The organism is Ancylobacter moscoviensis, assembly GCF_007559435.1.
In the GTDB taxonomy this organism is placed as follows: Bacteria; Pseudomonadota; Alphaproteobacteria; order Rhizobiales; family Xanthobacteraceae; genus Ancylobacter; species Ancylobacter moscoviensis.
Map to the genome: position 1 here is coordinate 110,812 of NZ_VMBP01000004.1, position 55,938 is coordinate 166,749.

The window sequence follows — 55,938 nt, forward strand, 5'->3', positions numbered from 1 at the left end:
GAGGCCTTCGTCGAGCGCGTCTGGAAGTGGAAGGAAGAATCCGGCGGCACCATCATCAACCAGCTCAAGAAGCTCGGCGCGTCCTGTGACTGGTCGCGCGAACGCTTCACCATGGACGAGGGCCTGTCGCGCGCCGTCCTCAAGGTGTTCGTGCAGCTCTACAAGGAAGGGCTGATCTACAAGGACAAGCGGCTGGTCAACTGGGACCCGAAGTTCCAGTCGGCCATCTCCGATCTGGAGGTGCTTCAGGTCGAGGTGAAGGGCCATCTCTGGCATTTCCGCTATCCGCTGGCCGACGGCGTCACCTATCCGCACCCGGTCGCCTTCGACGAGAACGGCCAGCCGACCGAGTTCGAGACGCGCGACTACATCGTCGTCGCCACCACACGACCTGAGACCATGCTGGGCGACACCGCGGTTGCGGTCCATCCGGAGGACCCACGCTATCAGGGCCTCGTCGCCGCCGGCGCGAAGGTGCGGCTGCCGCTGGTCGGCCGGCTGATCCCGATCGTCGCGGATGAATACTCCGACCCGACCAAGGGCACGGGCGCGGTGAAGATCACCCCGGCGCACGACTTCAACGACTTCGAGGTCGGCCGGCGGCACGACCTACCGATGATCAACGTGCTCGACGCCGAGGCGCGCCTGACTCTGGCCGGCAACGCCGACTTTCTCGATGACGCCGTGACGGGCGCCGATCTCGACGCCGTGCTGGCGCTGGAAGGCCAGAGCCGCGAGGCGGCGCGCAAGGCCATCGTCTCCCTGATGGAGGAGCGCGGGCTGCTCGACCGGATCGAGCCGCACACCAACATGGTTCCCCATGGCGACCGCTCCAACGTGGTCATCGAGCCGTGGCTCACCGACCAGTGGTACGTCGATGCCCACACGCTCGCCCAGCCGGCGCTCGCCGCCGTGCGCGAGGGTCGCGCGGGTTTCGTGCCGAAGAACTGGGAGAAGACCTATTTCGAGTGGCTGGAGAACATCCAGCCCTGGTGCGTCTCGCGCCAGCTCTGGTGGGGCCACCAGATCCCGGCCTGGTATGGGCCGGACGGGACGGTCTTCGTCGAGGAGACGGAGGAGGAGGCCGTCGCCGCCGCGCTCGCCCATTGCGTGCAGGCCGGCATCATCACCGACGCCGAGGCCAAGGAACTGGCCGTCAACGCCGACAAGCGCGCGAACCTGATCACCCGCGACGAGGATGTGCTCGACACGTGGTTCTCCTCCGCGCTGTGGCCGTTCTCGACGCTTGGCTGGCCCGACGAGACGCCGGAGCTCAAGCGCTATTACCCGACGTCCGTGCTGATCACCGGCTTCGACATCATCTTCTTCTGGGTCGCCCGGATGATGATGATGGGCTTGCACTTCATGGACGGCGAGGTGCCGTTCAAGGACATCTACATCCACGCCCTCGTCCGCGACGAGAAGGGCGCCAAGATGTCGAAGTCCAAGGGCAATGTGATCGATCCGCTCGATCTCGTGGGTAAGTACGGTGCCGACGCGCTACGCTTCACGCTCGCGGCCATGGCCGCGCAGGGGCGCGACATCAAGCTGGCGACCAGCCGCGTCGAGGGCTATCGCAACTTCGCGACCAAGCTCTGGAACGCCGCCCGCTTCGCCGAGATGAACGGGTGTGGGCGGGATCCGGCTTTCGATCCGCACAAGGTCGAGACGACCCTGAACCGCTGGATTCTCGGCGAGACCCAGCGGGCCGGGCTGGAGATCACCGAGGCGCTGGAGGCCTACAAGTTCAACGAGGCGGCGGGCGCCGCCTATCGTTTCGTGTGGAATATCTTCTGCGACTGGTATCTGGAGCTCGCCAAGCCCGTCTTCACCGGCGGTGACGCGCAGTGGATGGCCGAGACGCGGGCGACGACGGCCTTCGTGCTCGACGAGATTCTCAAGCTGCTGCACCCGTTCATGCCGTTCCTCACCGAGGAGCTCTGGGCGCGCACCACCGAGGGCGGCGCTCCCCGCACGAGCCTTCTGGCGCTTGCTGCCTGGTCGAAGCTCGACGGGATGGAAGCCCCCGAGGCGGAGGCTGAGATCGGCTGGCTGGTCGATCTGGTCACCGAGATCCGCTCCGTCCGTGCCGAGATGAACGTGCCGGCCGGAGCCCAGATTCCGCTGGTGCTCGTGGGAGCGAACGCCCTCACCATCGACCGGGTGGGCGCCTGGCAGGATGCTCTGGTCCGGCTCGCCCGCCTGTCCGCCATCGCCTTCGAGCCGGAAGCGCCGGCTGGGTCGGTACAGGTCGTCGTGCGTGGCGAGACGGCGGCGCTGCCGCTGGCCGGCATCATCGACATGGATGCGGAAGCGGCGCGGCTTTCGAAGGAGCTCGCCAAGGCTGCCGACGATATCGCCAAGGTCGATGCCAAGCTCGGCAATGCCGACTTCATCCGACGGGCACCGGAAGAGGTGATCGAGGAGCAGCGCGAGCGCCGCGAAAGTGCCGAGGCGCGGGCCGCCAAGATCCGCGAGGCGCTCGTCCGTCTGGGCAAGGCCGCCTGACGGCGGGCGGCGGACTGCGGACTGCGGACGGGGGCGGGGCCGCAATGGCGTTCATCGAGGCCTTCGAGGCGAGCGACTTCGCCTCGACCATTATCAGCCTCCTCGTTGCCTTCGCGATGGGGACGCTGATCGGCGCCGAGCGGCAGTATCGTCAGCGGACGGCCGGCCTGCGCACGAACGTGCTGGTGGCGGTCGGCGCCTGCCAGTTCGTCGACATGGCGATGCATCTCGCCGGCCCGGACGGGGCGGTGCGGGTGGTGGCCTATGTGGTCTCCGGCATCGGCTTCCTCGGTGCCGGCGTGATCATGAAGGAAGGCACCAATATTCGCGGCCTGAACACGGCGGCGACGCTCTGGTGTTCGGCGGCGGTCGGCGCCTGCGCGGGGGCCGACCTGCTGGCGCAGGCGGTTCTGCTCACCTTGTTCGTGCTGGCGGGCAACACGATGCTGCGTCCGCTGGTGACGGCCCTTGAGCGCCTTCCGCGCGACGACGAGGCGACCGAGGCGGTCTACGAGATTGGCATCCGCGTGCCGGCGGCGCAGGCCTCCGATGCCCGCGCCCGGCTGATATCCCAGCTGGAGGCCGCGCGGCTGCCGGTGGACGAGGTGGAGATCACCGACCGGCCATCCGGCGAGAGCGAGGTGCGCGCCACGCTGGTCAATACCTCGCTGCGCTCGGCCGAGCTTGACGCCGTGGTGGCGAAGCTGCGGACTTTACCCGGTGTGGCGTCGGGCGACTGGACGCGGAGCAGTTCCGACTAGCGAGGGGGCATTTCAGCTCGCCTGCGGGTTCGGCGGCACCGGAGGATGTGAGGCATCTGTGGAAGCCGGCGGCAGCAGCCGGTCGAGTTCGGCGCGCAGGCGCTCGATCACGTCCGCCGCTTCGGACAGTTCATCCTCGACCTTGTCGCGCGGAAACCGTTCGAGGTCCGCCGCCATGGCCCTCAGCCGCTCGACGATGTTGCCGCTCGACATGTGGTTCTTCCTCCCTTTGCAGCCGCGCATCGGCGCGCGGTCCACGGGGCATAACATACCCGCCTTGGCCCCATATGACGGAACGATGACGCCGGATCGTGCGCCGGCGATCGGGAGTGAGGCCGAGGGCGCGAGCCGTGTCTGCCTGACAAGCCTCGGGGCGATTGCTTGAAGGAAAGCGCTGCCGCCGACGGCGCGCAGGAGATGGGCATCTCGAAAGATATTTTCTTATAAATCAGTGGTTTATGGGGATTTCCGAGTGCGGCATTGACGGCGCTGTGTCGCGGGCGGGAAGCGTGCAGAGGTGTTCCGCAGCCGTGTCGAAGCTGCAACAGTGTCACGCATTCGCAACCATAACCCGAGCCGAACGCCGAGGCGCCGCGAAGCCGCCACAAACCGGCACGAAATCCGACTGATAGACGGAGGATAGTAGTGTCCGGGTGCAGTTACCCGAGTGAACCTCCGCGCCGGGATGCGTGAAGTAGACATGAACGTCAGGACCATCATCGACAAGCGGAACTTGCCGAGCCGTCATGTGACGGAAGGTCCGGCGCGTGCCCCGCATCGCTCCTATCTCTATGCCATGGGCCTGACCCGCGAGCAGATTCATCAGCCGCTGGTAGGGGTCGCTTCCTGCTGGAACGAAGCCGCGCCCTGCAACATCTCGCTGATGCGCCAGGCGCAGGTGGTGAAGAAGGGCGTCGCGGCGGCCAACGGTACGCCGCGCGAGTTCTGCACCATCACCGTCACCGACGGCATCGCCATGGGCCACGAGGGCATGAAGGCCTCGCTGGCGTCGCGGGAGGTCATCGCCGACTCGGTTGAGCTGACCATGCGCGGCCACGCCTATGACGCGCTGATCGGCCTCGCCGGCTGCGACAAGTCTCTTCCCGGCATGATGATGGCGATGCTGCGCCTCAACGTGCCGTCGATCTTCATCTATGGCGGCTCGATCCTGCCCGGCTCCTACCGGGGCCAGCCGGTGACGGTGCAGGATCTGTTCGAGGCGGTCGGCAAGCACTCGGTCGGCGCCATGTCGGACGACGATCTCGACGAGCTGGAGCAGGTGGCCTGCCCGTCGGCCGGCGCCTGCGGCGCCCAGTTCACCGCCAACACGATGGCAACCGTTTCCGAGGCGATCGGCCTCGCGCTGCCCTATTCGGCCGGCGCGCCCGCGCCCTACGAGATCCGCGACAAGTTCTGCATGGCGGCCGGCGAACAGGTGATGGACCTGGTCGCCCGCAACATCCGCCCGCGCGAGATCGTGACCCGCAAGGCGCTGGAGAATGCCGCGACCGTGGTCGCCGCCTCGGGCGGTTCCACCAACGCCGCGCTGCATTTGCCGGCCATGGCGCACGAAGCCGGCATCAAGTTCGACCTGTTCGATGTCGCCGAGATCTTCAAGCGCACGCCCTATATCGCCGACCTCAAGCCGGGCGGCCGCTATGTCGCCAAGGACATGTTCGAGGCCGGCGGCATCCCGCTGCTGATGAAGACGCTGCTGGAACACGGCTTCCTGCACGGCGACTGCCTCACCGTGACCGGTCGTACCATCGCGGAGAATCTCGCCTCGGTGAAGTGGAACCCGCATCAGGACGTGGTGCGCCCGGCGAACGATCCCATCACCGCCACCGGCGGCGTGGTTGGCCTTCAGGGCAACCTCGCTCCGGATGGAGCCATCGTGAAGGTGGCGGGGCTGAAGAATCTGAAGTTCACCGGCCCGGCGCGCTGCTTCGATGGCGAGGAGGCCTGCTTCGAGGCCGTGACCAAGCGTGCCTATGAGGACGGTGAGGTTCTGGTCATCCGCTATGAGGGGCCCAAGGGTGGTCCCGGCATGCGGGAAATGCTGTCCACTACCGCCGCGCTCTATGGACAGGGCAAGGGCGACAAGGTGGCGCTGATCACGGACGGACGCTTCTCGGGCGCCACGCGCGGCTTCTGCATCGGCCATGTCGGGCCGGAGGCGGCCGTCGGCGGCCCGATCGGGCTGATCCGCGACGGCGATATCATCACTATCGACGCAATCGAGGGCACGCTGGACGTGGCGCTCTCGGACGAGGAACTCGCCGCCCGCAAGGCGGAGTGGAAGCCCCGTCCTTCGCCCGTCGGCTCGGGGGCCATCTGGAAGTTCGCGCAGGCCGTGGGGCCCGCCCGTGAGGGCGCGGTCACTCATCCCGGCGGCGCGGCCGAGACAACGTGCTATGCGGATATTTGACCGTTCGGCCCTCAGGCCATTCCTCGTTGTGATCGCCGTCGCGCTGGCGCCGTCGCTGGCCTCGGCTTTTGACGGCACGCCGGGCAGCGACGGCGGGCCGGTGAAGTCCGGCGTGGCCGGCAAGCCGCGCACGGTGGAGGAGATCGTCCGTCTCGGCGCGCAGGCGCTGCGCTCGGGCGAGACCGAGAAGGGCATCGACTCGCTGCGCTACGCGGCCGATCAGGGCCATGCGGGCGCGCAGTGGAAGCTCGGCCGTATGTATGCGGAAGGCGAGGGCGTCGAGCGCAACGACATCAAGGCGTTCGAATATTTCAGCCAGATCGCCAACATGCACGCCGACGACAACCCGGCGGCGCCGGAAGCCCGCTTCGCGGCGGACGCCTTCGTCGCGCTCGGCGCCTACTATCTGGTCGGCATCCCCAACAGCAAGGTGCGCCGCGACACGACCCGCGCGCGGGACATGTTCGCCTACGCCGCCTCCTATTTCGGTGACCCGGCCGCGCAGTACCATCTCGCGCGCCTCTATATCGACGGCGACGGCGTTGACCGCGATCCGCGCTTCGCGGCCCGCTGGCTCGGGCTTGCCGCCCATAAGGGCCAGTACCAGGCGCAGGCCGCGCTCGGCGGGCTGCTGTTCAAGGGCGATGACGGGATCCCGCGCCAGGCGGCGCGCGGCCTGATGTGGCTGACCCTGGCGCGCGACGCGGCCGCCGGCCCGGACGACAAATGGGTGGTGGAACTCTACGAGGACGCCTTCGCCAATGCCTCGTCCGACGAGCGCGCCATGGCGCTGGTCTACCTCGAACAATACATGAAGGCCGACCGCTGAGCGGTTTAGGCCTCGCCGCGGGGCTCAGGCCTTGAGCGCCAGCTCCGCCCAGACGGGCACGTGATCGGACGGCTTTTCCCAGCCGCGCACGTCCTTGTCGATACCGACCGCCCTTAGCCGGTCGGTAGCCTGCGGCGACAGCAGCAGGTGGTCGATGCGGATGCCGTTGTTCCGCTGCCAGGCCCCGGCCTGATAGTCCCAGAAGCTGTAGAGCCCCGCCGCGTCGGTTGTCGTCCGCAGCGCATCCACCATGCCGAGATTGAGAATCTCGCGGAAGGCTGCGCGGGTCTGTGGCAGGAACAGCGCGTCGTTTACCCACGCCTCGGGATGAGCTGCATCCTCGGGGGCGGGAATAACGTTGTAGTCGCCGCAGACGACAAATGGCTCCTCATAGCTGAGGCGGCTTGCGATGTGCGCCTTCAGCCGCTTCATCCAGCCCAGCTTGTACGGATATTTCTCGGTGTCGACGGGGTTGCCGTTCGGCAGGTAGATGCCGCACACGCGCAGCACGCCCTCGCTCGTCGACACCACGACCTCGATGAAGCGCGACTGCACGTCGCCATCGTCGCCCGGCAGGCCGGAGGTCACCTCGTCGAAGGGCAGGCGCGAGAGCACCGCGACGCCGTTGAAACCCTTCTGCCCGTGCACCGCGACGTTGTAGCCGAGGGCTTCGAAGGCCTCGCGGGGGAACGCCTCGTCGACGCACTTGATCTCCTGCAGGCAGACGACGTCTGGCTTCGTCTCCTGCAACCAGGCGACGGCGTGTTCCTGCCGCTGCTTGATCGAGTTGACGTTCCAGGTGGCGATGCGCATCGGGACCTCGTGCGGGGCGGTGAATCGGGCCGCCAGTCTACAGCACCGGCAGCAGCCGGCGCACGATGAGCGCGGAGGAGAGGGCAACCTCGTCCACGAACTGGCGGAAATCGAAATGGGACTGGCTGCCGGCGAGATCCGAGAGCGCGCGCACCACCAGCCACGGCACCCCGAAGGCAACGCAGACCTGTGCCATCGCCGCGCCCTCCATCTCCACCGCCGCGCCGCCGAGTTCGCGGAACAGGCGCTCGCGCAGTGTCTCGGAGTTCACGAACTGGTCGCCGGTGAGGATGCGTCCGTAATGCAGGCGTGGCGGCTTTTTGCCGCCGCCGGCTGACAGCGGGGCAAGGCTGAGTTCTTCCAGAGCGGCCCGCACACGGGCGATCAGGTCCCCATCGGCGGCATGGCCGAGTTCGTCGTGAGGGTTGAAGAAGGGCTGGTGGCCCGCCTGATAGACGACGAAGCCATCCTCGGCGGTATAGCCGGCGTCATGCTGCACGACGTGATCGGCGATCACCACGTCGCCGATGGCGAGTTCCGGGTCGAGACCGCCGGCGATGCCGGAAAACAGCAGGACGCGGCAGTCGAAACGCTCGATCAGCAGCGTGGCGGCGACCGCAGCGTTCACTTTGCCCATGCCGGCCCGCGCCAGCACCACCGCATGACCGTCGAGCCGGCCGGCATGAAAGACCATGCCGGCGCGCTCGGTAACCTCGGCGCCGGTCAGATTGTCGGCGAGGAAGGCGAATTCCTGCGGAATGGCGCAGAGAACGGCGACCGGGCCCATCACAGGGCGAAGCTGGTGCCGCAGCCGCACGAGGCCGTGGCGTGGGGATTCTCGATGCGGAACGAGGCGCCGATCAGATCGTCGACGAAATCGATGTTCGAGCCGGACATGAATTCCAGCGAGACCGGATCGATCACCACCGTCGCCTTGCCTTCGGCGATGACGATGTCGTCCGCCTCGCGCTCGCGGGTGATGTCGAACTTGTACTGGAAGCCGGAGCAGCCGCCGCCTTCCACGCTGACGCGCAGCATGCTTTGAGGCGGCTCGGCACTGAGAATCTCCGCGATACGCCGCGCGGCGCTGGCGGTAACGCCGACCGAAACGGCGGCGGCTTCGGGAGAAGCGTTGTCTGTCGAAGGGCTTGCGCTCATGTCGCGTACTTCGGGTTGAATATGACCTGTCCGAATAGTTAAGTGCTGCCGCCCCCGAGTCAAAGGGGCTTCACGAGGGTTTGGCAGGGAGATCGCGCATGGCGGTGGCCGGGGCGGAGCCGCGCGCGCCATGGGCGTCGAGAGCGGAGGATAGTCGTGGCCGGCTTTATCCGGAGCCGGGCGCCGATGCGCGCAGTGCTTTTCGGCGCGATGCCGATCGCATCATCCATTCCAGCGCCTTCCGCCGTCTCGCCTACAAGACGCAGGTCTTCTCCTATCACGAGGGAGACCATTACCGCACGCGCCTGACCCATACGCTGGAGGTGGTGCAGGTCGCCCGCTCCATCGCCCGTGCGCTGGGCCTCGACGAGGATCTGAGCGAGGCGCTGGCGCTGGCGCATGATCTCGGCCATCCGCCCTTCGCCCATGCCGGCGAGCGCGTTCTTGATGCCTGCATGCGTACCTATGGCGGCTTCGATCACAATGCCCAGTCGCTGCGCGTCGTGACCCGACTGGAAAACCGCTATCCCGATTTCGACGGGCTGAACCTCTCCTGGGAGGTTCACGAGGGCATCGTGAAGCACAACGGCCCGCAGCAGGCGCCGTTGCCGCACGCCATCGAGGTGCATGCCGAGCGGCAGGACCTGTGGCTGTGGAGCTGGCCATCGGCCGAGGCGCAGGTCGCCGCCATCGCCGACGACATCGCCTATGACGTGCACGATCTCGACGACGGGCTGCGTGCCGACCTGTTCGGGATCGATGAGCTGAAGGACCTGCCGCTGGTCGGCGCCATCATCGCCGGCATCGAGGAGCGCTGGCCGGGCCTCGACCGCTCGCGTTTCATCCATGAGCTCGGGCGCCGCATGATCACGGCGCTCATCGCCGACGTGGTGGGCGAGGCGCACCGGCGCATTTCTGCGGCCGGTCCTTCGAGTGCGGATGATATTCGCCGACTCGGCCGGCCGATGGTCGGCTTCTCGGCCGGGACGGCCGAGGCGGAGAGGGCCATCAAGTCCTTCCTGTTTCCCCGGATGTATCGTCATCCGCGTGTGGTGCGGACCATGGAAGCGGCCGGCGATGTCGTGCGTGAGCTGTTCGAGCGCTACATGGCGGACACCGACGCGCTGCCGCCGGAATGGCGTGCCAGCGTCGAAGGCCGGACGGAGGCGGCGCGGGCGCGTCGTATCGCCGATTTTCTGGCCGGGCAGACCGACCGCTATGCGCTCGCCGAGCATGCCCGTCTCTTTGACAGGGCAGCGGAACTGCGGTAGCGCCAGCCACCCCTTGTCGGGCCTGCCGTGCCGGGAGTTTTCCAAAATGAACCTGTTCGCGATCTTCGCCGATCACGTCCGCGATGCCGTCGGCCAGCTTATCGCCGAGGGCGCCGTGCCCGCCGGCATCGATACGGCGCGCGTGGTGGTCGAGCCGCCGCGCGATCCCAGCCATGGCGACCTCGCCACCAACGCGGCGATGGTGCTGGCCAAGGATGCGGGCCTGAAGCCGCGCGATCTCGCCGAGAAGCTCGTTGCCCGGCTGGTGACCCTGCCCGGCGTGGCGAAGGTGGATGTCGCCGGCCCCGGCTTCATCAACATCGCGCTCGATGCGTCCTATTGGCCGCGCGTGGTCGCCGCCGTGCTCGAGGCGGGGAGCGGCTATGGCCGCACGGATGCCGGCGCCGGACAAGCGATCAATGTGGAATATGTCTCCGCGAACCCGACCGGACCCATGCATGTCGGCCATTGCCGGGGCGCCGTATTCGGTGATGCGCTGGCGAACCTTCTGGCTTTCGCCGGCTGGAAGGTGACGCGCGAGTACTACATCAACGACGCCGGTGCGCAGGTCGACGTGCTCGCCCGTTCGGCCTTCCTGCGCTACCGCGAGGCGCTGGGGGAGGCGATCTCGATTCCCGAGGGGCTCTATCCCGGCGACTATCTCGTTCCGGTCGGCAAGGCGCTGGTGACGAAGTACGGCCGCACCCTGCTCGACAAGCCCGAGAACGAATGGCTGCCGCTGGTGCGCGACGTTTCGATCGACGCAATGATGGCGATGATCCGCGGCGACCTTGCCGCGCTCAACATCCATCACGAGGTTTTCTTCTCCGAGCGCACGCTGCACGCCCGGCCGAACGGCGCGCCGAGCATCATCGACCGCATGATGGAGAGCCTGCGCGCCCGCGATCTCGTTTATGAAGGCCGCCTGCCGCCGCCGAAGGGCCAGCCCGTCGAGGACTGGGAGGACCGCGAGCAGACGCTGTTCCGCGCTATGCAGTTCGGCGACGACGTCGACCGTCCGCTGATGAAGTCGGATGGCGCCTACACCTATTTCGCGGCCGATATCGCCTATCACAAGGACAAGTTCGATCGCGGTTTCAAGCGCATGATCGACGTCTGGGGCGCCGATCATGGCGGCTACGTCAAGCGCATGCAGGCGGCGGTGAAGGCGGCCACGAACGGCGAGGGCAGCCTCGACGTCGAGCTGTGCCAGCTCGTGCGGCTGTTGCGGAACGGCGAGCCGGTGAAGATGTCGAAGCGGGCGGGGGACTTCGTGACCCTGCGCGACGTGGTCGACGAGGTGGGCCGCGACGCGGTGCGCTTCATGATGATCAACCGCAAGAACGATGCGGTGCTCGACTTCGATCTCGCCAAGGTGATCGAGCAGACGCGCGACAACCCGGTCTTCTACGTCCAGTACGCCCATGCCCGGGCGAGCTCGATCCTGCGCAACGCGAAGGAGGCTTTCGCGGACCTGCCGGACGCGGCATCCGCCTTCGCCGGCGAGGACCTGACGCTGCTGAGCGACGAGGGGGAGATCACCCTCATCAAGCAGATCGCCAGCTATCCGCGGATCATCGAGCAGGCGGCGGTCGCCCGCGAGCCGCACCGGCTGGCCTTCTACCTCTATGAGCTCGCCAGCGCCCTGCATGCACAGTGGAATCGCGGGAAAGACCTGCCACATTTACGCTTCATTATCGAAGATGATCGAAAGTCAACCTACGCGCGGCTGGCGCTTGTGCACGCAGTCGCGCTGATCATCGCTTCGGGACTTTCCGTTCTTGGGGTCGATGCTCCCAAAGAAATGCGGTGAGCGCGTCGCGCGACGGATCGTTCGACCTGCCGCCGCCGCAAGGCCGCCCTCCGGGCGGTTATCGATAACGCGCTGCGAACAGGTTCTGTGAAATGGGCAACGACACCATGCGCAATCGGCAGGAAGTTCCGGCCGAGGATCCGCTCGCCGAACTTGCCCGTATGATGGGGCAGGAAGACGAGTTTGCCGATCTGCTGCGCCAGTCTCAGGCGGCGCGCCGTCCGGCGACTCCTGCGTCCCGTGCGCCGCAGCCGGCTGCGCCTCCGCCGCGCCCCGTTGCTCCGCGCGCGCCTGCTGAAGCCGGACGTCCGGCGCCGGGCTCGTTCGCCGCGCTTGCCGCCGAAGTCTATAGCGAGGGCACCCATCGCCCGGCATCCCCGCCGCCGCGTCCGCCCGAGCGCCCCGTCGCGGAGCGTCCCGCCGAGCCGCGTGCGCCGCTGGCTCGTGCCCCGGAACCGCGTCCCGCCGAGCCTCGTGCGCCCTATGTGCCGCCGCGTCCGCAGCCGACCGAGCCGCGCCGTCCCGCGCCTTCGGCATCGTTCGACAGCGAGCAGTTCTCCGACAACATCGCCGACGCGGTCTCGCGCGCTCTGGGCCAGCCTTTCGATCCGGCGGCGCCGTCGCCGCGTTCGCAGGCTCGCGCCGAAACCCCGCGTCCCGATGCCCCGCGCGCTGAAGCGCCTCGTGCCGAGACACCCCGGGTCGAGGATGCGCCCCGTGCGGCTGCCGCGCGGGGCGAAGCTGAAGAGGGCGCTCCGCCCGAGGCGCGTCTTCCGTCCTGGATGGCCCGTTCCGCCGCTGCCGCGCGTGCGGCCGAGGCGCCGGCCTCCGCCCCCTCGGCCACTGCCCGAGGGCAGGCGCCGCGCCCCGGTCAGGCCTTCGAGCCGGACGAGGACGCCTATGATTATGGACGCTCCGCCGCTGATTACGATGACGGCGACGCGGGCGAGCCGGATTCCTACGAGGTTTACGAGGTCGACGAAGACCTGCCGCGGCGCGGGCGTCGCCGGCTGCTTCTGGTCGGTGTGGCCGTCATTGCCCTCGTCGCCGCCGGCGCCGGTGCCATCATGTTCCTGTCCGGGCCGAAGGGCACGCAGGTGGCGAGCGGTGAGCCGCCGGTGATCCGGGCCGACCAGGGGCCGAACAAGGTCGTGCCGAGCCAGCCGGTTCAGGAGCCGACGAGCGACGGTCAGAAGCTCATCTATGATCGCGTGGGCGGCAGCCCGACGACGGGCAATGAGCAGGTGGTCTCCAGCGAGGAGCAGCCGGTCGACGTTTCGCAGGCTGCCCAGCCGCAGCCGCGCGTGATCCAGACGGCGCCGCCCGCCGCCACGCCGGCCAACGCCGCCGAGCCGAAGCGTGTGCGTACGCTCACCGTCCGGGCGGATGGCACCATCGTAGAGGACGGCACCGATTCCGCCCCGACTCCCGTCGCCGCCGCTCCGGTCCAGTCTTCCGCGCAGCCGACGGTTTCGGCGCCGATCCCGCTGAACTCGGGCACGGGTGAGCCGGTGTCCACCGATCCGACGCCGCTCGCCTCCACGCCGTCCATCGTCGATAACGTTTCGGCCAATTCGCAGCCGGCGCGTGTGGCGACGGCGCCGACCCCTGCTCCAGCGGCGACGTCTACGCCGGCTCCGGCGGGCAACTATGTCGTTCAGATCGCGTCGGTCCGTTCGGAGGCGGAGGCCCAGTCGACCTGGCGCTCGATGCAGTCGAAGTATCCCGGCATTCTCGGCAATCAGCCCTTTGCCGTCCGCCGCGCCGATCTCGGCGACCGTGGCGTCTATTATCGCGCCCAGGTAGGTTCGTTCAGCTCTCGCGACGGTGCGGTGGCTCTCTGCGAGGCGCTGCGTGCGCAGGGCGGCGACTGCATGGTTCAGCGTAACTGATCCGGCGGCGTTTCCCGACATGAGCCAGTCCACGGCGCCGCGCGCCTTCATTACCGGGTGCGCCGGCACCTTCTTCACGCCCGACGAGGTCGACTTCCTGCGGGAAGCCGCCCCTTGGGGGCTGATCCTGTTCCGCCGCAATGTCGAGGCGCCGGCGCAGGTAGCCGCGCTGGTCAATGCCTTCCGCGCCATCGTCGGGCGCGAGGATGCGCCGGTGCTGATCGATCAGGAAGGCGGGCGGGTGCAGCGCCTCGGGCCGCCGCACTGGCCGGTCTACCCGCCGGCGGAAGTGTTCGCCCGCCGCGCCGAGGCTGGCGATCCGCAGGCTGCGGCGACCGCGGCGCGGCTCGGCGCGCGGCTGATGGCGACCGACCTCGCGGCCGTCGGCATCAATGTGGATTGCGTTCCCTGTGCCGATCTCCGCCTGCCGGAGGGCCATGGCATCATCGGCGACCGGGCCTATGGTTCGACGCCCGTGCAGGTCGCGGCGCTCGCCCGTGCGGCGGCGGAAGGGCTGATGAGCGGTGGTGTCCTGCCGGTTCTCAAGCACATTCCCGGCCATGGCCGTGCGCGTGCCGACAGCCATGAGAGCCTGCCGGTCGTCGAGACGTCGCGGGCGGAACTGGAGGCCACGGACTTCGAGCCGTTCCGCCTGCTGGCGGACCTGCCGCTCGGCATGACGGCGCATGTCGTCTACACGGCGATAGACCCGGACCGTCCGGCGACGACGTCGAAGCGCGTGATCGACGAGATCATCCGCGGCCATATCGGTTTCGATGGCGCGCTGATGAGCGACGATCTCTCCATGGGCGCCCTTGCCGGCTCGCTGGCCAGCCGGGCCGAGGCCTCCTTCGCCGCCGGCTGCGACCTCGCGCTTCACTGCAACGGCCGCATCGACGAGATGCGCGAAGTGGCGTCGCGCTCGCCGGTACTGGAGGGGGAGGCGGCACGACGCTGCGCTGCGGCCCTCGCGCGGATCGCGCCGGTCGAGGAAATGGTGCTGAGCGAGGCACGCGCGCGTTTTTCGGATATGATCGCGGCGTCCTGAACGCCAGCCGCGGTCTGCCATGGTTCAAAGCCAGTTCTCGTTCGAAGCGGATGCCGTGCGCCAGGCGGGCGATCCCGCGCTGGTGGTCGACGTCGACGGCTTCGAAGGACCGCTGGACCTGCTGCTGGCGCTGGCGCGCACGCAGAAGGTGGACCTCTCGCGGATCTCCATCCTCGAACTTGCCGAGCAGTATCTGCACTTCGTCGACGAGGCGCGGCGCATAAGGCTGGAACTCGCCGCCGACTACCTGGTCATGGCGGCCTGGCTCGCCTATCTGAAATCGCGCCTGCTGTTGCCGGACCCTCCGAAGGAGGAGGGGCCGAGCGCTTCCGAACTCGCGGCTGATCTCGCCGAGCGGCTGCGCCGGCTGGAGCGCATCCGCGCCGCCGCCGCCCATCTCGCCACCCGCGACCGTATCGGCCACGAGGTCTTCCCGCGTGGCGCCCCGGAGCCGCTGGTGCCTTCCGGCCCGGTGGTCTACGAGGCGACGCTTTATGACCTGCTCGCCGCCTACGGTGCCCAGCGCCAGAAGATGGCGCTTTCCCATGTGCGCTTCGCCCCGCGCAACGTCATCTCGCTGGCCGATGCGCGCGAGCGGCTGGAGCGGCTGATCGGCCGGCTGGCGCTGCACGGCGAGTGGGCGCGGCTCGACGGTTTTCTGCTGAACTGGATCGCCGATCCCAAGATGCGGGCGACGGCGCTCGCCTCGGGTTTCTCGGCGACGCTGGAGATGGTGCGCGAGGGCCTGATCGAGGTGCAGCAGGACGACGCCTTCGCGCCGATCTGGATCCGCAGCCGGGGTGATGCCGGGCCGGAGGAGGGCGCATGAGCGCGGAGGCCGCCCGTTCCGTTCGCCCGGCAGATGAAGATGTTGCGCAGGAGACCGCGTCTGCGGCGTCGCGCCCTGGGCGGGATCCGGCGCTGCGCCTGCTGGAAGCCATGCTGTTCGCCGCCGGCGAGCCGCTCGACGAGGCGACCATCGCCGCGCGGCTGCCGGAAGGTGCGGATGTGCGCGGGCTGCTCGCCGATCTCTCCGCCGACTATGCCGACCGGGGGGTCAATCTCGTTCGCGTGGCCGGGAAGTGGATGCTGCGCACCGCGCCCGATCTCGGCTTCCTGCTGGCGCGCGACAAACCGGAGCCGCGCCGCCTGTCGCGCGCGGCGCTCGAGACGCTGGCGATCATCGCCTATCACCAGCCGGTGACGCGCGCGGAGATCGAGGAAATCCGTGGTGTCTCGACCAACAAGGGCACGCTCGACGTGCTCCTCGCGTCCGGCTGGATCCGGTTGCGCGGCCGCCGCCGCAGCCCCGGACGGCCGGTGACCTACGGGACGACGGAGACCTTTCTCGTTCACTACGGGCTGGACACCATCGGCGACTTGCCGGGCCTCGATGAACTGCGTGGCACCGGCCTGATTGACGCGCGGGTCTCCGCGGGCCTAACGGTGCCCTTGCCGAGCGACGATCCGGCGCTGAAGGACGATGAGGATCCGTTGGAGCCGGAATTCGACCTGTCCTTCGCGCCCGAGTCGGACGAGGGCGAAGAGTACGGGGGCGAGGACGAGGAGGGCTGACGCCTTCCAATCCTCGCCAGCGACAGGAGAACCCGCATGTATCACGCGCTGGCCCGCACCCCGGTCTCCCTCGCCAGCCGCCTGACGCTCGAAGACGTGCGTCATGGCTATGACGAGGTGGAGGCCGTGCGCGGTGTCTCCCTCACCATCGAGCCGGGTGAGATCATCTGCCTGCTCGGTCAGTCCGGTTGCGGAAAGACCACGCTGCTGCGGCTGATCGCCGGTATTGAGCGCCCGTCGAGCGGGCGTATCCTGCTCGACAAGCAGGTGGTGGCCGGACCGGGCGTCTTCGTGCCGCCGGAGAAGCGCAATATCGGCCTCGTCTTCCAAGATTATGCGCTGTTTCCCCATCTCACCAACGTGCAGAACGTCGCCTTCGGCCTGCGGGCGCTGAAGCCGGCGGAGGCGCATGACGAGGCGGTCCGGGCGCTTCAGAGAGTGCGGCTGGAGGAGCACGCAGGCGACTATCCACATGCCCTTTCCGGCGGCGAGCAGCAGCGCGTCGCCCTGGCCCGCGCGCTCGTGCCACGCCCCGGCATTCTCCTTATGGACGAGCCGTTCTCCGGGCTCGACAGTCGGCTCCGGAGCAGTGTGCGCACCGAAACGCTCAAGGTGCTGCGCGACGCCCGCGCGACCTGCATCATCGTCACGCACGACCCCGAGGAAGCCATGCGACTGGGCGACCGTATCGCGCTGATGCGCAAGGGCGTGCTGGTTCAGGTGGGCACGCCGGATGAGCTCTACCTCCACCCGGTGGACCTCGACGTCGCCCGTTTCTTCTGTGAAACCAACGAGGTGGAGGGAGACGTCACCGGTGGCCAAGTCGTGACCCCGCTCGGGTCTTTCGCCGCACCCGGCCTCGCCGAGGGTACGCCGGCGGTTGCCGCCATCCGGCCGCAGGGGATCGAGCTCATGGCCCCCGGCTCGGGCGTGCCGGGTCGAATCGTCAATCACCGTTTTCTCGGTGAACTCGACCTCTACGAGGTGGCCGTGGCGGGGCTCGATCGTCCTTTGGTCGCAAGACGTCGCACCAAGGCGGGCCTATTGCGTGGGCATGACGTCGGAGTGAACATCGAGCCGGCGGAGGTCCTTGTCTTCGCCACGGGCCGGCCCTAGTGTCCGGGTTCAATTGCGATGCGCGGCCGCGAGGGGCCGGCGGCGTTTCGGACAGGGAGTTGGTGTTATGGGTTCGTTGAGCATCTGGCATTGGATCATCGTGCTGGTGGTGGTGCTCCTCCTCTTCGGTCGCGGCAAGCTGTCCGAGCTGATGGGCGATGCCGCCAAGGGCATCAAGGCCTTCAAGAAGGGCATGGCCGACGACGAAGAGACGCCGGCGAAGCCGGCGGAGCCGGTGCGTTCGATCGAGCATCCGTCCAAGGTGGAAGCCGAGCAGACCAAGGTCAGCTGATTTCGGCCTGTCGGCCTCACGGATCGGGGAGGGCCGCGGATCGCGGCCCCGGCTTAACGCATGTTTGATATCGGCTGGTCCGAGCTTCTGGTGATCGGCGTCGTCGCCCTCGTGGTGATCGGGCCGAAGGAATTGCCGCGCGTCCTGCGCACGGTCGGGCAGGGCGTCGCCAAGCTGCGGCGCATGGCGGGCGAGTTCCAGGGCCAGTTCAACGAGGCGCTGCGCGAGGCGGAGCTGTCCGACCTCAAGGATAATGTCAGCGCGCTCAAGAACGATCTTTCCGGCCTCGCCACGGATGCGCGAAATTCCATCTCGAACGCGATTCCGACCAACCCCCTGCAGGATATCGAGACGGAGCTGAAGGCGCCGACCGGCAGCGTGGAACGCGCCGATCTGCCAGCGGCAGGCACCGCGTCGGCATCGGATGCCGTGGCGGACCAGCTTCCGCCCCCGGGCGATCTGGAGCCGCACCCCTTCGAGACCATCGAAGAGGAGGTGCGCACCGCTGCCGCTCAGCTGGAGCCGGCGAAGACCGAGCCGGTCAAGGCGGAAGCCGCCAAGAGCGAGCCCGCCGGGACCGAGGGCAAGACCGCGACCGCAAAGACGGAGCCGGCCGTCGCGCAGGCCGCGGCGGACGCTAAGCCGAAGCGTAGTCGGGTCGCCGCCAAGCCGGCGGCGAAAGTTGCGGCATCGGCCGAAGCGACGCCGAAGAAACCTGCCGTCCGGCGCGCGCCGCGCAAGAACGCTACCGTCGAGCCCGAAGTGTCGGCTGCCGTCGCTGATCTCGACGCGCCGGCACCCGCGCGCAAGCCGGCCTCGAAGCCCGAACCGAAGACGACCGGCAAGGTGGCGGCGAAGCCGCGCGCCAAGGCGAAGCCGGATACCGGCAATGAAGGGCCGGCCGCATGAGCCAGGATGACATCGACGCCTCCAAGGCTCCGCTGATCGAACACCTGATCGAGCTGCGCGCGCGGCTGATCAAGTCGCTGATCGCCTTCTTCATCGCCTTCATTGCCTGCTTCATGCTGGGCAAGTTCATCTACAACATCCTGCTCTGGCCCTATGAGTTTGCGGCCGGCGGGACGGAGCACGTGAAGCTCATTTACACGGCGCCGCAGGAATTCCTGTTCACGCAGATCAAGCTCGGCATGTTCGGGGCGGCGTTCATCTCCTTCCCCATCGTGGCGACGCAGATCTACATGTTCGTGGCGCCGGGCCTCTACAGCCACGAGCGTAACGCCTTCCGGCCCTATCTCATCGCGACGCCGGTGTGCTTCCTCATCGGGGCGGGCTTCGTCTATTTCGTCGCCATGCCGCTGGCGATGACCTACTTCCTCTCCATGCAGCAGATGGCGGGGCCGGGCTCGGCGGAAATCTCGATGCTGCCGCAGGTCAGCGAATATCTGTCGCTGATCATGACGCTGATCTTCGCCTTCGGCATCTGCTTCCAGTTGCCCGTCGTCCTGACCCTTCTGGCGCGGATCGGCATCGTCACCTCCGACCAGCTCAAGAAGTTCCGCCGCTACGCCATCGTCGGCGTGTTCGTCCTGGCGGCGGTGCTGACGCCGCCGGATGTGGTAAGCCAGTTCGCTCTGGCCATCCCGACCTTGCTTCTCTACGAGGTCTCGGTCTACCTCGTGCGCGTCATCGAGAAGAAGCGCTCGGCGGCAGAGGCGACGGAGAGTTCCGCCGCCTGAGGCGGATGGTTCTGAAGGACGGACTTCCATGCACGACATCAAGTGGATCCGCGAGGAGCCGCGCGGTCTTGTCGACGCGCTGGTGCGGCGCGGCACGATCGAGGCCGAGGCGCAGGCGCTGGTCGATGGCCTGATCGCGCTCGACGAGCGCCGCCGGAGCGGCATCGGCAAGCTGGAAGAGCTACAGGCCCGTCGCAACGCCGCCTCCAAGGAGATCGGCGCCGCCAAGAAGGACGGCCAGAACGACCGCGCCGAGGCGCTGATGGCCGAGGTTGCCGCGCTCAAGACCGACATTCCCGCGCTGGAAGAGGACGTGAAGGCGGCCGAGGCCGAGCTGTTCGAAAAGCTCGCCGCCATCCCGAACGCGCCGCTGGCCGAGGTTCCTTTCGGCAAGGACGAGCACGACAATGTCGAGTTCACGCGCTTCGGCGAGAAGCGCGCCTATGCCTTCACGCCGAAGCAGCATTTCGAGATCGGCGAGGCGCTCGGCCAGATGGATTTCGAAGCCGCGGCAAAGCTCTCCGGCGCCCGCTTCGTCGTCCTGAAGAACAGGCTGGCGCGGCTGGAGCGGGCCATCGGCCAGTTCTTCATCGACACGCACACGACCGAGCATGGCTACATGGAAGTGGCGCCGCCCGTGCTCGTGCGGGACGAGGCGATGTTCGGCACGGCTCAGCTTCCGAAGTTCCGGGAGGATCAGTTCGCTGCTGGGTACAAGTTATCAAACAAGGAATTGTATCGCGAGAATGACATTCAGGCCCGAAAGCTTGCTGCGCAGGAGCTAAAGAAGCTTGAGAGCGAAGTTACGCTTTTCGACTTGGTTGACGGAGATTTTTACGAAAAGGCTGTTGCTCTTATTCCCGAGCGAGCCAGCTTTTGGCTCATTCCTACGGCCGAGGTGCCGCTGACCAACCTCGTGGCCCAGTCTATCCTCTCCGAGGAAGAGCTGCCGCTGCGCTTCACCGCGCTCACACCCTGCTTCCGCGCCGAGGCGGGATCGGCGGGGCGCGATACGCGCGGGATGATCCGTCAGCACCAGTTCAACAAGGTGGAGATGGTCTCCATCACCACGCCCGAGAAGTCGCTGGAAGAGCAGGAGCGCATGCTCGCCTGCGCGCAGGCGGTGCTGAAGAAGCTCGACCTGCACCACCGGGTGGTGACGCTGTGCACCGGCGACATGGGCTTCGCCTCGGCCCGTACCTTCGACATCGAGGTGTGGCTGCCGGGGCAGGACGCCTATCGCGAGATTTCGTCGGTCTCGACCTGCTCCGATTTCCAGGCGCGCCGCATGAACGCGCGCTACCGTCCGAAGGACGCGAAGTCCCCGCGCTTCGTCCACACGCTCAACGGTTCGGGCGTGGCGGTGGGGCGCGCCATGGTGGCGATCCTCGAGAACTACCAGAACGAGGACGGCTCGGTGACGGTGCCGGACGTGCTGGTGCCCTATATGGGCGGGCTGACGAAGATCGAGCGGTAGAGCGAGAAGGGGACGGAACGGGCGATGCGCATCCTGGTCACGAACGACGACGGCATCCATGCTCCGGGGCTCGACGCCTGCGCGCGGATCGCGCGCGCGCTGTCGGACGATGTGTGGGTGGTGGCGCCCGAGTTCGATCAGTCGGGCGTGTCGCACTCTCTCTCGCTCTCCGATCCGCTGCGCCTGCGTCAGGTGGAGGAGCGGCGCTTCGCCGTGAAGGGGACACCGACTGACTGCGTGATCATGGCCGTCCGGCACATATTGAAGGACGCCAAGCCCGACCTCGTGCTCTCGGGCATCAATCGCGGCCAGAACGTCGCCGAGGATGTGGGCTATTCCGGCACCGTCGCCGGCGCCATGGAAGGCACGGTGCTCGGCATTCCTTCCATCGCGCTGTCGCAGGCCTATGGCCTCGAGACGCGGAAGGCGCCGCCCTATCACGTGGCGGAGCACTGGGGTCCGAAGGTCGTGCGCACGCTGCTGGACGAAGGGATTCCGGAGGGCATCCTCGTCAACGTGAACTTCCCCAACCGTCCCGTCGACGAGGTGAAGGGTATCGCGGTCACGGCGCAGGGGCGGCGCAATCAGGACCTGCTGCGCATCGACGAGCGGGCGGACGGACGCGGCAATCCCTATTTCTGGATCGCCTTCGAGAAACGCATCTTCGATACCGTGAACGGCTCGGACCTCCACGCGCTCGATCAAGGCTGCATCTCGGTCACGCCGCTGCGGCTCGACATGACCGACGAGCCGATGATGACGCGGCTCGCGCAGCTATTCTCCCGCTGATACCTCTGCGGTAAAAGCGACGGGGAGGAAGACGGCCCTTGACCGGACCCGACAAGGACGAAGCTGTCGAGCGCGCCGAGCTGCTGCTGGCGTTGCGCAAGCGCGGCATACGCGACCGGCCGGTCATGCGCGCCTTCGAGCAGGTGCCCCGCGAGCGTTTCGTCGAGCCGGTCTTCCGCAACCTCGCCTGGAACGACCAGGCGCTGCCGGTCGATTGCGGCCAGACCATCAGCCAGCCCACCGTGCTCGCGCTGATGACGACGGCGCTGGAACTCGAAGGCACGCATACCGTGCTCGAGATCGGGACCGGGACCGGGTACTACGCGGCCATTCTCGGACACATCGCCGGCCATGTGGTCACGCTGGAGCGCTTCCGGACGCTGGCCGAGGCGGCGGCGCGGCGGATCGGATCGCTGGGCCTCGCCAATGTCGAGGTGTTCCTTGCCGATGGCAGGCTCGGCTATCGCGCCCGCGCGCCCTTCGACCGCATTGTGCTGGGCGCGGCTGTGGAAGAAGTGCCGTCCGCCCTGTTCGATCAGCTCGCTCCCAACGGCATCCTCGTCGCGCCCGTCGGCCCGCCGGAGGGGACGCAGGCGCTCATGCGCTACCGTCGCGGGCCGGAGGGGCTGGAGCAGCGCGAGCTCGGGTTGGTGCGCTTCGTCCCGATGCTGAGCGGCGTCGCGGCCGTGCTCTGAAGTCGCCGCGAATCCGTCATTTTTCCTGCTTTGATGCGTCGGACTTAAGCCGACGTTTACCTGTACGCCGCATTAATCATCCTCAAGTCTAGCGTTCGGGTGTGGTGCGATGCGTAATCTTTTGTCGGCGTCCGGTTCCGGTCCACTGGTGCGGCTTTCCATCGTTGCCCTCGTTGCGAGCGGGGCAGCCGCCTGTAGCTCCGACGTGAGCCGCTTCAACGACCCCAATGCCAATCCCTTTTCAGGTTCACCGGCCTATACGGGGTCAGTGGCGTCCGCTCCCACGGGGACGGTGCAGCGGGCGCCGATTTCCAGCCAGCCTGTCGCCGCTGCGTACCCCTCGACCTACGGTTCTTCGGCGCCCTACGGTACGCCGGCCGTCGCCACTGCGCCCTACGGCGCGCCGCGTGTGGCCAGCGCTGCGCCGACCTACGCGCCGCCTTCCGCTTCGTCGAATTATGGCGGCACGCAGCCGCTCTATGGTTCCCAGCCGCAGGCTCTTGCCGCGCCGAAGCCCGCTCCGCAGGTTGCGGCTGCCGCGACGGGCGGTGGCTCGCATGTCGTCACCTCCGGCCAGACTCTGAGCTCGATCGCCCGCAATTACGGCCTCTCGCGCAGCGCTCTCGCCGCTGCCAATGGTCTCGATCCCAACGCGCAGGTGCAGATCGGCCGGAAGCTGACCATTCCGGGTGCCGGTTCCACGATGGTCGCCGCTGCCCCGAAGCCGACGACGCCGGCGGCCGCTCCCGCGTTGACTCCCGTGGCCGCCAAGCCGGCCGCCACAACCCCCGTTGTCGCGGCTGCGCCGGCGGCCGCAGCCGCCAAACCCGCTTCGGTCGCCGTCGCTCCGGCGGCGCAGGCCGAGAAGCCGCAGACCATCGCCGCCGTGAAGCCGTCCGAAACACCGGACGACGCGCGCTCGGACGGTGGCTCGCAGTTCCGCTGGCCGGTGCGTGGCCGCGTCATCTCCGGCTTCGGGCCGAAGCCCGGCGGGCAGCAGAATGAAGGCATCAACGTCTCGGTGCCGGAAGGCACCTCGGTCAAGGCGGCCGAGGATGGCGTCGTCGCCTATGCCGGAAGCGAGCTCAAGGGCTACGGTAACCTCGTACTGATCAAGCACTCGAACGGCTATGTCACCGCCTATGCACACAACAGCGCGCTGGACGTGAAGAAGGGCGACACGGTCAAGCGTGGTCAGGTGATCGCCAAGGCCGGCCAGACCGGCAGCGTCACCTCGCCCCAGCTGCATTTCGAGATCCGCAAGGGTTCGCAGCCGGTCGATCCGTCCCAGTACCTCGCCGGTCTCTGACCGTTCGATTTGCCTGACAAGCAAGGCCCCTGACCGTCCAATCCGACCGTCAGGGGCCTTGCACGTTTTACCGGCGCGACTCTTGGACCTTGGCGCCGGTCAGCGCGGGGCGGCCGGCGGCTCGGACAACGAAACGCCCAGCCGCCCCGCGACATCCTGCACATATTGCCAGGCCGTACGGCCGGAACGCGCGCCGCGCGTGGTCGACCATTCCAGCGCTTCGCGACGCAGTGTTTCGGGATCGATCGGCACCTGGAAATGGGCGATGTAGCCTTCGACCATGGCGAGATATTCGTCCTGGCTGCATTTGTGGAAACCGAGCCACAGGCCGAAGCGGTCCGACAGGGACACCTTCTCCTCCACGGCCTCGCCCGGATTGATCGCGGTCGAGCGCTCGTTCTCGACCATCTCCCGCGCCAGTATGTGGCGACGGTTGGAGGTGGCGTAGAAAATGACGTTTTCCGGCCGTCCTTCGATGCCGCCTTCGAGAACCGCCTTGAGCGACTTGTAGGAGGTGTCGTCCGCGTCGAAGGAGAGATCGTCGCAGAAGATGACGAATCGGTACTGCGAGGCGCGTGTGAGGCTCATCAGCGCCGGCAGCGTCTCGATGTCCTCGCGGTGAATCTCGACGAGCTTGATCGGCAGCTTGCCCTCGCGGGCGATTTCCTCGTTCACCTCGGCGTGCGAGGCCTTCACCAACGAGCTCTTGCCCATGCCGCGCGCGCCCCAGAGCAGGGCATTGTTGGCCGGCAGGCCGCGGGCAAAGCGCAGCGTATTGTCGACCAGCATGTCGCGGGTACGGTCGATCCCCTTGAGGAGCCCCATGTCGACGCGGCTGACGCGTGGCACGGGCTCAAGCCGGCGCTCCTCGGCATGCCAGACGAAGGCATCGGCCTCGGTGAAATCGACGGTGGCGGCACGCGTGGGCGCGATACGCTCCAGTGCTTCGGCGATGCGGGTCAGAACGGCGCCGAGATCGTCCGGTGTATGGGTCATCGTGAGGCTCCTTGGCAGAGCCGGAATAGCCATCGCGAGACGCCGGCACAAGCCTAACCGTAACGCGTGTTACTCCCTGTCGCAGACGTGACGCAGCGTCGAGCGGACGGCGTTTGCAATCGGCGGGCGCGTCAGTATAGTCCGCGCCGCTTCGCCGGGCCTTTCGCCCGCCTTTGATCGACGGACAAGGAACCGACATGTTCATCACGCCCGCCTTTGCGCAGGGTGCCCCCGCTGCGGGTGGTACCGACATGCTGATGTCGCTGCTGCCCTTCGTGCTGATCTTCGTGATCATGTACTTCCTCATCCTGCGCCCGCAGCAGAAGAAGGTGAAGGCGCACCAGGAGATGGTGAAGAACGTCCGTCGCGGCGACACCGTGGTGACCTCCGGTGGAGTGATTGGCAAGGTTTCGCGGGTGATCGACGACAGCGAGATCGAGCTTCAGCTCGCCGAGGGCGTGAAGATCCGCCAGTTGCGCGGGATGATTTCCGAGGTTCGCTCGAAGGGCGAGCCTGCCAAGGAAGAAGCCGAGTCCTGACGCTGACCTCTTGCGGCCGTCTCTCGGTAGGCGGCCGGAAGGAAAGACATGCTCCACTTCTCGAAATGGAAGGCCCTCGCGATCGTGGCGTTCTCGGCCATCATCTGTCTGATGGTGGTGCCGAGCCTGCTGTCGCAGACGGCCTATGAACGCCTGCCCAGTTTCCTGCAGCGCAAGATCGTGCTTGGCCTCGATCTGCAGGGCGGCTCCTACATCGTCCTTCAGGTGGATGCTGCCGAGGTGCGCAAGGTGCGGCTCGAGCAGCTGCGCGACGATGCTCGCCGCGTGCTGCGCGATGCCAAGGTCGGCTATACCGGCCTGAACATCCAGGGCGATCAGGTGCAGGTACGCATCCGCGACGGTCAGGATGCGGACGCTGCCTATACGCAGCTGCGTACGCTGGCGCAGCCGATCGGCGGCGCTATGTCCGCGACCGGGCAGCTCGACACCGACGTGACGCGGAACGGCAACCTGATCACCCTGTCGCCGACCGCGACGGGCGTTCAGGCGCGCACCATTCAGGCGGTGTCGCAATCCATCGAGATCATCCGCAAGCGTATCGACCAGCTCGGGACCACCGAGCCGTCGATCCAGCGCCAGGGTGCCGACCGCATCCAGGTTCAGGTCCCCGGTCTTCAGGATCCCTCGCGCCTCAAGGCACTGCTCGGCCAGACCGCCAAGCTGACCTTCCGTCTCGTCGACACCACGATGAGCGCACAGCAGGCGTTGCAGGGCCGTCCGCCGGCGGGCACGGAAGTGCTCTATTCGCAGAGCGAGCCGCCGGTCCCCTATCTCATCGAGCAGCGCGTGCTGGTGGCGGGTGAAGATCTCACCGACGCCCAGCCGAGCTTCGACCCCACCACCCGCGAACCGGTCGTCACCTTCCGCTTCAACACCAACGGCGCGCGCCGTTTCGCGGAAGCGACGCAGGCCAATGTCGGGCGGCCCTTCGCCATCGTGCTCGACAACAAGGTGATTTCAGCTCCGGTCATCCGTGAGCCGATCCTCGGCGGTTCGGGTCAGATCAGCGGCAGTTTCACGGTTCAGGAAGCGAACGATCTCGCCATCCTGCTGCGTGCCGGCGCGCTGCCGGTGCCGCTGCAGGTGGTCGAGGAACGTACCGTCGGTCCGGGCCTCGGCGCGGATTCGATCCGGGCGGGCCTCGTGGCGTCGATCGTCGGCGCCGCGGCCGTCGCCCTGTTCATGATCGCGACCTACGGCCTGTTCGGTATCATCGCGGTGCTTGCCGTGGCGGTGAACGTCGGCCTGATCTTCGGCGTGCTCGCCATGCTCGGGGCCACGCTCACCCTGCCGGGCATCGCCGGCGTGGTGCTCACCGTCGGCATCGCCGTGGACTCCAACGTGCTCATCTACGAGCGCATCCGTGAGGAAGCGCGGGCCGGGCGTTCGGCGATCTCGGCGATCGACGCCGGCTTCTCGCGCGCGCTGGCGACCATCCTCGATTCGAATATCACCACCTTCATCGCGGCGGCGGTGCTGTTCTACATCGGCTCCGGCCCGGTGCGCGGCTTCGCCATCACCTTCGGCATCGGCATCATCACCACCGTGTTCACCGCCTTCACGCTGACGCGGCTCATGGTGGCGATGTGGGTGCGCTGGCGCCGTCCCCAGCACGTGCCGATCTGAGAAAGGCGAGAGCCCATGCGTCTGCTCCGCATCGTCCCGGACGACACCAATTTCGACTTCATGCGCTTCCGGCGCATCAGCTTCCCGATCTCGGCGCTGATGTCGATCGTGGCACTGGTCGCCTTCCTGACCCTCGGCCTGAACTTCGGCATCGACTTCAAGGGCGGCACGCTGCTTGAGGTTCGCTACCCGAACAACACGCTGAACATCGCCGATGTGCGCTCCAAGCTCGAGTCGCTTGAGCTCGGCGAGGTGCAGATCCAGGAGATCGGCACCGATGGCGAGGTGCTGATCCGCGTCGCCCAGCAGCCGGGCGGCGAAAGCGCCCAGCAGGCGGTCGTCGGCAAGGTGCGGGCCGCGCTCGGCGACGGCGTCGAATACCGCCGCGTCGAGGTGGTCGGTCCGCGCGTGTCGCAGGAACTGCTCAGCTACGGCATCGTCGGGCTGATGCTCGCGGTGTTCGCGATTCTCATCTACCTGTGGTTCCGCTTCGAATGGCAGTTCGCGCTCGGTGCCTCGATCGCGAACTTCCACGATATCGTGCTGACCATCGGCTTCATGGCGATCTTCCAGATCGACTTCGATCTGACGAGCGTCGCCGCGCTGCTGACCATCCTCGGCTATTCGCTGAACGACACGATCGTCATCTACGACCGCATCCGCGAGATGCTGCGTCGTTACAAGAAGATGCCGACGGACGAACTGCTCAACGCCTCCATCAACTCCACGCTGTCGCGTTCGGTCATCACCCACGTGACCGTCACGCTGGCGCTGCTGGCTCTCGTGCTCTTCGGGGGCCGGGCGATCCACAGCTTCTCGGTGACGATGATGTTCGGCGTGGTGCTGGTCGGCACCTACACCTCGATCTTCATCGCCTCGCCGCTGCTGATCTATCTCGGTGTGACCACACGCACGCTGGCCGAGAAGGCGGAGACGAAGGAGACCAATGCCAAGGCGGAGCGCGTCACGCCCTGACCGGGATATCCCCGGCGGGGTGAGACCCATCTGACGGAAGGCCCATGGCGACACCCGACGCCCATCTGCCGCGCCAGGTGCCGATCGATGGCTATGGCCGCTGGTCCTTCCATTTCGCCGGCATGGCGTCGGAAGGCTCCATTCTCGCCCTGCCGTCCGGCATCCACGCCTGGGCAGCGCGTGTGCCGGCCGATGTCGACGCGGCGGCGCTCGCTCCCGTCATCGTGCAATCGGCAGGCATCGAGCTGCTGCTGATCGGCACCGGGCCGGATCCCTGGCCAGTGCCCGATGCGTTGCGCTGGCGGTTGAGGGATGTCGGCATCTCGGTCGATGCCATGCCGACGCGTGCCGCCGCCTCCACCTATAACGTGCTTCTGGCGGAAGGCCGCGCGGTTGCCGCCGCGCTGCTGGCGCTGCCATGAGCGGGGCGATGCGCGTGTTCCCCTGGGAGCCCGGATCATGAGCGGGCCGGGTGTGATTTCGGACGCCGACTATTGCGCGCGTCTCGTTCGTGAACTCGATCGCGACCGCTATGTCGCGGATCTGTTCGCGCCCGCCGGGCGGCGAGGGGCGCTGTTCGCGCTCCATGCCTTCAATGTCGAGGTGGCGCGGGTGCGTGAGGCGATCACCAATCCCATGGCCGGGGAGGTGAGGCTGCAATGGTGGAGCGAGGCGCTGATCGGCGGGGCGCGCGGCGATGTCCGCGCCAACCCCGTCGCTGCGGCGCTGCTGGACGCCATCGAGACCTATCGCCTGCCGCGCGAGACCTTCTTCGCGCTTCTCGATGCGCGTATCTTCGATCTCTACGACGATCCGATGCCGACCGTGAACGATCTCGAAGGCTATGCCGGCGAGACCTCGTCGGCCCTCATCCGGCTGGCGACGCTGATTCTGTCGGGGGAGGCCGGCCGGGCCTCAGCAGAGGCTGCCGGCCATGCGGGTGTCGCCTATGCGGTGATGGGTCTGCTGCGCGCCTTTCCCATCCATGCGCGGCGTGGCCAGTGCTATGTGCCGCTGGACCTGCTCAAGAGGCACGGATTGACCCGCGAGGATGCCGTGTCCGGCCCGGCAAGCCCCGGACTGCGGGCCGCGCTGGCCGAGATGCGCGTGCTGGCCCGGCGCCATTACGAGGCGGCGATCGAGGCGCTTGGGGACGTCGATGCCGTCGAGCTCCCCGCCTTCCTACCGCTGACGCTGGTTCCCGGCGATCTCGCCCGCATGGAGCGGCCGCACGACCCGTTCGTGGCCGTACCGGCTACATCGGCCTTCAGCCGCCTGTGGCGGCTCTGGAGGGGTGCCCGCACGCTGCGCAAGGCGACCGAGGCGGACTAGACACCGCCCCGGAGATGGCGCCGTCAGTTCGAGCGGTCCTTGGCGACCCGGTCGAACGCCTGCAGGCGCGCCACCAATTCCTCGAACTGGTTCAACGGCACCATATTCGGTCCGTCGGACGGCGCCTTGTCGGGATCGGGATGGGTCTCGACGAACACGCCGGCAATGCCGACCGCCACGGCGGCGCGCGCCAGCACCGGCACAAATTCGCGCTGCCCGCCCGACGAGGTGCCCTGACCGCCGGGCTGCTGCACCGAATGGGTGGCGTCGAAGATCACCGGAGCGCCGGTCGTCTCCGCCATGATCGGCAGGGCGCGCATGTCGGTGACGAGCGTGTTGTAGCCGAAGGAGACGCCGCGCTCGGTGACGAGCACGTTCGGATTGCCGCTCTCGGTGAGCTTGGCGACGACGTTCTTCATGTCCCACGGCGCAAGGAACTGCCCCTTCTTCACGTTCACCGTGCGCCCCGTCGCGGCGGCGGCGATGAGAAGGTCGGTCTGCCGGCACAGGAAGGCCGGGATCTGGAGAATGTCGACGACCTCGGCGACCGGTGCGCACTGGTCGTTCTCGTGCACGTCGGTCAGCACCGGCATGCCGTAGCGCTCGCGGATCTCGGCGAAGACGGGCAGGGCCGCCTCGAGCCCCATGCCGCGTGTGCCCTTGATCGAGGTGCGGTTCGCCTTGTCGAAGGAGGTCTTGAAGACGACGCCGATGCCGCGACGGGTGGCGATCTCCTTGATCGCGGCCGCGCATTCCAGCGCATGGTCGCGGCTTTCCATCTGGCAGGGGCCGGCGATCAACGCCAGCGGCAGGTCGTTGCCGAAGCGCACATCACCGATGGAAACGACGGAATTGGCGGTATGGCCGCTCATCGTGAGGTTCCTTGGAGAGGAAAGCGCGGCGTCAGACGACGCCGGCGCGCAGAATGTCGTGAATGTGGAGGATGCCGACCGGCGCGTCGTCCGCGACCGCGAAGACCACGGTGACGGGGACGGGGCGGCGGTTCATCTGGCCCAGAGCGGCGCTCGCCAGTGCGTCCGGCTGGACGACCAGCGGAGACCGCGTCATCACCGATTCGACCGGCTGCGCCAGAAGCTCGCCGCCCATATGCCGGCGCAGGTCGCCGTCCGTCACGATGCCGGCCAGCTTTCCCGCGCCGTCGACGACGCCACAGCAGCCGAAGCGCTTGCCGGTGATCTCGATTAGGACGTCGCTCATCGGCGTACCGAATGTCACCAGCGGCATTTCGGGGCCTTGGTGCATGAGGTCGGAGACCTTCAGCAGCCGCGCGCCCAGCTTGCCGCCGGGATGAAAGACGCGGAAGTCCGATGCCGAGAAGCCACGCCGCTCCAGCAGCGCCACCGCCAGAGCGTCGCCGATGGCGAGCTGCATGAGGGTGGAGGTGGTCGGCGCGAGGCCGTTCGGGCAGGCCTCTTCCACGCGCGGCAGCACCAGCACGGTATCGGCGGCGCGGCCGAGCGTGCTCTCCGTGTTCGAGGTGATGGCGAGCAGCGGCACGTCGAAACGCCGCGCGTAATGCACGACGTCGCCGAGTTCGGCGGTCTCGCCCGACCAGGAGATGGCCAGCAGCACGTCGTCCGGCGTCACCATGCCGAGGTCGCCATGGCTCGCTTCGGCGGCATGCAGGAACAGGGCGGGGGTGCCGGTGGAGGCGAGGGTAGCGGCGATCTTGCGGCCGATATGGCCGCTCTTGCCCATGCCGGTGACGATGACGCGCCCGCGCGCGCCTTCGATGAGGCCGGTGGCGCGCTCGATGGCATCGCCGAGCTCGCCCTCGACCGTCGCGCTCAGCGCGGCGAGGCCCTTGGCTTCGATGGCGAGGGTACGCCGCACGCTCTCGCGCAAGGTTTCGTCCCGGCGGGGCGTGCCGGCGACGGGGGTGTTCTGCGACTGGGCCATGCCCAAGGCCATACTCCCTTGCTTGCGGCGTCCGTCCGCCGGAAAGCGGACGGCGCGCCGTCCAGGGCCACGCCTGCGCGTCAATAAGCGCCAATCGGCCGCGATGCAATGGAGGGCAGGGGAGACCGCGCCGGGAACCGCCCGTGGCGGGCGCACGTTGTGATGCCGCGAATGGTAGGGGCGGATGAGCGAGGCCGGTCATGGAAATGAGGCCTAGCGCGGCGGAGGAGGCGGGCGCGCTGTGGAGCGAGCCGACCGAGAACCGCCGTGAGCGCCTGTGGCGCCGCCTTACCCAGACGGCCATCATCGCCGTCGCCATCGTCGTGCTCGCGGCGGCTCTGTTCGTGGCCCGCGCGGTGCTGATCCCCATCGTCGCGGCGGCCATCATCGGCAGCGTGATCGGCCCGGCCATCGAGGGGCTGGCGCGGCGTGGCATTCCCACCGCATTCGGCGCCGTCCTCATGGTTCTGGCCATCGTCGGGCTGTTCTACGCCATGGCGCTGGCGCTGGCGGGACCGCTGGCCGACTGGACGGCGCGGGCGCCGGAGATCGGCGCCATCCTGCAGGAACGATTCGCCGCGCTGAAGCCGAGCCTGCGGACTGTCGCGTCGATGATCGAATCGATTCAATCGATCGGCCGCGTCTCCGAGCCGCCCATGGCGGTCGAGATCGCCGACTCGCGCATGCTGGAGAGCATGGTCACGCTGGTCACGCCGGTGATCGGCGAGTTCATCCTGTTCCTCGGCTCGCTGCTGTTCTTCCTTGCCGGCCGGGTGCAGATCAAGCGACGGGTCGTGCAGGTGATGACACCGCGTTCGACGCGGCTGACGGCGCTGCGCGTGTTCCGCGAGATCGAGGGGCGGCTGGGCGCCTATCTGGTGACGGCGACCTTCATCAATATCGGCCTCGGTATCGCGACGGGGCTGATGACGTGGCTGCTGGGCCTTCCCAATCCACTGCTGTGGGCCGTGCTCGCCGGGGTGCTGAACTACATCCCCTATGTCGGCCCGGCGGTGATGACGCTGGTTCTGGCCATGGCCGGCATCGTCACCTTTCCCGGCATCGTGCCGGCGCTTCTTCCCGCCGTGGCCTTTCTCGTCATCACCAGCATCGAGGGACAGTTCCTCACGCCGTTGATCGTGGGACGCCGCGTCGCGCTCAATCCGTTCGCCGTTTTCCTGTCGATGGCGTTCTGGACGTGGCTGTGGGGACCGGCGGGCACCTTCCTTGCCGTGCCGCTGCTGATCGCGGCGATGGCGCTTGTGGATGGCGTGCTCGCAAAGCGGCGTCCGCAGCTGCCAGGCTGACACTATTCGTGGGAAGGCTGCCCGCACCCGCTTGACACCCGCTGGGGCCTGCCTTAACACCCGCCGCACTCGACGAGCGGTCCAGCACGGACCCGTCGTTGGGGGTGTAGCTCAGTTGGTTAGAGCGCCGGCCTGTCACGCCGGAGGTCGCGGGTTCGAGCCCCGTCACTCCCGCCACTCACATCAACAAGCCCACATCGATCGAGCAGGCGCGAAGAGACATCTGGTCTGGCTTCGCGACACTATTTTCTTCCTGCATCCCGGTCGGTCTGGCGCGGTGCGCGTCGGTAAGGCGCGTGCGAATTGCGAAGACCATCCCGCCGGATGGGCGCATATCCGCCGCACCGCTTTTTCGGAGCTTCAGCCATGTCCGTTTTCAACATCACGCTCGAGCGTACCGTCACGACGCGTGAAACCGGTCAGGTCACTGTGGATGCCGCCGATCTCGGTGAGGCGGAACGCATTGCGCGCAGCCAGGTGCGCAACGGCACCGCGCTCGACGTCGACTGGCAGTCCGACATTTCCGACGCCAGCCGCGTCGTCGTCGTGGATGTCGAGGAAGTCGACGGCGCCGGGGAGTGGGCGGCCTGAACGCCGGCTCTCTCCAAGGGCGCCTCCTATCGCCTCAGGCCGGACCTTCGGCCACGCGGCTCGCCAGCAGGGTGCCGCTGCGTTCGAGGATGGGGTAGGCGGCCGCCGCCACGATGTGGCTGTTGATCTGCTTCATGTCGCGCAGCAGGTCGAGATAGAGCGCGCTCGCCTGCGCGGTGATCAGCGAGCTGGTGCGCAGGCGCTCGAAATGCCGTTGCGTCGCGTTCGCCTCCGCATCGCGAAAGACCACCTTCTCATCGGCCAGCAGGCGCGCGGCGCGCGGATCCTCGGTCATGAAGAGCGAGGCGGCGGTGCGCAGATTGGCGATCAGGCGATCCATGAGCGTGATGAGTTCATCCTGCTGTGCCCGCTGAAGAGCCAGTCCACGCTTCAACCGCTTCGCGGCGTGGGGAAGCAACTGGCGATCGATCACGTCGCCCGCCTGTTCAAGATTCATCGCGAAGGCGAGAATCTCGTTCATGCGCCGATGGTCGTGGGGTCCGAGTTCATCCGGATCGATCGACGTCAGGTAGGACTTGATGGCCAGATTCAGTCGATCGAGCACATCGTCCCCACGACGCGTTTCGGCCATCTGGCGGCGGTCGCCGCTCTGCAACCCTTCGCGGGCACCGGACAACATCGTCTCCAGCGCGTCGGCCAGCCGCAGCGTCTCGCGTGCCGCGCCGCCCAGCGCCACGATGGGCGTTTCACGGGCCGCCGGGTCGAGATAGCGCGGGCGCGAGGGGTCGTCCGCCGCCGCCTGATCCGGCAGCAAGCGGCACAGCAGCCGCGACAGAGGCCCGAGGATTGGAAAGAACAGCGCGGCGGTCGCCACGTTGAACAGCGTGTGGAAATAGGCGACCGCCAACGCGTCGTCGGGCTGCAGCGTCACCATGAAGCGGCCGATCGGCTGCAGGGCGGCGAGGGCGATCACGATTCCCGCCAGACGGGTGATCAGGTTGCCGAGGGGCACGCGCCTGGCGGCCGGATCGGCGCCGGAGGCCCCTTCCAGAAGCGGATTGATCGCGGTGCCGAGATTGGCGCCGAGCACCAGCGCGAAGGCGGAATTCGGCGGCACGACCCCATTCGCCGCCAGCGACATGATCAGCAGCACCACCGCAACGCTGGAGTGCGCTGCCCATGTAAGGCCGGCGCCGATCAGCACGGCGAGCAGGGGGAGGGTGGAGATGCTGCCCAGAAGGATGCGCAGGCTCGGCGCGTCCTCGTAATCCTGAAGGAGGTCGAGCAACTGGTGCAGGGCGAGAAGCATCAGGCCGAGGCCGATCATCACGCGGCCGAGATCGTGGGTCTGCGAAGAGGAATCGCGCCGGAACATCAGCACGCCAACGAGGACGAGCGCCGGGGCGAGCGCCGCGATGTCGAGGGAGAACACCTGCACGATCAGCGTTGTGCCGACATTCGCACCCAGCATGGCTGCCAGTGCCGGAACGAGGTCGACGAGCCCCTCGGCCGCGAAGCCCGTCACCATCAGCCCGGTCGCGGTGCTGCTCTGCAGAAGGGTCGTGACGCCGAAGCCGGCCAGGAACGCCCGGAAGCGGTCGCCCATCGCATGGCCGAGGATCGATTTGAGTCGCGGACCAAAGGCGCGCTGCACGCCGGTCTGCACCATATGGGTGCCCCAGAGCAGCAGTGCGATGAAGCCGGCGAGGTCGACGAGCGTGGCGGGAAAGGTCATGCGCGACGTGCCTCCGGGACGTCTCGAGCCAGCACCCTGCTATTCTTGAACGAATGTCACTTTCGCGCCGGCATGCGGCTTTGTCGATCCTGCCGCAACGTCAGTCGGGTGCGGGTGAACCAGTTCGGGCGGCTCGCAGGATCTCGTCGAATGGCTTGTGAGCCGCCGGCGGCGGATGGGCGTTCAGCTTCCGAAGGCCGGGCCTGCCCGCCGATCACGATACCGTCACGATCGTTCAGCTAGCGTCGCCGCGGAAAAATTTCTGATCGACGCCGTGCGAAAGCCGCGCGCCAAATCCCCTTTCCCGCCCATATTTTGCGCGCGCAGGCAGGCCGATGCGCCGCGCAGCGGCAATGTTCGCGTGCAGGCTGTGAATCTTGTATGCCAGACCTGCGCGATTGGCTGCGGATGCCCTTGCCTCAGTCAGGGCGGTGAGATAAGCCTGCCGCGTGCTTTGAATATTTCGCAACTGCGATAGGCACGACCGATGACCTACGCTGGCCGGGGAGGATCCCATCCATGAGCAGTCTGCTTCAGGATTATCTGCCCGTTGTCATCTTCATCGGCGTCTCGGCGGTGATCGGCATCGCCCTGCTGGTGGCGCCGTTTCTGGTCGCCTTCAGCCGCCCGGATCCGGAGAAGATGTCGGCCTATGAATGTGGCTTCAATGCGTTCGACGACGCGCGCATGAAGTTCGACGTCCGCTTCTATCTGGTCTCCATCCTCTTCATCATCTTCGACCTCGAAGTGGCGTTCCTGTTCCCGTGGGCCATCACCTTCGGGGAGCTCGGCAGCTTCGGCTTCTGGTCGATGATGGTGTTCCTCGGCGTGCTGACCGTCGGTTTCGTCTATGAGTGGAAGAAGGGAGCGCTCGAATGGGATTGAGCGCAAATAGCCCTCTCGTCGCCCCGGCGGCCAAGGGAATCATCGACCCCAATACCGGCAGGCCGATCGGTGCGACCGATCCGTTCTTTGTCGAGGTCAATGCGGAGCTCGCCGACAAGGGCTTCCTCGTCACCGCGACGGACGAGCTCATCAACTGGGCGCGCACCGGCTCGCTGATGTGGATGACCTTCGGCCTGGCGTGCTGCGCGGTCGAGATGATGCAGACCTCGATGCCGCGTTATGACGTGGAGAGGTTCGGCTTCGCTCCGCGCGCGTCCCCGCGCCAGTCGGACGTGATGATCGTCGCCGGCACGCTGACCAACAAGATGGCGCCCGCGCTCCGCAAGGTCTACGACCAGATGCCGGAGCCGCGTTACGTGATCTCCATGGGCAGCTGCGCCAATGGCGGCGGCTACTACCACTACTCCTATTCGGTCGTGCGCGGCTGCGACCGCATCGTGCCGGTGGATATCTATGTTCCGGGCTGCCCGCCCACGGCAGAGGCCCTGCTGTACGGCGTGCTGCTGCTGCAGAAGAAGATCCGCCGCACGGGCACGATCGAGCGCTGAGGGTTCGAGGCGAAATGGACGAGACGCTGAAAGAGCTGGGCGCGCATGTTCAGGAAGCCCTTCCCGATGCCGTCGGGGAGGTGATCGTCGCTTATGGCGAGCTCACCCTCGTTGCGTCCGCGGCCGAGGTGTTGAAGGTTCTCGCTTTCCTGCGCGATGATCCGTCCTGCCGCTTCGTCAGCTTCATCGATGTCTGCGGCGTGGACTGGCCGAAGCGCGAGAAGCGTTTCGACGTCGTGTACCATCTGCTGTCCCCGACCCTGAACGCGCGCATCCGCGTGCGTGTCGAGACCGACGAGACGACGCCCGTTCCCTCCGCGACCGCCGTCTTCCCGGGCGCGTTCTGGTTCGAGCGCGAAGCCTACGACATGTACGGCATCCTGTTCTCGGGCCATCCCGAGCTGCGGCGCCTGCTGACCGATTACGGCTTTGACGGCTATCCGCTGCGCAAGGACTTCCCGACCACCGGCTTCGTCGAGGTGCGTTACGACGACGAGCGCAAGCGTGTGGTCTACGAGCCGGTGAAACTCGCCCAGGAGTTCCGCAACTTCGACTTCCTGTCGCCGTGGGAGGGGCCCGAATACGTGCTCCCGGGTGACGAGAAGGCAACCGCCCCGAAGGCGGGCTGAGGTGAGGTCCGAGCGATGAACGCACCCGGCAAGATCGACCCGAACGTCCGCAACTTCCAGATCAACTTCGGACCGCAACATCCTGCAGCGCATGGTGTTTTGCGCCTCGTTCTGGAGCTGGACGGTGAAATCATCGAGCGGGTCGATCCGCATATCGGCCTGCTCCACCGCGGCACGGAGAAGCTGCTCGAGACCAAGACCTATCTGCAGGCCATGCCCTATTTCGATCGGCTCGACTACGTCGCGCCGATGAACCAGGAGCATGCCTTCTGCATGGCGGTGGAGCGGCTGCTCGGCATCGAGGTGCCGAAGCGCGGCCAGCTGATCCGCGTGCTCTATTCCGAGATCGGCCGCATCCTCTCCCACATGCTCAACGTGACCACGCAGGCGATGGACGTCGGCGCGCTCACCCCGCCGCTGTGGGGCTTCGAGGAACGCGAGAAGCTGATGGTCTTCTACGAGCGCGCCTCCGGTTCGCGCATGCACGCGGCCTATTTCCGCCCCGGCGGCGTGCATCAGGACCTGCCGCAGAAGCTCGTCGAGGACATTCGCGATTTCATCCCGCACTTCCTGAAGGTCTGCGACGATCTCGAAGGTCTGCTCACCGACAACCGCATCTTCAAGCAGCGCAACGTCGACATCGGCATCGTGAGCCTTGAGGACGCCTTCGCCTGGGGCTTCTCGGGCGTGATGGTGCGCGGCTCGGGCGCTGCGTGGGACCTGCGCAAGTCGCAGCCCTACGAGTGCTACGACGAGATGGAATTCGACATTCCCGTCGGCAAGAACTGCGACAACTACGATCGCTACTGTATCCGCATGGAGGAGATGCGGCAGTCGGCGTACATCATGCGCCAGTGCTGCGAGCGTCTCCTCAAGGAGGCCGGCCCGGTCTCGGCCGTCGACAACAAGGTCGTTCCGCCCAAGCGTGGCGAGATGAAGCGCTCGATGGAAGCGCTGATCCATCATTTCAAGCTCTACACGGAAGGCTTCCACGTTCCCGCCGGCGAGGTCTATGCCGCAGTGGAGGCGCCCAAGGGCGAGTTCGGCGTCTATCTCGTCGCCGACGGCACCAACAAACCCTATCGCTGCAAGATCCGCGCGCCCGGCTTCGCGCATCTCCAGGCGATGGATTTCCTTTGCCGCGGCTACATGCTCGCGGACGTGTCGGCGATCCTCGGGTCGCTCGACATCGTGTTCGGTGAAGTGGACCGCTGAGCCGGGTTCGGCCAGCGGTTCGATCGGAAGGGTACGGCATGTCTGTCCGTAGGCTTGCGCCAAAAGAGGTTCAGCCCGAGAGCTTCGCGTTCACGGCCGAGAATCTTGTTTGGGCCGAGAAGACCATCGCGAAGTATCCCGCCGGCCGGCAGGCCAGCGCGGTCATTCCGCTGTTGATGCGCGCGCAGGAGCAGGCGGGCGGCTGGGTCTCGGAGCCGGCGATGCGCTATGTCGGCGACATGCTCGGCATGGCGCCGATCCGCGTCTACGAGATCGCCACCTTCTACACCCAGTTCCAGCTTCAGCCGGTCGGCAGGAAAGCGCACATTCAGGTCTGCGGCACCACGCCGTGCATGCTGAAGGGCGCCGGCGACCTGATGAAGGTCTGCAAGCGGCGCATCAACGCCGAGCCGTTCCATCTCTCCGAGAACGGCGATTTCTCGTGGGAAGAGGTGGAGTGCGCCGGCACCTGCACCAACGCGCCGATGATCCAGGTCTGGAAGGATGTCTACGAGGACCTGACGTCCGAAGACCTGGACAAGATCCTCGATGCGTTCGAGCGCGGCGAGAAGCCGACGTCGGGCCCGCAGAACGGCCGTATTACCTCGGCTCCGGTCACGGGGCTGCGCGTGCTGACCTCGCCGGAGCTCTATGACGGCTCGATGGTCGGGCAGGGCGCCGGCCTTGCGCTTGCCCGCGAGGCGATTGCTGCTCGTGCCAATGGCGAGACGGCCCCTCCGGCTCCGCCGCCGGCCGCCGCTGCGGCGGCTCCGCCGGCGCCGCCCAAGAGCGATCCGGCTCCGGCCGCGCCGCCGCCGGCCAAGGCGGTCGAGGCTGCCGGCAGTGCTGACAGCGAGAAGCCCGCCAAGCCCGTGGCTCCGCCGCCGGGCGAGAAGGCGTCGGATTGAGGAGCGAACCATGCTTGCTGACAAGGATCGCATCTTCACCAACATCTACGGCCACCACGACTGGGGGCTGCAGGGCGCGCTGAAGCGCGGCTCGTGGGATGGTACCAAGACCATTCTCGACGCCGGCCGCGACTGGATCATCGAGCACATGAAGGCCTCGGGCCTGCGCGGGCGCGGTGGCGCCGGCTTCCCGACCGGCCTCAAGTGGTCGTTCATGCCCAAGAACAATGACGGGCGGCCGCACTATCTCGTCGTCAACGCCGACGAGTCGGAGCCCGGCACCTGCAAGGATCGCGAGATCCTGCGCCACGACCCCCATCATCTGGTCGAAGGCTGCCTGATCGCCGGCTTCGCCATGGGTGCCCACGCCGCCTACATCTATGTTCGCGGCGAGTTCATCCATGAGCGTGAGCGCCTGCAGGCGGCGGTCGATCAGGCCTATGAGGCGCGCCTGATCGGCAAGAACAACGTTAACGGCTGGGACTTCGACGTCTACGTCCACCACGGCGCTGGCGCCTATATCTGCGGCGAGGAGACGGCGCTGCTGGAGAGCCTGGAAGGCAAGAAGGGCCAGCCGCGCCTGAAGCCGCCGTTCCCGGCCAATGTGGGCCTCTATGGCTGCCCGACGACGGTGAACAACGTCGAGTCCATCGCTGTCGCGCCGACCATCCTGCGGCGCGGCGCGGCGTGGTTCTCGTCCATCGGTCGGCCGAACAATGTCGGCACCAAGCTCTATGGCATCTCCGGCCATGTGAACACGCCCTGCGTCGTCGAAGACGCGATGGGCATCCCGTTCAAGGAGCTGATCGAGAAGCATGGCGGCGGCGTACGCGGCGGCTGGGACAACCTGCTCGCCATCATCCCCGGCGGCGCGTCCTGCCCGATCGTCCCGGCGGACCAGTGCGAAGACCTGATCATGGACTTCGATGGCTGCCGCGCCGTGAAGTCCAGCTTCGGCACCGCCGGCGTGCTGGTGATGGACAAGTCCACGGACGTGGTGAAGGCGATCTCCCGCATCTCCTATTTCTTCCGGCACGAGAGCTGCGGCCAGTGCACGCCCTGCCGCGAGGGCACGGGCTGGATGTGGCGCGTGCTCGACCGCATGGTCGAGGGGCGCGCGCAGAAGCGCGAGATCGACCTGCTGCTCCAGGTCACGACGCAGGTCGAGGGCCACACCATCTGCGCGCTCGGCGACGCGGCGGCGTGGCCGGTGCAGGGCCTGATCCGGCATTTCCGCGGCGAGATCGAGCGTCGGATCGACCAGTACGCGGCGAACCCGCATTCCGATCCGGTCCCGGTGCCGGTCGCGGCGGAGTGAGAAAGCATCATGGCCAAGATCATCGTCGACGACATCGAGCTTGATGTTCCGCCGGAATACACGCTCCTCCAGGCCTGCGAGGCGGCCGGCGCGGAGATTCCGCGCTTCTGCTTCCATGAGCGCCTGTCGATCGCCGGCAACTGCCGCATGTGCCTCGTCGAGGTGAAGGGCGGTCCGCCCAAGCCGACGGCGAGCTGCGCCATGAACGTGCGCGATCTGCGCCCCGGCCCGAATGGCGAGCCGCCCGTGGTGCTCACCAAGAGCCCCATGGTGAAGAAGGCGCGCGAAGGGGTGATGGAGTTCCTGCTCATCAACCACCCGTTGGACTGCCCGATCTGCGACCAGGGCGGCGAGTGCGACCTGCAGGACCAGGCCATGGCCTATGGCGTGGACACGTCCCGCTATGCCGAGAACAAGCGCGCGGTCGAGGACAAGTATATCGGCCCGCTCATCAAGACCTCCATGACGCGGTGCATCCAGTGCACCCGCTGCGTGCGCTTCACCACGGAAGTGGCGGGCGTCGCCGAGCTCGGCGCCATCGGGCGCGGCGAGGACATGGAGATCACCACCTATCTCGAGGCGGCGCTCTCCTCGGAGCTGCAGGGCAACGTCGCCGACCTCTGCCCGGTCGGCGCGCTTACCCAGCGGCCTTATGCCTTCCACGCCCGTCCGTGGGAACTGGTGAAGACCGAGTCCGTCGATGTGATGGATGCCGTCGGCTCCAACATTCGCGTCGATACGCGCGGTCGCGAGGTCATGCGCGTCCTTCCGCGGCTCAACGAGGACGTGAACGAGGAGTGGATCTCCGACAAGACCCGCTACATCTGGGACGGTCTGAAGACGCAGCGTCTCGACCGCGCCTATGTGCGGGTTGGCGGCAAGTTGAAGCCTGCGAGCTGGCCGGAGGCTTTCGCCGCCATCGCCGAGAAGGTGAAGGGTGTTCCCGGCAACCGCATCGGCGGCCTGGTCGGCGACCTCGCCTCGGTGGAGGAGACCTTCGCCCTCAAGTCGCTGCTGACGGCGCTGGGATCGGCGAACATCGACTGCCGGCAGGACGGCACCAAGCTCGACCCGTCGCTCGGTCGCGCCAGCTACCTGTTCAACGCCGGCATCGCCGGCATCGAGCAGGCGGACGCGCTGCTGATCATCGGTTCCGATCCGCGCCGTGAGGCGAGCGTGCTCAACTCCCGGATCCGCAAGCGCTGGCTGCAGGGCAATTTCCCGATCGGCCTGATCGGCGAGCATGTCGACCTGACCTATCCCTATGACTATCTCGGCGCCGGTTCCGACACGCTGGTCGATCTCGTGGGCAGCGGCACTTTCGCGGAAACGCTGAAGAACGCCCAGCATCCGCTGATCCTGATCGGGCAGGGCGCTCTTTCGCGTCCCGACGGTGCCGCCGTGCTGGCGCTCGCCGCGCGGCTGGCCGTGGCGGTCGGCGCCGTCAAGGATGGCTGGAACGGCTTCTCCGTGCTGCACACCGCGGCTTCGCGGGTCGGCGCGCTCGATCTCGGCGCCGTGCCGGGTGAGGGCGATCTCGACGCCGTGGCGATGACCAATCCGGGTGGCGTTGACGTCCTGTTCGCACTCGGCGCCGACGAGATCGACATCGCTCCGGGCGCCTTCGTGGTCTACATTGGCACGCATGGCGACCGCGGCGCGCACCGCGCCGACGTCATCCTGCCGGGGGCGGCCTATACCGAGAAGTCCGGCACCTATGTGAACACGGAAGGGCGGGCGCAGCTCGCCAACCGTGCCGCCTTCCCGCCGGGCGAGGCCCGCGAGGACTGGGCGGTGCTGCGCGCTCTCTCGGACGTCATCGGCAAGCGGCTGCCCTTCGACAGCCTTTCCGAGCTCAGGGCGGCGCTCTACAAGGGGCATCCGCATCTGGCCCGTATCGAGCACGTCGTGCCGGCCGATCCGGCGGCGGTGCTCGCGCTTGCCAATGCCGGCGGTACGCCGGCGAGCGCGCCGTTCAAGGCAGCCGTCACCGAGTTCTATCTCACCAACCCGATCGCCCGCGCGTCCGCCGTGATGGCCGAATGCTCCGCGCTCGCCCATAGCCGCCTTGCGGCGGCGGCCGAGTGAGGGGAGAGAGCACATGACCGAAACGACCTGGTTCGACACGCTGCTTCAGGTGCTCATCATCGTCGCCCAGAGCCTCGCGCTGCTGGTCGGGCTGCTGATCATCGTCGCCTATGTGCTGCTGGCCGACCGCAAGATCTGGGCGGCGGTGCAGCTGCGCCGCGGCCCCAACGTGGTCGGGCCGTTCGGCCTGTTCCAGTCTTTCGCGGACCTGATCAAGTTCGTGCTCAAGGAGCCGGTCATCCCAGACGGCTCGAACAAGGGCGTGTTTCTGCTGGCGCCCTTCGTCACCTGCCTGCTGGCGCTCGCCGCCTGGGCGGTGGTGCCGATCGATGCCGGCTGGGTGGTCGCGGACATCAATGTCGGTGTGCTCTACATCTTCGCGATCTCGTCGCTGGGTGTGTACGGCACCATCATGGCCGGCTGGGCGTCGAACTCGAAGTATCCCTTCCTGTCGGCGCTGCGCGCGGCGGCGCAGATGGTATCCTACGAGGTCTCCATCGGCTTCGTCATCGTCACCGTGCTGCTCTGCGCTGGCTCGCTGAACCTCTCAGCCATCGTCGAGGCCCAGAATACCCAGTGGGGCCTGCTCGGCTGGTACTGGCTGCCGCTGTTCCCGATGTTCGTGATCTTCTTCATCTCGGCGCTTGCCGAGACGAACCGCCCGCCCTTCGATCTGGGCGAAGCGGAGTCCGAGCTCGTGGCCGGCTTCATGGTGGAATATGGCTCCACCCCGTACATGATGTTCATGCTCGGCGAGTACGTGGCGATCATGACCATGTGCGCGCTGATGGCCATCCTGTTCATGGGCGGATGGCTGCCGCCGGTGCCGGTAGCGCCCTTTACCTGGGTGCCGGGCATCGTCTGGTTCCTGCTCAAGGTTCTGCTGGTCTTCTTCATGTTCGCCATGGTGAAGGCAATGGTTCCCCGCTACCGCTACGATCAGCTCATGCGCCTCGGCTGGAAGGTGTTCCTGCCGATCTCGCTGGCGATGGTTGTGATCGTGGCCAGCGTGCTGCACTTCACCGGCCTGGCGGCCGGGGGAGGCTGAGATGGAAGGCGCGCTCGCGGCTCTTACCGAGGCATCCGCCATCGGTTGGGTCGGGGCGCTCGCCGGCGCGCTGTTTGGTGCGTTCGAATGGTTCATTCTGCCACGGGTCGTCGAAACGTCGATCCGCGGTTCCCGGGAGGCCCGGAAGCTGAGCGCTGATCAGCTCGAGGGCGTGATTTCATGGTGGAAGACCGTTATTCGGGTCTTCGCCGTTTCGATGCCGCTGGTGGGCTTCGGCCTCGCCGCGGCCTTGGCCGACTGAGGAGAGCGTCATGAGGTTGGATCTGGCCGCACGCCAGTTGCTGCTCACCGAGTTCGTCTCGGCGTTCTTCCTGGCTATGCGCTATTTCTTCAAGCCGAAGGCGACGCTGAACTACCCCTTCGAAAAGGGGCCGGTGTCGCCGCGCTTCCGTGGCGAGCATGCACTGCGGCGCTACCCGAATGGCGAGGAACGCTGCATCGCCTGCAAGCTGTGCGAGGCGATCTGCCCGGCGCAGGCCATCACCATCGAGGCTGGCCCGCGCCGTAACGACGGCACCCGCCGCACGACGCGTTACGACATCGACATGGTGAAGTGCATCTATTGCGGCTTCTGCCAGGAAGCCTGCCCGGTGGACGCCATCGTCGAGGGGCCGAACTTCGAGTTCGCCACCGAGACGCGCGAGGAACTCTATTACGACAAGGCCAAGCTGCTCGCGAACGGCGACCGCTGGGAGCGCGAGATCGCGCGCAACATGGCGCTGGACGCGCCGTACCGTTGAGCGCGCAGGGGATTGGGCAAGGGGTCGTGTACGTGAAGACCGTAACGATACGAGCCGCTAAGGCTCTTCGCGCCGCCGCCGTCGGGAAGACGCGCGCGGTGATGACTGGGGAGTGCCGGGCATGAGCCTCGCCGCGCTGTTCTTCTATCTCTTTGCCGGGGTGGCCGTCGCCTCGGCCTTCATGGTCATCGCCTCGCGGAACCCGGTTCACTCGGTCCTGTTCCTGATCCTGACCTTCGTGAACGCCTCCGGCCTGTTCATCCTGATCGGCGCCGAATACATCGCGATGCTGCTGATCGTCGTCTATGTCGGCGCGGTCGCGGTGCTGTTCCTGTTCGTGGTGATGATGCTCGACGTCGATTTCGTCGAACTCCGCCAGGGCTTCCTGCAGTACCTGCCGGTCGGCGCTCTGGTCGGCCTCGTCTTCTTCGCCGAACTGGTGCTGGTGGTCGGCTCGTGGACCTTCGGCGAGGGCGTGACCGGCGCGGTCGCGGCCTCTTCGGACGTGTCGAACGCGGTGCAGATCGGCCGGGTGCTCTACACGGACTACGTCTACTTCTTCCAGGCGGCCGGCCTCGTCCTGCTGGTCGCCATGATCGGCGCCATCGTGCTGACGCTTCGACACAAGGAGAACGTCAAGCGCCAGAGCATCCCGGTCCAGAACGCGCGCACCAAGGCGATGGCGATCGACGTCGTCAAGGTGCCTTCCGGCAAGGGGCTCTGAGCCATGGCGATCGGCCTTCCGCACTATCTGACCGTCGCGGCCATCCTGTTCACGCTCGGCACGCTCGGCATCTTCCTCAACCGGAAGAACGTCATCGTCATTCTGATGTCGGTCGAGCTCATCCTGCTGGCGGTGAATATCAACCTCGTCGCCTTCTCGGTCTTCCTCGGCAACATCACCGGGCAGGTCTTCGCGCTGTTCGTGCTGACGGTCGCCGCCGCCGAGGCCGCCATCGGTCTCGCCATCCTCGTGGTGTTCTACCGCAACCGCGGTTCGATCGCCGTCGAGGACATCAACACCATGAAGGGCTGAGCGGGCATTCATGTACCAGGCGATTGTCTTCCTCCCCCTCGTCGGCTTCCTCATCGCCGGCCTGTTCGGCCGGCTGATCGGCGCGCGCGCCTCGGAACTGGTCACGACCGGGCTTCTCTTCGTCTCCGCCTTCTTCGCGTGGATCGTCTTCTTCCAGACCGGCTTCGGTGGCCAGGACGGAACGGTCGAGCTGTTCACCTGGATGGCGTCCGGTGGGCTCGACGTGCGCTGGGCGATCCGTGTGGACACGCTCACCTCGGTGATGCTGATCCTCGTGACCAGCGTCTCCTCGCTCGTGCACCTCTATTCGATGGGGTACATGCACGAGGACCCCAGCCGCCCGCGCTTCTTCGCCTATCTCTCGCTCTTCACCTTCGCCATGCTGATGCTGGTGACGAGCGACAATCTGGTGCAGATGTTCTTCGGCTGGGAAGGCGTCGGCCTCGCCTCCTACCTGCTGATCGGCTTCTGGTACGACAAGCCGTCGGCCTGCGCGGCGGCGATGAAGGCCTTCATCGTCAACCGCGTCGGCGACTTCGGCTTCATCCTCGGCATCGCCGCGGTGTTCATGATGACCGGCTCGATCTCGTTCGAGCAGATCTTCGCCTCGGCGCCCTCGCTGCTCGACAAGAACATCCTGTTCCTCGGCTATGAGTGGCATGCGCCGACCATCATCTGCCTGCTGCTCTTCGTGGGCGCCATGGGCAAGTCGGCCCAGCTCGGCCTCCACACCTGGCTGCCGGACGCGATGGAAGGCCCGACCCCGGTGTCGGCACTGATCCACGCCGCGACCATGGTCACTGCCGGCGTGTTCATGGTGGCGCGCCTGTCGCCATTGTTCGAGCTGTCGCAGACGGCGCTCAACGTCGTGCTGTTCGTCGGCGCCTCGACCGCCTTCTTCGCCGCGACCATCGGCTGCGTGCAGAACGACATCAAGCGCGTCATCGCCTATTCGACCTGCTCGCAGCTCGGCTACATGTTCGTCGCGCTCGGCACCGGCGCCTACTCGGTCGGCATCTTCCACCTGCTGACGCACGGCTTCTTCAAGGCGCTTCTGTTCCTTGCCGCCGGTTCCGTCATCCACGCGATGCACCATGAGCAGGACATGCGGCACATGGGCGGCCTGTGGCGGAAGATCCCGTTCACCTATGCCACCATGATGATCGGTGGTCTGGCGCTGACGGGCTTCCCCTTCACGGCCGGCTATTTCTCGAAGGACGCGATCATCGAGACCGCCTTCGTGAGCCACAGCCCGTTCGCCACCTATGCCTGGGTGCTGACGGTGGCTGCCGCGGCGCTGACCGCCTTCTACACCTGGCGGCAGATGTTCATGACCTTCCACGGCGAGACCCGTGCGGACCATCACACTTACGACCACGCGCATGAATCGCCGCTGGTCATGCTGATCCCGCTCGGCCTGCTTTCGCTCGGGGCGATCTTCGCGGGCATGATCCTGTACCCCTATTTCGTGGGGCAGGACGTGGATCATTTCTTCCGCGAGTCGATCTTCATGGGGCCGGAGAACAAGATCCTCGAGGAGATGCACCACATCCCCGGCTGGGCGAAGTGGGCGCCGACGGTGATGATGGCGCTCGGCTTCATCGTCGCCTACTGGATGTACATCGCCAACACGGCCGTGCCGAAGGCGATCGCCAAGCAGAACGACGTGCTGTACCGCTTCCTGCTCAACAAGTGGTACTTCGACGAGATCTACGACTTCCTCTTCGTTCGCCCGACAATGTGGCTCGGCAACTTCCTGTGGAAGCAGGGTGATGTGCGCGTCATCGACGGCTACGGACCGAACGGCGTCTCGGCCCGGGTGGTCGATGTGACGAACAGGGTGGTCCGGCTGCAGACCGGCTATCTCTACCACTATGCGTTCGTGATGCTGGTTGGCGTCGCGGCCCTCATCACCTGGTTCATGTTCGGGGGCTCGCACTGATGTACGACTGGCCCATCCTTTCCGTCGTCACCTTCCTGCCGCTCGTCGGCGCGCTGCTCATCGTCCTGATGATCCGCGGCGACGACGAGGTGGCGCAGCGCAACGCCCGCTGGGTCGCGCTGTGGGCGACCCTCGTCACCTTCGTCATCTCGCTGCTGCTGCTCTTCGGGTTCGACCCGTCGAGTCACGAATTCCAGTTCCTCGAGCAGAAGCCCTGGCTCGGCGACGTCGCGACCTATCGCATGGGCGTCGACGGCATCTCGATGCCCTTCGTGCTGCTCACCACGCTGCTGATGCCGATGTGCATCCTGGCGAGCTGGGAGTCGATCCATGTGCGCGTCAAGGAGTACATGATCTGCTTCCTGGTGCTCGAGACGCTGATGATCGGCACCTTCGCGGCTCTCGACTTGCTGCAGTTCTACATCTTTTTCGAAGGCGGCCTGATCCCGATGTTCCTCATCATCGGCATCTGGGGCGGCAAGCGGCGCATCTACGCCACCTTCAAGTTCTTCCTCTACACGCTCGCCGGCTCCGTGCTCATGATGCTCGCCATCATGGCCATGTACTGGCAGGCGGGCACGACCGACATCACGGCGCTGCTGAAGTTCGATTTCCCGGCCGGCATGCAGTACTGGCTGTGGCTCGCCTTCTTCGCCTCCTTCGCGGTGAAGATGCCGATGTGGCCGGTGCACACCTGGCTTCCCGACGCGCATGTCGAGGCGCCGACAGCCGGTTCGGTCATCCTGGCGGGCATCCTTTTGAAGATGGGCGGCTACGGCTTCCTGCGTTTCAGCCTGCCCATGTTCCCGGAGGCGTCGGCCTATTTCGCGCCCTTCGTCTTCACGCTCTCGGTGATCGCGATCGTCTACACGTCGCTGGTCGCCCTGATGCAGGAGGACATCAAGAAGCTGATCGCCTACTCGTCCATCGCCCATATGGGCTACGTGACGATGGGCATCTTCACCCTGACCCAGGAGGGCATCCAGGGCGCGGTGTTCCAGATGGTCAGCCACGGCTTCGTGTCGGGCGCGCTGTTCCTGTGTGTCGGTGTCATCTATGACCGCATGCACACCCGCGAGATCGCGGCCTATGGCGGCATCGTGCATCGCATGCCGATCTACGCGACGGTGTTCATGGTGTTCACTATGGCGAATGTCGGCTTGCCGGGCACCTCGGGCTTCATCGGCGAATTCCTCACCATCATCGCCACCTTTGGGCGGAACAGCTGGGTGGCGCTCTTTGCCGCCACCGGCGTGATCCTGTCGGCCTCCTACGCGCTGTGGCTCTACCGCCGGGTGATCTTCGGGGCGCTGGAAAAGGACAGCCTGAAGGGGCTGCTCGACCTCAACGGCCGCGAGATGGCCTCGCTCATCCCGCTGCTGTTGCTCACCCTCCTCTTCGGTATCTGGCCGCAGCCGATCCTTGACGCCTGCAACGCCGCGGTGGGCGCGATCGTCGCGCGCGCCGACGTGGCGACCGAAGCCGTCAAGGCCGCCGCGCTGGTGCTGCCTTGATCCGCCCCCTGATGACCTTCGCGGAGCCTGTTCGATGACCTTCACCCTTGCCGCGCTCGGCCCCGCGCTGCCCGAACTGTTGCTGGCCGTTTCCGCCATCCTGCTGCTGCTGTTCGGCGCCATCGTCGGCCCGAAGTCGACGGATACCGTGAACGGCCTCACGCTCGCGGCGCTGTTCGCGGCGCTGGTGCTGGTCATTCTCGGCCCGTCGCAGGCGACGCTGTTCGGCGGAGCGTTCCAGGTCGACGAATATGGGCGCTTCCTGAAGGTCCTCGCCCTGCTGGGTGCCGGCGGCACGCTTGCCATGTCGGTCGACTGGCTGAAGGTGGAGAAGCAGAGCCGCTTCGAGTTCGCCATCCTCGTGCTGCTGTCGACGCTCGGCATGATGATGCTGATCTCGGCCGGCGACCTAATCGCGCTCTATATGGGCCTCGAGCTGATGAGCCTCGCGCTCTACGTGATCGCCGCCAACAACCGCGATTCCGTGCGCTCGACCGAGGCCGGCCTGAAGTACTTCGTGCTCGGCGCGCTTTCCTCGGGCATGTTCCTCTATGGCGCGTCGCTGATCTATGGCTTCACCGGCTCGGTGAACTTCGCCCGCATCGCTGAGGCCGCCCGCGAGCCTTCGCTCGGCCTTATCTTCGGCATCGTGTTCACCTTTGCTGGCCTGTGCTTCAAGGTTTCGGCCGTGCCGTTCCACATGTGGACGCCGGACGTCTATGAGGGTGCGCCGGCGCCGGTGACGGCGTTCTTCGCGGCGGCCCCGAAGGTCGCGGCCATGGCGGTGTTCGTGCGCTTCGCCATCGAGGCGCTTCCGAACGTCGTGCACCAGTGGCAGCAGATCATCGTCTTCGTCTCCATCGCCTCGATGGCGCTTGGCTCCTTCGCCGCCATCGGCCAGCGAAACCTCAAGCGCCTCATGGCCTATTCATCGATCGGCCACATGGGGTACGCGCTGGTCGGCCTCGCCGCCGGCACGGAGCAGGGCGTGCGCGGCGTGCTGGTCTACATGACCATCTACATGGCGATGACGCTGGGTACCTTCGCCTGCATCCTGTCGATGCGCCGCAAGGACGGCGTGGTCGAGAACTACGACGAGCTCGCGGGTCTCGCCCGCACCAGCCCGGTCAAGGCGTTCTTCCTGGCGGCGCTGATGTTCTCGCTCGCCGGTATCCCGCCGCTCGCCGGCTTCCTCGCGAAGTACTACGTCTTCCTCGCCGCAATCGAGGCGGGGCTGTACACGCTTGCCGTCATCGGCGTGCTCACCAGCGTGGTCGGCGCCTTCTACTACCTGCGTATCGTCAAGGTGATGTACTTCGACGAGCCGGCGCCGGCCTTCGAGCCGATGCCGTCGGAGTTGCGCGCGGTGCTCGCCGTCTCGGGCCTGTTCACCGTGCTGCTCTTCGTCTATCCGGCGCCGCTGCTGGCGGCGGCGGGCGCAGCCGCGCGGGCGCTCTTCTGAGAATGACGCATCCGCCGGGCGCAACGCCGGTCATCCGCTTCGATACGGTCGGCTCCACCAATGCCGAGGCGCTGGCCGCGATCGGCGGACCGGCGCCTTGCTGGTTCGTCGCGGAGCGGCAGACTGGCGGCCGTGGCCGCCGTGGCCGGCCTTGGACGTCGGAGCCGGGCAACCTCTATGCATCGCTGCTGCTGGTCGATGCCGGGCCGGCGGCGCGCCAGCCCGAGCTGTGCTTCGTGGCGGCGCTGGCGCTCTATGACGCGGTTCGGGCCGTCACCGGCATCGATCCGCTGCGCATCGGCCTGAAATGGCCGAACGACGTGATGATCGACGGCGCCAAGCTGGCCGGCATCCTGCTGGAAGGCACCGCGCTGCCGGGCGGCCGCATGGCGACTGTCATCGGCTTCGGCGTCAATTGCGCCCATCATCCGGCCGACACGCCCTACGGCGCCATCGATCTTTCCGGCGCGGGCTATCCGACTGAACCTCCGGCCATGCTTGCCGCGCTCGACGCCGCCATGCGCCACCGTCTCGCCGAATGGGCGCGCGGGGAGGGGTTCGCCGATATCCGCGAGGCCTGGCTGATGCGGGCGTCAGGGGTTGGCAAGCCGGTGACCGTGCGCCTCGGCGAGCGGCAGTCGGAAGGGATCTTTGAGGCGCTCGACTTTTCGGGTGCTATGGTGTTGCGCCGCCCCGACGGGGTGCGCGAGACGATCAGCGCCGGCGACGTTTTCCCGTCGCCGCGCGCGTCAGTGTGAAAGGGAGTCGCGTGAGCAAATGGCCGGACGAGCTGGTCTTCGCCCCCCTCGGTGGGGTTGGCGAAATCGGCATGAACCTCGGGCTCTACGGTTTCGGCCCGCGCAACCGGCGCAAATGGCTCGCGGTCGATCTCGGCATTTCCTTCGCGCCGCCCGAGGTGCCGGGGATCGACCTGATCATGCCGGACGTGTCCTTCCTCGAGGATCAGGTGGATGCCGGCAATCTGGTCGGGCTGGTGATTACCCACGGCCACGAGGATCACATCGGCGCCCTCGTCGATCTGTGGCCGCGGCTTGGATGCACGGTCTACACCACCCCCTTCACGCACGCGCTGGCGGAAGTGCGCCGGCTGGGCGAGCCGGGCGCCCCGAAGATTCCCTTCCATGTCGTTCCGACCGGGGGGCGGGTGCGGATCGACCCGTTTGACGTGGAGTTCCTCCCCGTCGCCCATTCCATCCCCGACAGCCACGCCCTCGCCATCCGCACGCCGCTCGGCCTCGTCGTGCACACGGGCGACTGGAAGATCGACCCGACACCGGTCGTCGGCAACGTCACCGATCCGGCTCGCTTCTCCGCGCTCGGCGACGAGGGCGTGCGCGCGGTCGTGTGCGATTCCACCAACGCAATCCGCGACGGCATCTCGCCTTCCGAGGTGGATGTGCAGGGCGTGCTGGCGGAGCTGATCGCCGCCGCGCCGCATCGCGTGGCGGTGACGACCTTCGCCTCCAATGTCGCGCGCATCCGCTCCATCGCCGAGGCGGCGATGAAGACGGGCAGGGAAGTGGTACTGGTCGGTCGCGCCATGGAGCGTGTGGTTTCGGTGGCGCGCGAGCAGCATATGCTCGATGGACTGCCGCCCTTCCGCCCGGCCGACGCCTATGGCTTCCTGCCGCGCGACAAGGTGGTGGCGATCCTCACCGGTAGCCAGGGCGAGCCGCGCGCGGCTCTCGCCCGCATTGCCGATGACGACCATCCCGAGATCGCACTGTCGCCGGGCGATCAGGTCATCTTCTCGTCGCGCACCATTCCCGGCAATGAGCGTCCGGTGAACCGCATCATCAATGCGCTGGTGCTGCAGGGCGTGAAGGTCATCACCGACCGCGACGCGCTGGTGCATGTCTCCGGTCATCCGCGCCGGGGCGAACTGGAGCAGATGTATCAGTGGCTGCGTCCGCAGGTCTCGGTGCCGGTGCATGGCGAGCCGCTGCATCTGGCCGAGCACGCCGATCTCGCTCGCCGCATGGGGGCCCGCGAGGTCGTTCGTCTGGTCGATGGAGACGTGGTGCGCCTCGTCAGCGCCGATCCGTCGCTCGGTGCCGAGGTGATCGAGGAACTGCCCGCCGGGCGTCTTTACAAGGACGGGCAGGTGCTCATTGGCGCGGATGATCCCGCCGTTGCCGAGCGCCGCCGCCTGTCCTTCTCGGGGCTGGTGTCGGTTGCCGTCGCCATGTCCGCCAAGGGCGAGGTGGTGGGCGATCCGATGATCGACCTCTCCGGCCTGCCGCGCCACGGCATTGGCGGCAAGCCGCTCGACGACGTGGTGGAGGAAGCCGTCCTCGATTGCCTCGACGGACTGCCCAAGCCGCGCCGGCGCGACCCCGACGCCGTGGCGGAGTCGGTCACGCGGGCGGTCCGCGGATCGGTGAACGCCGCCTGGGGCAAGAAGCCGCTCTGCCATGTGCTGGTGATCACGGTATGAAGGACGCGCCCGGCGCCGCCTGCCGCGAAAGTTGAATGCCTTTCTCACGGGGAACGTGATCCAAGGGGCGGCATTGAGCGGCGGCATTCGTGCCGCCCGCATACGGTCTCCGGGAGGCGGCATGCTCCTCGGATGCCCATGAGGGGAGCGTATTCGCATGATCGGTCGTCTCAACCATGTCGCCATCGCCGTGCCGGATCTTGATGCGGCCATCGCCATTTATCGTGACACGCTCGATGCCGAGGTGTCGGAGGTGGTGCCGCAGCCCGAGCATGGCGTGAACACGGTCTTCGTCGTCCTTCCGAACACCAAGGTCGAACTGCTCGGCGTACTGGGCGCGGACTCGCCGATCGCCAAATTCCTGGAACGCAATCCCGAAGGCGGCATCCACCACATCTGCTACGAGGTGGAAGATATCCGCGCCGCTCGCGACCGCCTTCTCGCCGCCGGCGCGCGCGTGCTGGGCTCGGGCGAGCCGCGCATCGGGGCGCACGGCAAGCCGGTGCTGTTCCTCCACCCGAAGGATTTCCTCGGCACTCTGGTCGAACTCGAGCAGGCCTGACGCACTCCCATGGGCATCACCACCTACATCGCGATCTACTTCATCGTCTGGTGGACGGTGATCTTCACCATCCTGCCCTTCGGCGTGCGCTCCCAGCATGAGGACGGTGTGGTCGAGGATGGAACCGAGCCGGGCGCGCCCCAGCGTCCGCTGCTGCTGCGCAAGGCGCTGGTGACGACGGTGGTGGCGGCCGTGATCGTCGGGCTGTTCGCGTGGTCGGTCGAAACCGGCCGGCTCACGCTCGACATGTTCCCGCTGCCGATCAAACTTTACTGAAATGGCCGCGCCGGTCTGACCCCGCGCCGGTCTGACCCAAGGTCAAAAACAAGGCTGTAGAGGTAAAAAAAGAGGCGGGACTCAAGGTCCCGCCCGCTTGTTTGGCCGCCCGCACCTGATTCCGTGCCGTTTCGGCATCTGTCAGGGGGCTTTCTTAGCCGTTATTCCTCCCGAGACCTGGACCGATCATCACGCTCCGAGAAGCGATCAGCGGACCTCTTTCTAGAGGCCGGCACCTTAGAGCAAAAAATGCGGCCTTGTCATCCTTGCGTCGCAATAGAACGATGGTGCGATGCAATAGAATTAGGCTGCGTTCCGTGGCCGAAGCCTGAAGTTCAGGCAGAGGCGGGCGGGGGCGGTGCGCAAGGGCTTGTGTTTTTCTGACCGATCCGGTTTCACTCCGCCATCCTTGCCGCGCGCCGCCGGCAGACGAATCGTGAGTTTCCGCTGATGCGCCTTTCCCGCTACTTCCTTCCCATCCTCCGCGAAGTCCCGAAGGAAGCGGAAATCGTTTCGCACCGCCTCATGCTGCGCGCCGGCATGATCCGTCAGGAGAGCGCCGGCATCTATGCCTGGCTGCCGCTGGGCAAGCGCGTTCTGGACAAGATCTGCAACGTCATCCGCGAGGAGCAGAACCGTTCGGGCGCCATCGAGATCATGATGCCGACCATCCAGTCGGCCGACCTCTGGCGCGAGAGCGGGCGTTACGACGACTACGGCAAGGAGATGCTGCGCATCAAGGACCGGCACGAGCGCGACATGCTCTACGGGCCGACCAATGAGGAGATGCTCACCGAGATCGTCCGCGCCTATGTGAAGTCCTACAAGGACCTGCCGCTGAACCTCTACCATATCCAGTGGAAGTTCCGCGACGAGGTGCGCCCGCGCTTCGGCGTCATGCGCTCGCGCGAGTTCCTGATGAAGGACGCTTATTCGATCGACCTCGATTTCGAGAACGCGGTCATCGCCTACAACCGCATGTTCGTCGCCTATCTGCGCACCTTTGCGCGCCTTGGCCTCAAGGCGATCCCGATGGTCGCCGACACCGGCCCCATCGGCGGCAACCACAGCCACGAATTCATCATCCTCGCCTCCACCGGCGAGAGCCAGGTGTTCTGCCATTCCGACTATCTCGAAATGGACACGCCCGGCAGCGATGTCGACTTCCAGGACCCGTCGTCTCTGCAAACCATCGTGAACCGCTGGACCAGCCTTTATGCGGCCACGGAAGAGAAGCATGACGAGGCGGCGTTCGCGGCGATTCCGGACGGTCAGCGTCTGTCCGCGCGCGGCATCGAGGTCGGTCACATCTTCTATTTCGGCACCAAATATTCCGAGCCCATGAACGCCACCGTCGCCGGCCCGGACGGCGTGGAGCGGCCCGTCCACATGGGCTCCTACGGCATCGGCCCCTCGCGTCTCGCCGCGGCCATCATCGAGGCCTCGCACGACGAGAACGGCATCATCTGGCCGGAGGCCATCGCGCCGTTCCGCGTTGGTCTGCTGAACCTCAAGGTGGGCGATGCGGCGACCGACGCGGCCTGCGACGCGATCTATGCCGAGCTGGTCTCGCGCAATATCGACGTGCTCTACGACGACACGGACGAGCGTCCCGGCTCGAAGTTCGCCACGGCCGACCTCATCGGCCTGCCCTGGCAGATCATCGTCGGGCCGAAGGGCCTGGCGAACGGCATGGTGGAACTGAAGCGTCGGGCGGATGGCTCGCGCGAAACGCTGCCGATCACGGCAGCGCTGGCGCGGATCATCGGCTGAACGCAGGCAGCGATCTCGACAGGCGGGGCGCACGGCGGAGCAGGCATGGCGGCACGGAGCGAAGCGCGTCGGGTGAAGGAAGCACAGGCGCGCCCCGACGAGGAGCCGACCGGCTCGCGGCCGTTCAGCGCGTTCGAATGGATGCTGTCGCTGCGCTATCTCAGGGCGCGGCGCAAGGAAGGCTTCATCTCGGTCATCGCCGGGTTCTCCTTCCTCGGCATCATGCTGGGCGTCGCTACGCTCATCATCGTCATGGCGGTGATGAACGGCTTCCGCACCGAACTCCTGTCGAAGATCCTCGGCCTCAACGGCCACATGCTGGTGCAGCCGATCGACGGGCCGCTGACGGATTACGACGCGGTCGCCAAGCGCATCGCCGGCGTGCCGGGCGTCAAGTTCGCGGTGCCGCTGGTCGAGGGGCAGGCTCTGGCCTCCTCCGCCTACGGGGCCGGCGGCGTGCTGGTGCGCGGTCTCTCGGAGGCGAACCTGCGCGCGCTCCCCGCCATCGGAGCGAACATCCGCACCGGCACGCTGGAAGGCTTCGACAGTGGCACGGGGATCGCCATCGGCAAGCGCCTTGCCGACCAGCTCTCGCTGCAGGCGGGTGACAACCTCACCCTCGTCGCGCCGCGCGGGGCGGTGACACCGATGGGCACGACGCCGCGCATCAAGGTTTACAAGATCGCGGCGGTGTTCGAGATCGGCATGTCGGAATACGACAGCGCCTTCGTCTTCATGCCGCTGGCGGAGAGTCAGGCCTATTTCAACAAGGATGGCGACGTCACCGCCATCGAGGTCTACATCGACAAGCCGGACGACGTGGAACGCTACCGCTCCGCCGTGCAGGCGGCAGCCGAGCGGCCGATCTACATCGTCGACTGGCGCCAGCGGAACGCCACCTTCTTCAACGCGCTGCAGGTCGAGCGGAACGTGATGTTCCTCATCCTGACGCTGATCGTGGTGGTCGCGGCCTTCAATATCGTCTCCGGCCTCAACATGCTGGTGAAGGATAAGGGGCGC

The 55,938-nt window shown here is 66.8% G+C and carries 54 protein-coding genes and 1 tRNA gene (2 of these 55 cut by a window edge); 47 read left to right on the plus strand and 8 right to left on the minus strand.

Features of this window, described 5'->3' with window-relative positions:
* Positions 1–2,508, plus strand: partial view of a valine--tRNA ligase gene (locus FO470_RS12950; RefSeq protein WP_144343392.1) — the 3' portion only. 330 nt of this gene lie to the left of the window's left edge; the window shows 2,508 of its 2,838 coding nt (coding positions 331–2,838); the start codon falls outside the window, past its left edge; it ends in the stop codon at positions 2,506–2,508.
* A gap of 44 nt (positions 2,509–2,552) precedes the next feature.
* Entirely contained in the window at positions 2,553–3,269 is a 717-nt protein-coding gene (locus FO470_RS12955; protein WP_144343393.1) for an MgtC/SapB family protein, read from the plus strand.
* Between the two features lie 12 nt (positions 3,270–3,281).
* Here the strand turns inward: FO470_RS12955 and FO470_RS12960 are convergent, their stop codons facing one another.
* Complete coding sequence (locus FO470_RS12960; RefSeq protein WP_144343394.1) at positions 3,282–3,482, minus strand: hypothetical protein; 201 nt, start codon at positions 3,480–3,482, stop codon at positions 3,282–3,284.
* A 487-nt stretch (positions 3,483–3,969) separates the two neighbouring features.
* Here FO470_RS12960 and ilvD point away from each other — a divergent pair, with 487 nt between their 5' ends.
* Positions 3,970–5,697, plus strand: a complete 1,728-nt coding sequence (ilvD, locus tag FO470_RS12965) for a dihydroxy-acid dehydratase (protein WP_144343395.1) — start codon at positions 3,970–3,972, stop codon at positions 5,695–5,697.
* A complete protein-coding gene (locus FO470_RS12970; protein ID WP_418655054.1) occupies positions 5,684–6,526 on the plus strand; it encodes a tetratricopeptide repeat protein in 843 nt (280 codons plus the stop codon). The genes ilvD and FO470_RS12970 overlap by 14 nt, the downstream gene beginning before the upstream one ends.
* A 24-nt stretch (positions 6,527–6,550) precedes the next feature.
* Here the strand turns inward: FO470_RS12970 and xth are convergent, their stop codons facing one another.
* From xth to FO470_RS12985, 3 genes are read right to left on the minus strand one after another with little or no spacing between them, the layout of a single operon-like run.
* Positions 6,551–7,339 carry an exodeoxyribonuclease III gene (gene xth, locus FO470_RS12975; RefSeq protein WP_144343396.1) on the minus strand — a complete coding sequence of 263 codons (789 nt, stop codon included), beginning with the start codon at positions 7,337–7,339 and terminating at the stop codon, positions 6,551–6,553.
* Positions 7,340–7,376: 37 nt separating this feature from the next.
* Positions 7,377–8,126: a 5'-methylthioadenosine/adenosylhomocysteine nucleosidase gene (locus tag FO470_RS12980; protein ID WP_144343397.1), complete on the minus strand. Its 750-nt coding sequence runs from the start codon at positions 8,124–8,126 to the stop codon at positions 7,377–7,379.
* Positions 8,126–8,497: a HesB/IscA family protein gene (locus FO470_RS12985; RefSeq protein WP_144343398.1), complete on the minus strand. Its 372-nt coding sequence runs from the start codon at positions 8,495–8,497 to the stop codon at positions 8,126–8,128. The genes FO470_RS12980 and FO470_RS12985 overlap by 1 nt, the downstream gene beginning before the upstream one ends.
* A 98-nt stretch (positions 8,498–8,595) precedes the next feature.
* Here FO470_RS12985 and FO470_RS12990 point away from each other — a divergent pair, with 98 nt between their 5' ends.
* The 14 genes from FO470_RS12990 to FO470_RS13055 all read left to right on the plus strand — a co-directional run bounded on the left by FO470_RS12990 (position 8,596) and on the right by FO470_RS13055 (position 23,471).
* The gene (locus FO470_RS12990; protein WP_144343399.1) at positions 8,596–9,768 is read left to right on the plus strand and encodes a deoxyguanosinetriphosphate triphosphohydrolase; all 1,173 of its coding nucleotides are present in this window, start codon (positions 8,596–8,598) and stop codon (positions 9,766–9,768) included.
* A gap of 46 nt (positions 9,769–9,814) precedes the next feature.
* A complete protein-coding gene (argS, locus tag FO470_RS12995; protein WP_144343400.1) occupies positions 9,815–11,581 on the plus strand; it encodes an arginine--tRNA ligase in 1,767 nt (588 codons plus the stop codon).
* Positions 11,582–11,673: 92 nt separating this feature from the next.
* Positions 11,674–13,473: an SPOR domain-containing protein gene (locus FO470_RS13000; RefSeq protein ID WP_144343401.1), complete on the plus strand. Its 1,800-nt coding sequence runs from the start codon at positions 11,674–11,676 to the stop codon at positions 13,471–13,473.
* A 19-nt stretch (positions 13,474–13,492) separates the two neighbouring features.
* Positions 13,493–14,521, plus strand: coding sequence for a beta-N-acetylhexosaminidase (nagZ, locus tag FO470_RS13005; RefSeq protein WP_144343402.1), 1,029 nt, complete (start codon positions 13,493–13,495; stop codon positions 14,519–14,521).
* A gap of 19 nt (positions 14,522–14,540) precedes the next feature.
* Positions 14,541–15,350 (plus strand): segregation and condensation protein A, encoded by an 810-nt coding sequence (locus tag FO470_RS13010; protein WP_144343403.1) that lies wholly within the window; start codon positions 14,541–14,543, stop codon positions 15,348–15,350.
* On the plus strand, positions 15,347–16,096 hold the full coding sequence (gene scpB / locus FO470_RS13015; RefSeq protein WP_144343404.1) for an SMC-Scp complex subunit ScpB: 750 nt from the start codon (positions 15,347–15,349) through the stop codon (positions 16,094–16,096). The genes FO470_RS13010 and scpB overlap by 4 nt, the downstream gene beginning before the upstream one ends.
* 36 nt (positions 16,097–16,132) lie before the next feature.
* On the plus strand, positions 16,133–17,212 hold the full coding sequence (locus FO470_RS13020; RefSeq protein ID WP_144343405.1) for an ABC transporter ATP-binding protein: 1,080 nt from the start codon (positions 16,133–16,135) through the stop codon (positions 17,210–17,212).
* Between the two features lie 67 nt (positions 17,213–17,279).
* Entirely contained in the window at positions 17,280–17,504 is a 225-nt protein-coding gene (locus tag FO470_RS13025) for a twin-arginine translocase TatA/TatE family subunit (protein WP_144343406.1), read from the plus strand.
* A gap of 60 nt (positions 17,505–17,564) precedes the next feature.
* Positions 17,565–18,413, plus strand: a complete 849-nt coding sequence (gene tatB, locus FO470_RS13030; protein WP_144343407.1) for a Sec-independent protein translocase protein TatB — start codon at positions 17,565–17,567, stop codon at positions 18,411–18,413.
* Complete coding sequence (gene tatC / locus FO470_RS13035) at positions 18,410–19,201, plus strand: twin-arginine translocase subunit TatC (RefSeq protein ID WP_144343408.1); 792 nt, start codon at positions 18,410–18,412, stop codon at positions 19,199–19,201. The genes tatB and tatC overlap by 4 nt, the downstream gene beginning before the upstream one ends.
* Before the next feature lie 28 nt (positions 19,202–19,229).
* A complete protein-coding gene (serS, locus tag FO470_RS13040) occupies positions 19,230–20,678 on the plus strand; it encodes a serine--tRNA ligase (protein ID WP_144343409.1) in 1,449 nt (482 codons plus the stop codon).
* A 24-nt stretch (positions 20,679–20,702) separates the two neighbouring features.
* A complete protein-coding gene (surE, locus tag FO470_RS13045) occupies positions 20,703–21,467 on the plus strand; it encodes a 5'/3'-nucleotidase SurE (RefSeq protein WP_144343410.1) in 765 nt (254 codons plus the stop codon).
* A 38-nt stretch (positions 21,468–21,505) separates the two neighbouring features.
* Positions 21,506–22,162: a protein-L-isoaspartate(D-aspartate) O-methyltransferase gene (locus tag FO470_RS13050; RefSeq protein ID WP_144343411.1), complete on the plus strand. Its 657-nt coding sequence runs from the start codon at positions 21,506–21,508 to the stop codon at positions 22,160–22,162.
* A gap of 109 nt (positions 22,163–22,271) precedes the next feature.
* Positions 22,272–23,471, plus strand: a complete 1,200-nt coding sequence (locus FO470_RS13055; protein ID WP_144343412.1) for a M23 family metallopeptidase — start codon at positions 22,272–22,274, stop codon at positions 23,469–23,471.
* Positions 23,472–23,570: 99 nt separating this feature from the next.
* Here the strand turns inward: FO470_RS13055 and FO470_RS13060 are convergent, their stop codons facing one another.
* A complete protein-coding gene (locus tag FO470_RS13060) occupies positions 23,571–24,467 on the minus strand; it encodes an ATP-binding protein (protein ID WP_144343413.1) in 897 nt (298 codons plus the stop codon).
* Positions 24,468–24,664: 197 nt separating this feature from the next.
* Here FO470_RS13060 and yajC point away from each other — a divergent pair, with 197 nt between their 5' ends.
* From yajC to FO470_RS13085, 5 genes are read left to right on the plus strand one after another with little or no spacing between them, the layout of a single operon-like run.
* Positions 24,665–25,006, plus strand: a complete 342-nt coding sequence (yajC, locus tag FO470_RS13065; RefSeq protein WP_144343414.1) for a preprotein translocase subunit YajC — start codon at positions 24,665–24,667, stop codon at positions 25,004–25,006.
* Between the two features lie 48 nt (positions 25,007–25,054).
* Positions 25,055–26,653, plus strand: coding sequence for a protein translocase subunit SecD (gene secD, locus FO470_RS13070; protein WP_144343415.1), 1,599 nt, complete (start codon positions 25,055–25,057; stop codon positions 26,651–26,653).
* Between the two features lie 15 nt (positions 26,654–26,668).
* A complete protein-coding gene (gene secF / locus FO470_RS13075) occupies positions 26,669–27,628 on the plus strand; it encodes a protein translocase subunit SecF (protein WP_144343416.1) in 960 nt (319 codons plus the stop codon).
* A gap of 44 nt (positions 27,629–27,672) precedes the next feature.
* Positions 27,673–28,050: an Mth938-like domain-containing protein gene (locus FO470_RS13080; RefSeq protein ID WP_144343417.1), complete on the plus strand. Its 378-nt coding sequence runs from the start codon at positions 27,673–27,675 to the stop codon at positions 28,048–28,050.
* 37 nt (positions 28,051–28,087) lie between these two features.
* On the plus strand, positions 28,088–28,960 hold the full coding sequence (locus tag FO470_RS13085; protein WP_144343418.1) for a phytoene/squalene synthase family protein: 873 nt from the start codon (positions 28,088–28,090) through the stop codon (positions 28,958–28,960).
* Between the two features lie 23 nt (positions 28,961–28,983).
* On the opposite strand, the gene kdsA is transcribed toward FO470_RS13085, so the two are convergent.
* Both kdsA and FO470_RS13095 read right to left on the minus strand, forming a co-directional pair.
* Entirely contained in the window at positions 28,984–29,832 is an 849-nt protein-coding gene (gene kdsA / locus FO470_RS13090; RefSeq protein ID WP_144343419.1) for a 3-deoxy-8-phosphooctulonate synthase, read from the minus strand.
* Between the two features lie 31 nt (positions 29,833–29,863).
* Positions 29,864–30,880, minus strand: coding sequence for a KpsF/GutQ family sugar-phosphate isomerase (locus tag FO470_RS13095; RefSeq protein WP_144343420.1), 1,017 nt, complete (start codon positions 30,878–30,880; stop codon positions 29,864–29,866).
* Positions 30,881–31,080: 200 nt separating this feature from the next.
* Here FO470_RS13095 and FO470_RS13100 point away from each other — a divergent pair, with 200 nt between their 5' ends.
* From FO470_RS13100 to FO470_RS13110, 3 genes are all read left to right on the plus strand, one after another.
* The gene (locus FO470_RS13100; protein ID WP_144343421.1) at positions 31,081–32,187 is read left to right on the plus strand and encodes an AI-2E family transporter; all 1,107 of its coding nucleotides are present in this window, start codon (positions 31,081–31,083) and stop codon (positions 32,185–32,187) included.
* A gap of 100 nt (positions 32,188–32,287) precedes the next feature.
* Positions 32,288–32,364 (plus strand) — tRNA-Asp (locus FO470_RS13105).
* Positions 32,365–32,553: 189 nt separating this feature from the next.
* Positions 32,554–32,778: a hypothetical protein gene (locus FO470_RS13110; RefSeq protein ID WP_144343422.1), complete on the plus strand. Its 225-nt coding sequence runs from the start codon at positions 32,554–32,556 to the stop codon at positions 32,776–32,778.
* A 34-nt stretch (positions 32,779–32,812) separates the two neighbouring features.
* On the opposite strand, the gene FO470_RS13115 is transcribed toward FO470_RS13110, so the two are convergent.
* On the minus strand, positions 32,813–34,474 hold the full coding sequence (locus tag FO470_RS13115; protein WP_144343423.1) for a Na/Pi cotransporter family protein: 1,662 nt from the start codon (positions 34,472–34,474) through the stop codon (positions 32,813–32,815).
* Between the two features lie 519 nt (positions 34,475–34,993).
* Here FO470_RS13115 and FO470_RS13120 point away from each other — a divergent pair.
* The 21 genes from FO470_RS13120 to FO470_RS13220 form a co-directional block, all read left to right on the plus strand.
* Positions 34,994–35,359, plus strand: a complete 366-nt coding sequence (locus FO470_RS13120) for an NADH-quinone oxidoreductase subunit A (RefSeq protein WP_144343424.1) — start codon at positions 34,994–34,996, stop codon at positions 35,357–35,359.
* Positions 35,350–35,928, plus strand: a complete 579-nt coding sequence (locus FO470_RS13125; RefSeq protein ID WP_144343425.1) for a NuoB/complex I 20 kDa subunit family protein — start codon at positions 35,350–35,352, stop codon at positions 35,926–35,928. Before FO470_RS13120 ends, FO470_RS13125 begins: the two co-directional genes overlap by 10 nt.
* A gap of 14 nt (positions 35,929–35,942) precedes the next feature.
* On the plus strand, positions 35,943–36,557 hold the full coding sequence (locus FO470_RS13130; protein ID WP_144343426.1) for an NADH-quinone oxidoreductase subunit C: 615 nt from the start codon (positions 35,943–35,945) through the stop codon (positions 36,555–36,557).
* A 15-nt stretch (positions 36,558–36,572) separates the two neighbouring features.
* On the plus strand, positions 36,573–37,772 hold the full coding sequence (locus tag FO470_RS13135) for an NADH-quinone oxidoreductase subunit D (RefSeq protein ID WP_144343427.1): 1,200 nt from the start codon (positions 36,573–36,575) through the stop codon (positions 37,770–37,772).
* Positions 37,773–37,810: 38 nt separating this feature from the next.
* Complete coding sequence (nuoE, locus tag FO470_RS13140; protein ID WP_144343428.1) at positions 37,811–38,680, plus strand: NADH-quinone oxidoreductase subunit NuoE; 870 nt, start codon at positions 37,811–37,813, stop codon at positions 38,678–38,680.
* 10 nt (positions 38,681–38,690) lie between these two features.
* Complete coding sequence (gene nuoF, locus FO470_RS13145) at positions 38,691–39,998, plus strand: NADH-quinone oxidoreductase subunit NuoF (protein WP_144343429.1); 1,308 nt, start codon at positions 38,691–38,693, stop codon at positions 39,996–39,998.
* 9 nt (positions 39,999–40,007) lie between these two features.
* Positions 40,008–42,086 carry an NADH-quinone oxidoreductase subunit NuoG gene (nuoG, locus tag FO470_RS13150; protein ID WP_144343430.1) on the plus strand — a complete coding sequence of 693 codons (2,079 nt, stop codon included), beginning with the start codon at positions 40,008–40,010 and terminating at the stop codon, positions 42,084–42,086.
* Positions 42,087–42,099: 13 nt separating this feature from the next.
* The gene (nuoH, locus tag FO470_RS13155) at positions 42,100–43,134 is read left to right on the plus strand and encodes an NADH-quinone oxidoreductase subunit NuoH (protein ID WP_144343431.1); all 1,035 of its coding nucleotides are present in this window, start codon (positions 42,100–42,102) and stop codon (positions 43,132–43,134) included.
* 1 nt (position 43,135) lies between these two features.
* A complete protein-coding gene (locus FO470_RS13160) occupies positions 43,136–43,396 on the plus strand; it encodes a hypothetical protein (RefSeq protein WP_144343432.1) in 261 nt (86 codons plus the stop codon).
* Positions 43,397–43,406: 10 nt separating this feature from the next.
* Entirely contained in the window at positions 43,407–43,895 is a 489-nt protein-coding gene (nuoI, locus tag FO470_RS13165; RefSeq protein WP_013166662.1) for an NADH-quinone oxidoreductase subunit NuoI, read from the plus strand.
* A gap of 121 nt (positions 43,896–44,016) precedes the next feature.
* Positions 44,017–44,619 (plus strand): NADH-quinone oxidoreductase subunit J, encoded by a 603-nt coding sequence (locus tag FO470_RS13170; protein ID WP_144343433.1) that lies wholly within the window; start codon positions 44,017–44,019, stop codon positions 44,617–44,619.
* A gap of 3 nt (positions 44,620–44,622) precedes the next feature.
* The gene (gene nuoK, locus FO470_RS13175) at positions 44,623–44,931 is read left to right on the plus strand and encodes an NADH-quinone oxidoreductase subunit NuoK (RefSeq protein WP_144343434.1); all 309 of its coding nucleotides are present in this window, start codon (positions 44,623–44,625) and stop codon (positions 44,929–44,931) included.
* Between the two features lie 10 nt (positions 44,932–44,941).
* Complete coding sequence (gene nuoL / locus FO470_RS13180; RefSeq protein ID WP_144343435.1) at positions 44,942–46,873, plus strand: NADH-quinone oxidoreductase subunit L; 1,932 nt, start codon at positions 44,942–44,944, stop codon at positions 46,871–46,873.
* Complete coding sequence (locus FO470_RS13185; RefSeq protein ID WP_144343436.1) at positions 46,873–48,387, plus strand: NADH-quinone oxidoreductase subunit M; 1,515 nt, start codon at positions 46,873–46,875, stop codon at positions 48,385–48,387. The genes nuoL and FO470_RS13185 overlap by 1 nt, the downstream gene beginning before the upstream one ends.
* A gap of 34 nt (positions 48,388–48,421) precedes the next feature.
* Complete coding sequence (nuoN, locus tag FO470_RS13190; RefSeq protein ID WP_144343437.1) at positions 48,422–49,849, plus strand: NADH-quinone oxidoreductase subunit NuoN; 1,428 nt, start codon at positions 48,422–48,424, stop codon at positions 49,847–49,849.
* 2 nt (positions 49,850–49,851) lie between these two features.
* Positions 49,852–50,607 (plus strand): biotin--[acetyl-CoA-carboxylase] ligase, encoded by a 756-nt coding sequence (locus FO470_RS13195; protein WP_144343438.1) that lies wholly within the window; start codon positions 49,852–49,854, stop codon positions 50,605–50,607.
* An 11-nt stretch (positions 50,608–50,618) separates the two neighbouring features.
* Positions 50,619–52,307, plus strand: coding sequence for a ribonuclease J (locus tag FO470_RS13200; RefSeq protein WP_144343439.1), 1,689 nt, complete (start codon positions 50,619–50,621; stop codon positions 52,305–52,307).
* A 157-nt stretch (positions 52,308–52,464) separates the two neighbouring features.
* Positions 52,465–52,869 carry a methylmalonyl-CoA epimerase gene (gene mce / locus FO470_RS13205; RefSeq protein WP_144343440.1) on the plus strand — a complete coding sequence of 135 codons (405 nt, stop codon included), beginning with the start codon at positions 52,465–52,467 and terminating at the stop codon, positions 52,867–52,869.
* 9 nt (positions 52,870–52,878) lie between these two features.
* Complete coding sequence (locus tag FO470_RS13210) at positions 52,879–53,145, plus strand: DUF1467 family protein (RefSeq protein ID WP_144343441.1); 267 nt, start codon at positions 52,879–52,881, stop codon at positions 53,143–53,145.
* Positions 53,146–53,595: 450 nt separating this feature from the next.
* Entirely contained in the window at positions 53,596–54,918 is a 1,323-nt protein-coding gene (gene proS, locus FO470_RS13215) for a proline--tRNA ligase (RefSeq protein ID WP_144343442.1), read from the plus strand.
* Positions 54,919–55,059: 141 nt separating this feature from the next.
* Positions 55,060–55,938 carry the 5' portion of a lipoprotein-releasing ABC transporter permease subunit gene (locus FO470_RS13220; protein WP_144343706.1) on the plus strand. 345 nt of this gene lie beyond the right edge of the window, so 879 of the gene's 1,224 nt are visible here — the first part of the coding sequence; it begins with the start codon at positions 55,060–55,062; its stop codon lies off the right edge, out of view.

Bases quoted from the DNA above. Each gene is read 5' to 3' on its own strand.
- FO470_RS12990 (WP_144343399.1), top strand. From the start codon at position 8,596: ATGGCGGTGGCCGGGGCGGAGCCGCGCGCGCCATGGGCGTCGAGAGCG.
- FO470_RS13025 (WP_144343406.1), top strand. From the start codon at position 17,280: ATGGGTTCGTTGAGCATCTGGCATTGGATCATCGTGCTGGTGGTGGTG.
- ilvD (WP_144343395.1), top strand. From the start codon at position 3,970: ATGAACGTCAGGACCATCATCGACAAGCGGAACTTGCCGAGCCGTCAT.
- secD (WP_144343415.1), top strand. From the start codon at position 25,055: ATGCTCCACTTCTCGAAATGGAAGGCCCTCGCGATCGTGGCGTTCTCG.
- FO470_RS12980 (WP_144343397.1), bottom strand. From the start codon at position 8,126: ATGGGCCCGGTCGCCGTTCTCTGCGCCATTCCGCAGGAATTCGCCTTC.
- nuoG (WP_144343430.1), top strand. From the start codon at position 40,008: ATGGCCAAGATCATCGTCGACGACATCGAGCTTGATGTTCCGCCGGAA.
- FO470_RS13160 (WP_144343432.1), top strand. From the start codon at position 43,136: ATGGAAGGCGCGCTCGCGGCTCTTACCGAGGCATCCGCCATCGGTTGG.
- FO470_RS13020 (WP_144343405.1), top strand. From the start codon at position 16,133: ATGTATCACGCGCTGGCCCGCACCCCGGTCTCCCTCGCCAGCCGCCTG.
- kdsA (WP_144343419.1), bottom strand. From the start codon at position 29,832: ATGAGCGGCCATACCGCCAATTCCGTCGTTTCCATCGGTGATGTGCGC.
- argS (WP_144343400.1), top strand. From the start codon at position 9,815: ATGAACCTGTTCGCGATCTTCGCCGATCACGTCCGCGATGCCGTCGGC.
- surE (WP_144343410.1), top strand. From the start codon at position 20,703: ATGCGCATCCTGGTCACGAACGACGACGGCATCCATGCTCCGGGGCTC.
- FO470_RS13010 (WP_144343403.1), top strand. From the start codon at position 14,541: ATGGTTCAAAGCCAGTTCTCGTTCGAAGCGGATGCCGTGCGCCAGGCG.
- FO470_RS13095 (WP_144343420.1), bottom strand. From the start codon at position 30,880: ATGGCCCAGTCGCAGAACACCCCCGTCGCCGGCACGCCCCGCCGGGAC.
- FO470_RS13130 (WP_144343426.1), top strand. From the start codon at position 35,943: ATGGACGAGACGCTGAAAGAGCTGGGCGCGCATGTTCAGGAAGCCCTT.
- FO470_RS13195 (WP_144343438.1), top strand. From the start codon at position 49,852: ATGACGCATCCGCCGGGCGCAACGCCGGTCATCCGCTTCGATACGGTC.
- FO470_RS13125 (WP_144343425.1), top strand. From the start codon at position 35,350: ATGGGATTGAGCGCAAATAGCCCTCTCGTCGCCCCGGCGGCCAAGGGA.
- FO470_RS12970 (WP_418655054.1), top strand. From the start codon at position 5,684: ATGCGGATATTTGACCGTTCGGCCCTCAGGCCATTCCTCGTTGTGATC.
- nagZ (WP_144343402.1), top strand. From the start codon at position 13,493: ATGAGCCAGTCCACGGCGCCGCGCGCCTTCATTACCGGGTGCGCCGGC.
- nuoK (WP_144343434.1), top strand. From the start codon at position 44,623: ATGGCGATCGGCCTTCCGCACTATCTGACCGTCGCGGCCATCCTGTTC.
- nuoH (WP_144343431.1), top strand. From the start codon at position 42,100: ATGACCGAAACGACCTGGTTCGACACGCTGCTTCAGGTGCTCATCATC.
- FO470_RS13085 (WP_144343418.1), top strand. From the start codon at position 28,088: ATGAGCGGGCCGGGTGTGATTTCGGACGCCGACTATTGCGCGCGTCTC.
- FO470_RS13060 (WP_144343413.1), bottom strand. From the start codon at position 24,467: ATGACCCATACACCGGACGATCTCGGCGCCGTTCTGACCCGCATCGCC.
- secF (WP_144343416.1), top strand. From the start codon at position 26,669: ATGCGTCTGCTCCGCATCGTCCCGGACGACACCAATTTCGACTTCATG.
- tatC (WP_144343408.1), top strand. From the start codon at position 18,410: ATGAGCCAGGATGACATCGACGCCTCCAAGGCTCCGCTGATCGAACAC.
- FO470_RS13115 (WP_144343423.1), bottom strand. From the start codon at position 34,474: ATGACCTTTCCCGCCACGCTCGTCGACCTCGCCGGCTTCATCGCACTG.
- FO470_RS12955 (WP_144343393.1), top strand. From the start codon at position 2,553: ATGGCGTTCATCGAGGCCTTCGAGGCGAGCGACTTCGCCTCGACCATT.
- nuoE (WP_144343428.1), top strand. From the start codon at position 37,811: ATGTCTGTCCGTAGGCTTGCGCCAAAAGAGGTTCAGCCCGAGAGCTTC.
- xth (WP_144343396.1), bottom strand. From the start codon at position 7,339: ATGCGCATCGCCACCTGGAACGTCAACTCGATCAAGCAGCGGCAGGAA.
- FO470_RS13120 (WP_144343424.1), top strand. From the start codon at position 34,994: ATGAGCAGTCTGCTTCAGGATTATCTGCCCGTTGTCATCTTCATCGGC.
- FO470_RS12985 (WP_144343398.1), bottom strand. From the start codon at position 8,497: ATGAGCGCAAGCCCTTCGACAGACAACGCTTCTCCCGAAGCCGCCGCC.
- yajC (WP_144343414.1), top strand. From the start codon at position 24,665: ATGTTCATCACGCCCGCCTTTGCGCAGGGTGCCCCCGCTGCGGGTGGT.
- FO470_RS12960 (WP_144343394.1), bottom strand. From the start codon at position 3,482: ATGTCGAGCGGCAACATCGTCGAGCGGCTGAGGGCCATGGCGGCGGAC.
- FO470_RS13110 (WP_144343422.1), top strand. From the start codon at position 32,554: ATGTCCGTTTTCAACATCACGCTCGAGCGTACCGTCACGACGCGTGAA.
- FO470_RS13080 (WP_144343417.1), top strand. From the start codon at position 27,673: ATGGCGACACCCGACGCCCATCTGCCGCGCCAGGTGCCGATCGATGGC.
- FO470_RS13055 (WP_144343412.1), top strand. From the start codon at position 22,272: ATGCGTAATCTTTTGTCGGCGTCCGGTTCCGGTCCACTGGTGCGGCTT.
- scpB (WP_144343404.1), top strand. From the start codon at position 15,347: ATGAGCGCGGAGGCCGCCCGTTCCGTTCGCCCGGCAGATGAAGATGTT.
- FO470_RS13135 (WP_144343427.1), top strand. From the start codon at position 36,573: ATGAACGCACCCGGCAAGATCGACCCGAACGTCCGCAACTTCCAGATC.
- FO470_RS13100 (WP_144343421.1), top strand. From the start codon at position 31,081: ATGGAAATGAGGCCTAGCGCGGCGGAGGAGGCGGGCGCGCTGTGGAGC.
- nuoN (WP_144343437.1), top strand. From the start codon at position 48,422: ATGACCTTCACCCTTGCCGCGCTCGGCCCCGCGCTGCCCGAACTGTTG.
- mce (WP_144343440.1), top strand. From the start codon at position 52,465: ATGATCGGTCGTCTCAACCATGTCGCCATCGCCGTGCCGGATCTTGAT.
- tatB (WP_144343407.1), top strand. From the start codon at position 17,565: ATGTTTGATATCGGCTGGTCCGAGCTTCTGGTGATCGGCGTCGTCGCC.
- FO470_RS13185 (WP_144343436.1), top strand. From the start codon at position 46,873: ATGTACGACTGGCCCATCCTTTCCGTCGTCACCTTCCTGCCGCTCGTC.
- nuoF (WP_144343429.1), top strand. From the start codon at position 38,691: ATGCTTGCTGACAAGGATCGCATCTTCACCAACATCTACGGCCACCAC.
- FO470_RS13170 (WP_144343433.1), top strand. From the start codon at position 44,017: ATGAGCCTCGCCGCGCTGTTCTTCTATCTCTTTGCCGGGGTGGCCGTC.
- FO470_RS13000 (WP_144343401.1), top strand. From the start codon at position 11,674: ATGGGCAACGACACCATGCGCAATCGGCAGGAAGTTCCGGCCGAGGAT.
- FO470_RS13210 (WP_144343441.1), top strand. From the start codon at position 52,879: ATGGGCATCACCACCTACATCGCGATCTACTTCATCGTCTGGTGGACG.
- nuoL (WP_144343435.1), top strand. From the start codon at position 44,942: ATGTACCAGGCGATTGTCTTCCTCCCCCTCGTCGGCTTCCTCATCGCC.
- serS (WP_144343409.1), top strand. From the start codon at position 19,230: ATGCACGACATCAAGTGGATCCGCGAGGAGCCGCGCGGTCTTGTCGAC.
- nuoI (WP_013166662.1), top strand. From the start codon at position 43,407: ATGAGGTTGGATCTGGCCGCACGCCAGTTGCTGCTCACCGAGTTCGTC.
- proS (WP_144343442.1), top strand. From the start codon at position 53,596: ATGCGCCTTTCCCGCTACTTCCTTCCCATCCTCCGCGAAGTCCCGAAG.